Source organism: Amycolatopsis sp. NPDC024027 (genome assembly GCF_040638975.1).
GTDB lineage: Bacteria > Actinomycetota > Actinomycetes > Mycobacteriales > Pseudonocardiaceae > Amycolatopsis.
This window is the reverse complement of the sequence record NZ_JBEZYY010000001.1, coordinates 679,577-728,102: the sequence shown is the minus strand read 5'-3', so window position 1 is coordinate 728,102 and position 48,526 is coordinate 679,577. Positions and strand designations below refer to the sequence as shown.

The window sequence follows — 48,526 nt, the reverse complement described above, 5'->3', positions numbered from 1 at the left end:
CGGTGCGTGCGGTGCGTGCGGTGCGTGCGGTGCGTGCGGTGCGTGCGGTGCGTGCGGTGCGTGCGGTGCGTGCGGTGCGTGCGGTGCGTGCGGTGCGTGCGGTGCAGCCTTCGGCCAGAGTGCCCCCGCGGGAGCTCAGGCAGTGACCGCGGCTCGCACCTCATCAAGAGCCCGCCGCGCGGCCTCTCCGAAGTCCCCGGCCTCCGAACGGCTCCACCGCTCGTAAGCGATCTTCATCGCCAGCGCCCCCAGCTCGGCCGCGACCCGCGCCGCCAGCTCAGGCACCCCGCGCTGCCGGAGCGCATCGGCCATCGCCGCCGTCAGGGCCAGCCCCTTCAGCGCCTCCCGCTCCCGCAACTCCGGATGCGCCGAGATCACCGACCGCCGCAGGGCGCTGAACTCCCGGCGCTCGGCGGTGAACACCTTCTCGCCGACCGCATCCATGGCGCACGCCACCGCCTCGAGCGGTGCGAAAGTCCCGGGCGCGCCGGCCACCGCCTCGGCGAGCAGGCCCGCCATCGTGCTCCCCCCGAACAGCACCTCGCGCTTGTCCTGGAAGTGCCGGAAGAACGTGCTCTTCGTCAGCCCCGCCCGCGCCGCGATGTCGATCACCGTCGTGTTCTCGTACCCGCGCTCCGCGAACAGTTCGAGGGCGGCCTTGCTCAGCCTCTCCGGCGCGTTCGGTTCCCAGCGGGCCATGCGGCCCAGCTTACGGCACTTGGTCCCGTGGGAAGGTGTACGGTGACGGGACCAAGTCCCATAACAGGAGGTTCCCCATGAGCCGAGCCGTCGTCTACGAGAAGTTCGGTGGCCCCGAGGTGCTCGAACTGCGGGAAGTGCCGGAACCGCACGCCGGCCCGGGTGAGGTGCGCGTGCGCGTCACGGCCGCCGGGCTGAACCCGATGGACTGGGGCCTCGCCGCCCGGCCCGAAGTCGCCGCGCGGTTCGGGATCACCCTGCCGTCCGGCTTCGGGTACGACTTCGCCGGCGTTGTCGACGAAGTGGGGCCCGGGGTCGAAAACACCGCCGTCGGCGACCGTGTCCACGGTGGCGCGCTCGGCCGGGCCGTCGCCGACTTCGTGGTCGTCAAGGAGTCCGACGCGCTCTTCCCCACCCCGGACGGCCTCAGCGACGAGGTGGCGAGCACGCTGCCGGTGGCCGGTTCTTCCGCCCTGGCCGCGTTGGCCGCCGTCGGCCTGCGGGACGGGGACACCCTGCTCGTCGGCGGGGCCGCCGGCGGGGTCGGCATCTTCGCCGTCCAGCTCGCGAAGCTCGCCGGCGCCACCGTGCTCGGCACCGCCGCCGAAGGCACCTTCCCCTTCTTGCGCAAACTCGGCGCCGAACCCGTCACCTACGGACCGGGCCTGGCCGACCGGGTCCGCGAACTGGGCAGCATCACCGCGGCGGTGGACCTCTTCGGCACCGAGACCTCCGATGCCGCGCTGGCCCTCGGCGTCCCGCCCGAGCGGATCGCCACGATCGCCGCCGGCCCCAACCCGCCGGGCGGCGTGCGCGCCACCGGGGGCGCCGACGCCGACCCGGGCGCGCTGAAGCAGATCGCCGACGCCATCGTCGCCGGCCGGCTCACCGTGCCCGTCGCCGCGGTCTTCCCGGTCGAGCGGATCCGGGACGCCGTCGCGTTGCAGGCCGCGCGGCACGTCCACGGCAAGGTCGTCGTCACGCTCTAGAGACCGGCGCCACTGACTCAGGAAAATCACAGCGCCCGGCGGGCACCATCCAGCCGATGTCCGTCCGAAGTCCTCTCCGCACCCGCGCTTCCGTGGCCGCCGGGCGGCTGACCGCCTGGCTGTCGCGCAGCTCGGGGCTCGGCCGCGGCGGCATGATCGGCGGCCGCGTCACGCTGGCGCTCGATCCGGCCGCCCTGCGCCGCCTCGGCCGCGAACGCACCGTCGTGCTCGTCACCGGCACCAACGGCAAGACCACGACGTCGCTGATGCTCACCCGCGCGCTGGAAACGCTGGCCGAGGTCGCCGCGAACAGCGACGGCTCGAACATGCCCGACGGCGTCCTCGCCGCGCTGACCGCCCGCCCCGACGCGCCCTACGCGGTCCTCGAGGTCGACGAGACCTACGTGCCGTGGGTGGCCGACCAGGTCCGGCCCGCCGTCCTGGTGCTGCTCAACCTGAGCCGCGACCAGCTGGACCGGGTCGGCGAGGTCCGCGCCACCGAACGCGACCTGCGGGCCGCCATCGCCGGGTTGCCCGGCACGGTGGTCGTCGCGAACTGCGACGACGTGCTGGTGACGTCCGCGGCGAGCGTGGCCGCGAAGCTCGTGTGGGTCAGCACGGGCCGCCGCTGGACCGGCGATTCGACGGCGTGCCCGCGCTGCGAAGGCCGCGTCGAGACCCACGAGCGGCACTGGAGCTGCGAGTGCGGGCTCGCCCGGCCGGAACCCGGCTGGACGCTCGACGGCGAACTCGTCCTCACCCCGGGCGGCCGCCAGGTCGACCTCGACCTGCGGCTGCCCGGCGAGGCCAACCGCGCCAACGCCGCGCTCGCGCTCGCCGCGGCACACCGGCTCGGCGTGCCGCCGCACACCGCCGCGGCGCGGCTGCGGACCATCACCGACATCGGCGGCCGCTACCGCACGATCCGGCGGTCGCGGCACTCCGTGCGGGTGATGCTGGCGAAGAACCCGGCCGGCTGGGTGGAAACGCTGCGGGTGCTGGACGAGGACACCCCGGTCGTCGTCGCGGTCAACGCCCAGGAAGCCGACGGCCGGGACCTGTCCTGGCTGTGGGACGTCCACTTCGAACGGCTCCGCGGGCGCCAGGTGGTCGTCACCGGCGAGCGCGGCGCCGACCTCTCGGTCCGGCTCTGCTACGCCGAAGTCGCGCACTGGGCCGAGCCGGACCCGGTCGCCGCGATCGACGCGCTGCCGCCCGGCGCCGTCGAACTGGTCGCCAACTACACCGCGTTCCGCGACCTGGTGGGCAGGCTGCCCGGTGGCTGATTCGATCGTCCACATCGGACTTTTGCTGCCGGAAGTGCTCGGTACCTACGGCGACACCGGCAACGCCCAGGTGCTCGGGAAGCGGTTGCAGTGGCGCGGGCTCGACGCCGAGGTGGTGCCCGTCGGGCTCGGCGAGCCGGTGCCGTCCACCTTGGACCTGTATCTGCTCGGCGGCGGCGAGGACGGCGCCCAGGTGCTCGCGGCGGCGCACCTGCGCAAGTACCCGGGCCTGCGGCGGGCGGTCGCGGCCGGCGCGGTCGTGTTCGGCGTGTGCGCCGGCCTGCAGGTGCTCGGCACCCGCTTCCGGGGCCTGGACGGCGTCGACCACGACGGGCTCGGCCTGCTCGACGTCACCACCGAACCGGGCCCGCAGCGCGCGGTCGCCGAACTGGTCGCGACGCCGTCCCGGCTCCTGGACGGGGATGCCCTGACCGGGTTCGAAAACCACCTGGGCGTCAGCAAGCTCGGCGCCGGCAGCGAGCCGCTCGGGCGGGTCGTGCGCGGCACCGGCAACGGCGACGGCACCGAAGGCGCGGTGACCGACCGGGTCGTCGGCACCTACCTGCACGGCCCGGCGCTCGCCCGCAACCCCGCGCTGGCCGACCTGCTGCTGGCCTGGACGATCGGGCACCCGCTCGGCCCGCTGAGCCTGGCCGAGGTCGAGCGGCTGCGCGAGGAGCGGCTCGCCGTCCCGCGCCGGCGCCGGTGAGCGGGTGGTCCCGCCGGCCGCCGCTGCCGACCACCGGCCGGCGGTCGGCGGCGGTCGTTACGCTGCGTTGGTGAGACTGGGCATGGTGATCGCCGCGACCGGCGTCCGGATGCGCGCCACCGCGGTGGCGGTGTTCGCGCTCGCGCTGGCCATTGCCGTCGGTGGCGTGGCCGTGGTGCTGCTGCTCGAGGAGTCGCTCGACCGCAGCGTCACCGAGAGTGCCCGCAGCACCGGGCGGCAGGTCGCCATCCAGCTCATCCGTGAGGGCGCGCGCGACCTGAGCGCGAGCGACGTCGCCAGCACCGGCGACACCGAGGCCGTCACGCAGGTGCTGGACGCGCGGCGGACGCCGATCGCGAGCGACCCGGCGATCGTCGGGCACCCGCCGCTGACCGCGGCCCGCCCGGTCGCCGGGCACGAAATCGTCGAAACGCTGCCGCTCGGGCTGAACGGGGACAACGACGACTACCGCGTCGTGTCGCAGGAGGTGATCGGGCCGGGCGGCCCGTACACCGTGATTTCCGCGCGCTCGCTGGAACCGGTCACGGAGGCGTCGACGCGGCTGACGCTGCTGCTCGGCCTGATCGCCGTGCCGCTGCTGGCGATCGCCGGGCTCGCGGTGTACCGCGCGGTCGGCTCGGCGCTGCGGCCGGTCGAGCGGATGCGCCGGACCGTCGCGGAGATCTCGACGCGCGACCTCGCCGCGCGCGTGCCGCTGCCGCCGGGCGGCGACGAGGTGCACCGCCTGGCCGTGACGCTCAACGAAATGCTGGCCCGGCTCGCGTCGGCCCAGGCCGCGCAACGCCGGTTCGTCGCGGACGCCAGCCACGAACTGCGCTCGCCGCTGTCGACGATCAGCACCGCGCTCGACGTCTCCGGGCGGCACCCGGAGAGCACGGGGGACCTGGTGCCGGTGATCGGCCGGGAAACCGCGCGGCTGCGCGAACTCGTCGACGACCTGCTCATGCTGGCCCGCACCGACGACGCGACCGACCGGCCGCAGCGCACCGAGGTCGACCTCGACGACATCGTCCGCGCGGAGGCCGAGCGCGTCCGCGGCGAAACCACGGTGGACGTCGAGGTCCGCGCCGGGCCGGCGAAGGTGTACGGCAGTGAGGCCCAGCTGCGGCGGGCGGTGCGCAACCTGGTCGACAACGCGCGCGGGCACGCGCGCTCGCGCATCCGCGTCAGCAGCGCGGTGCGGGGCGACTTCGCCGTCGTCGAGGTGAGCGACGACGGCCCCGGCGTCGGGCCGGCCGACCGGGAGCGGATCTTCGAGCGGTTCGTCCGGCTCGACGCGTCGCGGCAGCGCGGGCACGGCGGCACCGGGCTGGGCCTGCCGATCGTGGCCGGCATCGCGGCGCGCCACGGCGGCCGGGCGCGGTACGCCGAACCGGACGGGCCGGGCGCGCGGTTCGTGATCGAACTGCCGGTGATCGAACTGCCCAAGGAGGAGTAGTGCGCCTGCTGATCGTGGAGGACGAGCGCGAGTTCGCGGAGACGCTGCGGCGGGGGCTGGTCGCCGAGGGCTTCACCGCCGATGTCGCGCACACCGGCCGGGAAGGCCTCTGGCGGGCGACCGAGCACGAGTACGACGTCGTGGTGCTCGACATCATGCTGCCCGAGCTGTCCGGCTACGAGGTGCTCAAACGCCTGCGGGCGGCCGAGAACTGGACGCCGGTGCTGATGCTGACGGCCAAGGACGGCGAGTACGACGAAGCCGACGCGTTCGACCTCGGCGCCGACGACTACCTGTCGAAGCCGTTCTCCTTCGTCGTGCTCATCGCCCGGCTGCGCGCGTTGCTGCGGCGTGGCGCCCCGGCCCGCCCGGCCGTGCTGGAGGCGGGCGACCTGCGGCTCGACCCCTCCGCCCGTACCGTCCACAGGGGACAGAAGCGGATCGAGCTCACCGCGCGGGAGTTCGGGTTGCTGGAGTTCCTGCTGCGGCGGGCCGGTGCGGCGCTGTCGAAGAACGAGATCCTCAGCCACGTCTGGGACGCGCACTACGACGGCGACGAGAACGTCGTCGAGGTCTACATCGGCTATCTGCGGCGCAAGATCGACGCGCCGTTCGGCACCCACACCATCGAGACGGTCCGGGGCGTGGGCTACCGCCTCGTGGACGTTACTCGATCGTAATCAATCGGCTGTTTTCGGGAAATTGGTTCCCCTGGGTGTCCGCGCGTTGCGCCGTTCGTCTCCGCCGGTTGCCGCGGATCGCCCAATAGTGCGCGCGAACCGGTGAAAAATGCCGTCCCTTGACGGCGCTGCACATGATCCTCCGTGTTGCTACGGTGGGCACCCTACCTGCGACGAGGAAAGCGATGCCGGAATCGCCACTGCCGCTCCCTGCCCAAAACAAGAATTCCCCCGAAGTAGCCGGGAAATCCGTTTCCCGGCTGCGTGCCGCCGACGCCATTCGGACTGCCAAGGATCGGTTCGCCATGGTGACGGGGCTCACTCCGCATGCCGTGACCGGGATCCGCAGCCGGGGTGACGGGGGCTGGTCCGTGCTCGTCGACGTCGTCGAGTTGGCCCGGATCCCGGACTCCACCAGCGTGATGGCCACCTACCGGGTCGACGTCGACGCCGACGGCGAGCTCGCCGCCTGTGAGCGGCTACGCCGGTTCACCCGAGGTGCCACCGATTCCTGAAAGGAAGGTCGACACGATTGGCCGCTTCGTCCGATTCGTTGGCGGACATTCTGGAACGCGTGCTCGACAAGGGCGTCGTCATCGCCGGTGACATCGGTGTCAGTGTCGTCGACGTCGAATTGCTGACCCTGCGGATCCGGCTGTTCATCGCGTCCGCGCAGACCGCCCGGGAAATGGGCATGGACTGGTGGACGAACGATCCGTTCTTTGCCCCGAATGCCGCACGCGCGGAACTGGGGACGACCGATCTGGCGGCGCGCGTCGCCGAACTGGAGGCCCGGCTGCCCGCGCCGGGCGGGAGGGAAGAACCCCGGTGAGCACCGGAAACTGGCTGTGCGCGTACGCGATCACCCGCAACCGCCCGTCCACCTTGGACATCGGCCCGGTGCCGCGGCTGATCGGCTACCGCGACCTCGGCGTGGTCGTGTCCGAAGTGGCGCCGGCGCGCTTCGACCGCATCGACACGCTCGACCCGGTCGACGGCACCCTCGCCGAGCTGGCCCGCGAGCACGACGCCGTGGTGCGCGCGGTGTTCCGCAGCGAGCCGGTGCTGCCGCTGAGGTTCGGCACGGTCCTCGACGGCGAGGACGCCGCCCGCCGGCTCCTGGAGGCGGGCTACGACCAGGCGCGTGACTGCCTCGAAGAGGTGGCCGGCCACCGCGAGTGGGGGGTGCGGATCCGCCACACCGAGCCGGCGGCGACCACCCGGCCCGATGCGACGGGCCTGACGGGAACGCAGTACCTCGTGCGCCGGCGTGAACGGCTGAAGGCGATCCAGCGGGCTCGCGAGGACGTGGCCAGTGCGGCGCGCCGGCTCGACGAGGCGTTGCGCCGCCACGCGGCCGACAGCCTGGAACGGACCCGGTCGCACGGAGTGCTGGCGAACACGGCGTACCTCGTGGAGACCGGCCGGGAAGCGGCGTTCCACGCGGAGGTCGAGTGGTTCGCCCGCGAGCTGAGCGCGGCGGGGGCGACGGTGGAGACCTCCGGGCCGTGGCCGCCGTACTCGTTCACCGACGTCGAGCTCGGAGCGACGGCGCATGGCTGACACGTCCCCCCTGCCCGCGAGTGCCGGCGCGGCCAGGCCCACGACGGCGATCGGCGACCTGCTCACCGGCGCCGGCGCGCCGAGCCGTGGCGACCTGCTCGCCGAGGTCTTCACCCCCACCGGCACCAACACCGCCGAAGCCATCGTCGATCTGCTCGACCGGGTCGTGCACCGCGGGGCCGTCATCACCGGTGACGTCATCATCTCCCTCGCCGGCATCGATCTCGTGCGGCTCGATCTGCGGCTGCTGCTGCTCGGGATCGAGGGGACACCGGGATGACCCAGCGGATCGCCGCCGATGCCGGGCGCGGGCTCGGGCACCTCGTCGTCACGGTGCTCGACGTCCTCAAGGAAGTGCTGGAGCGGCAGGCACTGCGGCGGCTCGACGCCGGCACCCTCACCCCGGCCCAGGTCGAAGCGCTCGGCCAGGCCCTCATCGCGCTGGAACTCCGGTTCGCCGAGATCCGCGCCGCCCTCGACGACATCCCCACTACCGAAGGAGTGAAGTGACCAGACCGGGACAGGCCGGCGGCGGCCTCGCCGACACGCTCGACATCCTGCTCGACAAGGGACTCGTGATCGACGCCTCGGTGCGGGTGTCGGTGATCGGGATCGAGCTGCTGGCGATCGAAGCGCGGATCGTCATCGCCAGCGTCGACACGTACATCCGGTACCTCGAAGCGATGCAGCGGCTGCAGAACGCCACCGCGCCCGGGCAGATTTCGCAGGGCCTCGGCCAGACGACGGGGCTCATCCCGCCCCCGCCGCCGACACCGGCCGTCGCGGTGCCGGTGGAACCGGTCATCCCCGTCGAACAGCCGTGACGCTCCAGCTGTACGGCGTCGTGCGGGCCGGGCACCCGCGGGCGTCGTGCACGGTCTGCTGGGAGGACCTCGCCATGGTCGTCGGCGACCCCGAGCCCGACCCGGCGGCGCACCTGGCGGTGGTGTCCGCGCTCGTCGAGGGCGGCCCGGTGCTGCCGGTCCGGTTCGGCACCGTGGCCGAGGACGAGGACGCCGTCCGCACCGAGGTGCTCGCCCCGGCCGCGGACACCTACCGCGCCGACCTGGACCGGCTCGACGGCCTGGCCGAGGTGCACGTCTGCCTCCGGTTCACCGAGCCCGGGTCGGCGTGGCGGGCGGCCCGCTCGGACGTCCTGCTTTCCCGGGTCGCCGAACGGGCCCGCGACTCCGTGGCGCTGCCGGCGGGCGAGAGCGCCGACGAGCGGTGGGCGTTCCTGGTCGGGCTGGGCGACCTGCTCGTCGTCCGGGACACCGTCGCCGGGCTCGCGCGCGGCGACGGCGTCCAGGCCGACTGGCTGGGACCGTTGCCCGCGTACAGCTTCCTCGACCGGCGGACGTGCTCCCGCTGGAGCTGGTGAGCGGGGGCGGAACAGTCGCTGAACACTCGTCCCGGCCCTGGCCGCGGTGGCTCGCCGCCGGTGATCCTGGTGCTGTGACCAGCAGTGAAGTCGCCGCGCTCCCGCGGGCGTTCGGCGGACCCGGCGCCGGGCCGGGGCAGTTCCGCGCGCCGTCCGGGCTCGCCGTCGACGCTCGCGGCCGGGTGTGGGTGGCCGACACCGGCAACGACCGGGTCCAGGCGTTCACCCGCGACGGCGCGCTCGTGCGCGTCCTGGCCGGGCGGCTCAAGGCGCCGGAAGGGGTGGCGGTCGACGCGGCCGGCAACGTCTACGTCGCCGACACCGGCAACCGCCGCGTGGTGCAGTTTTCGTGGCAGGGCGGGTTCGTGCGCGAGTTCGGCGGCCTGACCCGGCCCCGCGGAGTCGCGCTCGATCGCGCGGGGCGGCTGCTGGTCGACGACACCGGGCGCGTAGCCCGGTTCGACACCCGCACCGGCGTCGCGCTGCCCGGCACGGCCGAGCCGATCAGCTCACCGAGGGACATGGCCGACGACGGCGCCGGCGGTGTCTGGGTCGCCGAGCCGGGCAACCACCGGATCGTCCACTTCGGAGCGTCCGGCTAGCTCTTCGAGATCGAGGCGGTCGCGCGGACGACGGCGGTGCAGCGGTTCTCGACGTAGGCGAGCCCGCCCTCTTCGGCGATGCGACGCGCTTCCGCGGAGACGATGCCTTGCTGCAGCCACAGCGCTTTGGCGCCGATCTCGACGGCCTCACGGGCGATGCCCGGCGCTTCGGGGGACGGCCGGAAGACGTCGACGAGGTCCACCGGTTCCGGGATGTCCTTCAGCGACCGGTACACCTTTTCGCCGAGCAGCTCGGTCGCGGTCGGGTGCACCGGGATGATCCGGAAGCCGTGGGCCTGCAGGACGGCCGGGACGCCGTGCGCGGCCTTCGCCGGGTCGCGGCTCAGGCCGACGACGGCGATCGTGTTCGCGCCGGCGAGGATCTCCTCTGGGGTCATACCGGTGGAACGCGCGGTGGGCGTCAAAGCTTCCAGAGCCGCAGGCCGCGCACGCGGTAGACCGGCCACACGACGTGCCACGGCTTCCGGCGGGCGAAGGTCGCGGCGCAGATCAGGATGTTGCGGGCGGACGTCGTCGCGACTTCGTGGCGGTCGGCCCAGGTGGCGCCCTTGGCGCCGACGGCGATCCGGAACACGGTGAGCAGGCCGCGGCCCTGCAGGTCGTACTTCGCGCCGGTGTCCCCGGAGCCGGGGGCCAGTTCGGCGATCTCGGCGCCGAACGCGCGGGCCGCCTGCGGCGCCACTTCGGCGGGGACCACGCCGACACTGCGGGTGATCGCCTTGCCGTGCATCCGCCGCGCGTAGCGGAACAGCAGCGCGCGTTCCCACCACGGCAGCAGCCGGTGGTGCCGGAGGAGGGCGGCGCACTCGCCGTGCCCGATCGCGAAGATGCTCGTCAGCTCGTCGTAGGCGCCGTTCGTCGCGGGCTCGTTCAGGTGCAGGCGCACCTCGAACCGGGTGCGCGCGGTCAGTTCGTCGAGCCGCTCGCGGTGATCGAGCCGCGCCTTCGCGCGGGAGAGGGACCAGTCGGACATCGGACCTCCAGGCGTCGCGCACAGGCTAGTTGGCGCGCGACGCCCGGACCACGCTTTCAGCCGATCTTCTCGCCGTACATCTCGCCGAGCGGGTCGGAGATCAGCTCGACGCGGGCACCGTCCGGGTCGGACAGGTAGATGGACGTCCGGCTCTCCAGCAGGTACTGGACGCCGGCTTCGTCGAGCTTGTCCTTGATGGCGGCCCACCGCCCGGGCTCGACGGACAGCGCCAGGTGGTGCAGTCCACCGAGGACTTCCGCGTACGGGCCGAGGTCCAGACCGGGCAGGTCGAAGAACGCGACCGCGTTGCCGTTGCCGACGTCGAAGAAGAAGTGGCTGGAGCCGGGGTAGTCGCGGTTCTCGATCAGCTCGGTGAGCGGGAAGCCCAGGATGTCCTGGTAGAACTCGATCGTCCGCTCGACGTCGCTGGAGATCAGCGCGGTGTGGTGGATGCCGCGGCCGTTCGTCGCCGGGCGTTCGGCGGCCGGGCGCAGGTGGCGCTCGCGCAGCGCGTCGCGGGTTTCGGCGAGCTTGGTGACCTCGGCCTGGGTCGGTGCCATGTCCCTCACGTCCCTTCCTGGGGTGTCACTCACGATACGCCGGATTTATCTCGCGCGCAAGAGATTGCTTGGCGAGAGTTCCGCTGGACGGAACGTTTTCGCTTGTGTGCGCGGGGCGCGCACGGCAGAGTCGCGGGAGTGGACGTCAGTAAGGTGGAGGAAGCCGCTTTGGCTTTGGCGCGGGCCTATGCCTCGCGTGAGCCGATCGAGCCGCTGATCAAGACGTATCCGGACGCGGGCGTCGAGGACGCGTACCGGATCCAGCAGGAGCAGGTGCGCCAGTGGGTCGAGGGCGGCGACGCCGTCCGCGGCCACAAGGTCGGCCTCGCGTCGGCGGCGATGCAGCGGCAGATGGGCGTCGACCAGCCCGACTACGGGCACCTCACCGGCAGCATGTTCCACCTGGAGCACCAGCCGATCCCGACGTCGGCGTTCCTGCAGCCGCGGATCGAGCCGGAGATCGCGTTCGTGCTCGGCTCGGCCCTGCGCGGCCCGGGGGTGACGGTCGCCGACGCGGTGCGGGCGGTCGAGTTCGTGCTGCCGTCGCTGGAGATCGTCGACTCCCGCATCCAGGACTGGAAGATCTCCCTGTTCGACACGATCGCGGACAACGCGTCTTCCGGTGGTGTGGTGCTGGGGAGCAGCCCGACGGCCCTGGGGTCGGTGGACCTGCGGCTGGCCGGCTGCGTGCTGTACCGGAACGGTTCGGTGGCGGCGACGGGCGCGGGCGGCGCGGTGCTCGGGTCGCCGTTGAACTCGCTGGTGTGGCTGGCGAACACGGTCGGGCCGCTGGGCGTCACCCTGGAACCCGGGCACGTCGTGCTGCCGGGGTCGATGACCCGGGCGATCCCGGTGTCGCCGGGCGACACGATCGTCACCACGATCGCCGGGATCGGCAGTGTCACCGCGGTCTTCGCTCCCGCTTCGTCTGCTTCACCGGAGGATGCATGAACGTGCGAGAAGCAGCTGCTTCTTTGCTGGGGACGGTCTCGGAACGCGCGCCGCTCTCGGCCGGCTGGCCGGAACTGGACGTGGACACGGCGTACGCGATCCAGGACGAGGCCCTGCGGCAGCGCCGGGCCCGGGGCGAGACGCTGATCGGGGTGAAGCTGGGCCTGACGTCCCGGGCCAAGCAGCAGCGGATGGGCATCGACGCGCCGTTGCTGGCCTGGCTGACCGACGCGATGGTGCTGCCGATCGGCGCACCGGTGCCCCACGACGAGCTGATCCACCCGCGCGCGGAGCCGGAACTGGTCTTCGTGCTGGGCCGCCGGCTGGCGGGCCCGGGCGTGACGGCGGCGACGGCGCTGGCGGCGGTCGACCGCGTGTACGGCGGCATCGAGGTGATCGACAGCCGGTACACGGACTACCGGTTCACGCTCCCGGACGCCGTCGCGGACAACGGCTCGTCGGCGTACTTCAGCGTGGGCCCGGTGGGTGTCGCGCCGGCTTCGCTGGATCTGTCGTTGGAGGCGGCTCTCCTGGAGGTCGACGGCCAGATCGTCGACACGGCAACGGGCGCGGCGGTCCAGGGCCACCCGGCGGAAGCCCTGGCCCTGGCGGCGAACACCCTCGCGGCGCGCGGCCTGGCCTTGGAGCCGGGCTGGCTGGTCCTGACCGGCGGAATGACGGACGCGGTCCCGCTCCGCCCCGGCTCCCGCCTCGCCGCCCACTTCTCCCACCTGGGCTCCCTCACCCTCGCCACCTAACCCCCGATGCCCGCCCAATCACGCGAGTCGTCCCTCCAATCACGCGAGATGCCCGCCCAATCACGTGAGATGCCCGCCCAATCACGCGAGTTGGCCGCTCAATCACGCGAGTGACGCGTGCCGAACCGGCGAACTCGCGTGTTTGAAGGGTCGGCTCGCGTGTCTGGAGGGTCGGCTCGCGTGTCTGAAGGGTCGACTCGCGTGCTTGGAGGGTCGACTCGCGTGCCTGGGACGGTCGGCCGGCGAGTCGGCCGCCGGGATACGCGGGCTGATCGGCTGGGTGCGTGGGCCAACTGCCTGAGTACGTGGGCCGACCCTTCGGGTGCGTGGGCCGACCGCCTGGGTGCGCAGGCCGGCCCTCTGGGGACGCGGGCCGACTGGCCGGGGAGGGGGTCGGTGGCTGGGTGCGGGTGAGCGGGCGGGTGGGCGGTCAGGGCTGGCCGTTTCGGTAGGCGCGGGCCTGGATCTCGTACAGTTCGTGGTAGACCCCGCCCGCGCTGATCAGCTCGTCGTGGGTGCCTTCTTCGATCAGTTTTCCCTTCTCCAGCACCAGGATCCGGTCGGCCGAGCGGATGTTGGCCAGCCGGTGCGTCACCAGCACCGTCGTGCGGCGGCCGCGGTCCGAGCGGCTCGCGTGCTGGAGGCCGGCGAACACGCGGGCTTCGGCGCGGGCGTCGAGCGCCGCTGTCGGTTCGTCGGCCACCAGGACCGAGGCGTCCCGGTAGATGCCGCGGGCGATGCCCATGCGCTGCCACTGGCCGCCGGAAAGGTCGTGGCCCTCGTCGAACTTCTTCGACAGGACCGTGTTCTCCCCGGCCGGCAGGGAAGCGATCACCTCGTCCGCGCCCGAGTAGTCGACGGCTTCGCGCCACGCCTGCCTGTCCGGGTCCGGCCGGCCGAGGCGGCCGACCGTGATGTTGTTCGCCGCCGTCATCGGCCACTCCGCCGGTTCCTGCGCGATCACCGCGATGTTCGCGTGCACCGATGCCGGGTCCGCCCGGGCGAGGTCGACGTCGTCCCAGCGGACCGTGCCCTCGTCCGGCGGGTAGAGCCCGGTGAGCAGCTTGCCGAGGGTGGTCTTGCCCGAGCCGTTCTCACCGACCAGCGCGACCACCTCGCCGCGCCGGATCGTCAGCGAGACGTCCCGCAGCGCCGGGCTGCCCCGGCCCGGGTAGGTGAACGTGACGCCGTCCAGCCGGATCTCGGCCGGGTCGGCCGGCGCGGTCACCGACGTCGGCGGCGGTTGCCGCTTCCGGGACTCCGCGAGCAGCTGGTTGTAGAACCCGATGTAGAAGGAGTCCTCGTACAGCGAATTGACCGCGCGCATCGTGTTGGACAGCGCCGTGGACGCCGTGCGCATCGCCAGCACCGCCGTGCCGGCCAGCGCCAGCTCCATCGCGCCGGTGTAGAGCAGCCAGCCGAGCACCAGGTACGCGACCGCCGTGCCGAAGCCGGCCGCCGCCCGCCCGCTGGTGCGCACCAGGTTGCTCCGGTGCGCCAGCCGCATCTCCTCACGCGTGAGGCTGCGCGAGATGCGCCGGTATTCGCCGAGCAACGGCTCCTGCAACGTCAGCGCGTGCCGTTCGAGGGCCATCGAGCGCCAGGTGGCGACCTCTTCCACGACCGACTTGCGGATGTTGCGCCCGACGGTGTCCAGGAAGTGCCGGTAGTTCAGCTTCGCGACGCGCGCGGCGGCCCAGCCGTCGGCCGCCGCCGCGAGCAGGAGCACCGGGGCCAGCCACGGGTTGAGCAGCCCGGCCGTGAGCATCGCCGCCGCCAGCGAGATCACCGAAGACGTCAGGTCGGCCAGCCGCCGCAGGCTCGTCTCGATGGCCCGCACCCCGAACCGCGCGCCCTGCCGGGCCAGCTCGCGGAAGTCCGCGTCCTCGAACGCGATCAGCCCGACGCGCACGACCGCGGCCGTCACCGCGTCGTCCGCCGCCGCGGTGACCCGGGGCCGGAGCGCGCCTTCGACGGCGGCGACGGCCGCGTCCAGCACCGCGCGCGCCGCGTACGACCCGGTGACGACCGCGATCGCCGGCAACGACTGCAGCACGCGATCCGGCGTCGGGCCCTGTTCGAGCAGTGCGGTGAAGACGTTCGCGGTGGCGAGCAGCCCGAACGCCGTGACGCAGCCGGACACGACGTGCACGACGGCGGCCAGCAGCGTCAGCCGCGGGGAAGTCCGCCACGCCAGCCGCAGCACGACCGAGATCGCGGTGGGCAGTGCGCGCACGGCCTGGCCGAAGCCCGCGGCGGCCACGCGTTCGTCGACGCGGGCCCACTCGGGCATCTTGACGTTCTCGACCCCGATCAGCGGGGGCGGCTCGGCGGTTCTGGACACGCCTCCATCTCTACTCCGGGGGTCCGACAGTTTCGGGTCAGCTACTGGTCCTTCCGGGTGTACCTGGCCCGCAAAAACGGGCTGTACTCCGGGTTTTCACCCATCCGGACGTCGATTTCGTGCGTCAGCGTCCCGCCGCCGGGCGTGAGCCGGTGCCGGGCGACGCCGCGCGCGGTCCGCTTCTCCAGGGTCAGCGTCGCGCCGGTCCAGGTACCGCGGGCGGCCGACTCGGGCGGGAAGCCGTAGCTGTCGAAGCCGTACCAGAGCGTTTCGCCGGTGGCCGGGTCGGCGGTGAAGACGTTGTGGCCGAGGAACTCGGACCCGTCCTCGCGCCGCTGCCGGTAGTGCTGGATCACGGCGAAACCGTTGAGGGCCAAGCGGTATTCGCAGTCGGCACGCGCGGTCGAGGCCGGCGCCCACGGCGAGGCGGCGAGTTCCTCGGTGCCGGTCCAGTCGCCGACGAACGCCTTCAGCGCGTCGTGCGCGGGGCCGAGGCGGGGGATGTCCATGGTCGTCTCCATTTCGACAGGCACCTGTCGATGTGCGAGACTAGCACGCATGCGGTCACCTCGAGCCGAGACGTTCACCCGCGTGATCGACGCGGTCTTCGCGTGCAACGGCGGCTTCCTCGCCGCGGGCGACGCGCTGACCGAGCCGGTCGGGCTGACGGCGGCACAGTGGCAGGTCCTCGGCTTCCTCGAGGACGGCCCGGCGACCGCCGCCGAGGTGGCGCGCCGCCGCGGGCTGCGCCGCCAGAGCGTGCAGGAGACGGTGAACCGCTTGCTGCGCAACGGAATGCTCGACCGCTTGCCGAACCCGGCCGATGCGCGGGCGCCGCTGTTGTCGTTGACGCGGCGGGCTCGCACGGCGATGCGGGAACTGGGCTCGGCGCAGGTCGCGTGGGCCGAGGACGTGGCGGCCGAGGTGCCGCTGGAGGACCTCGAGACGACGCTGCGCACGCTGCAGCGATTGCGCGGAGTGGTGGCCCAGCCGCGATTGCTGTGAGCGGCTCAGCCGGTCAGGTGCTGGGCAGCGCGGGCGGCGGCGGTCGGTGTGGCTGGCTTGCCGGTGTGGCTCAGCGGGCCGCGCCGGGGCTGCGAGGGGCGGCGGTCGGTGTGGCCGGCCGAGTCGGGCCGGTGTGGCTCAGGGGGTCGCGCCGGGGCCGGCCAGTACGTCGACGTCTCCTGCGTGCATCGGCTCGCCGCAGTGGGCGCAGCGCAGGGCGGCCACGCTGATTTCGCCGCACGCGTGGTGGCGGTGGAGCACCGGGGGTCCTGCCTCGCCCGCCAGCCACTTGTCGCCCCAGCGGGTCATCACCAGCAGCATGTCGACCAGCTCGGTGCCCTTCTCGGTCAGGACGTACTCGTAGCGCGGACGGCGGTCGTACGGGCGGCGATCGAGGATGCCGGAGTCGACCAGGTGGTTCAGCCGCTCGGTGAGGACCTTGCGCGAGATGCCGAGGTCCGCCTGGAGCTGTTCGAACCGGCTGAGGCCGACCCACACGTCCCGCAGGATCAGCGGTGACCACGGTTCGCCGATGACGTCGAGCGTGCGCGCGATCGAGCACGCGGCCAGTTCGCTGAAGTTCGTGCGCTGCATGGACCCAGCTTAACACTTGGGGTTCCCTTAAGGAACTCAAGCTGCTACGGTTCTGGAGTCTCCTGAAGGAACTCAGAAGGGAAAGTCGCGATGAGCAAGGTCTTCAGCGCCCACGCCGTGTCGGTGGACGGCTACATCACCGGCCGCGGCGCCGGCCCGGGTCAGGGACTCGGTGACGGCGGGACGCTCTTCGACTGGTACTCCGACGGGGACACCCGGAGCCGGGTCTTCGACTTCTTCACCCTCAGCGAGCCGAGTGCCCGCGTCTTCGACTCGCTCGCCGGCCGGGTGGGCGCGATCGTGGCGGGCCGCAACACCTACGAAGACTCGGAACACTTCGGTGGCGGCAGCCCGCACCCGGACGCCCCGCTCTTCCTGGTCAGCCACCGGCCCGCACCGGAACTGACCGAGCGGCAGACCCTCGCCGGCACCGTCGAAGACGCGATCGCGGCGGCCCGCGAGGCGGCCGGCGGCAAGGACGTCGGCCTCATGGGCGGTGGCGTGCTGGCCTCGGCGCTGCAGGCCGGCCTGGTCGACGAAATCGTGCTCCACCAGGTGCCGGTGCTGCTCGGCGGCGGTCGGTCGTTCTTCCGGGAGCTGCCGTCGCACGTGCGGCTCAGCCTGCTCGAGGCCGTGGCCGCGCCCGGCGTCACCCACCTCCACTACGCCGTCGCCTGAAGCCGTCGCCTGAACCCCTACCCCAGCAAGGAGCCGACCATGCTCGACGCCGACGTCCGCCGCATCATCGCCACCACCGCGATCGGTCACCTCGCCACCGTCCTGCCCGACGGCGCGCCCCATTCGGTCCCGGTCTGGGTCGACCCGGAGGGCGATCGCATCGCCATCCTGACCGGCCCGGACTCGCGCAAAGCCCGCAACCTCCGGCGTGATCCGCGCGTCGCGCTTTCGCTGACCCCGCCGGACAACCCGTTCGAACCCGTCATCATCCGCGGCCGGGTGGCCGAGTGGATCGAGGGTGACGCCGCCTGGGAGATCGTCGACCGGATCGCGAACAAGTACATCGGTGCGCCGTACACGCGAGAGCAGCAGCGGGTGGTCGCGCTCATCGAGGTCGAGCGCCAGAGCGTCGGCATGCGCTGATCGTCAGTCCGGCTTCACCCCCAGCAGGGTGAGGAACGTGCGGAACCCGGCGGACATGTCGACCTCCGCCGGGTCGAGGAGCCATTGCAGCTGGAGGCCGTCGAGGATGGCGATGGCCAGCGGGGCCAGCTGTTCCGGGGTCGTGCCCGGCGGCAGTTCGTCGCGGTGGCGCTCGAGCATCTGGGTCATGCCCGCCCGCACCCGCGCGTAGCGGTCCTGGAAGTACTTCCGCGCCGGGTGGTCCTCCGTGACGCTGTCCGCCGAAAGCACCGTGTACGTCTGCACGATGCCCGGGCGGGTCGCGTTGTAGTCCACCAGGTCGGCCAGCTGGTTCACCGTCATCGCCGACGGGTCGCCCTCCGGGGCGTGCCCGAAGTGCAGCAGGTCCCACTCGTCGCGGGTTTCCAGCACCGCCGTCAGCAGGTCTTCCTTGGTGGGGAAGTAGTGCATCAGGCCCTGTTGCGTCAGCCCGACGCGCTCGGCCACCGCGGCCAGTGACGTGCCTCGGTAGCCGCGCTCGGCGATCACCTCGAACGCCGCTCGGACGATGCCGGCTCGGCGGTCGGCGCCCCTGGCCCGGGTCATGATCCCGAGCCTACGTCAGCGAGCGTCACGGAAGCATAACGTTCACTACTCACCGCCAGGTAGGGTGACGGCAGGACCGACCGCGGAGGACGCGCATGAGCTTCGACGTCGAGGCGCTGCTGGCCGAGCTCGACCTGGACGCCAAGGCGAGCCTGCTCGCCGGTCAGGACGTCTGGTCCCTTCCCGGGCTGCCGCGGATCGGGCTCGCCTCGATGGTTCTTTCCGACGGCCCGGTCGGCGTCCGCGGCACGCGCTGGAGCCCGGACGACCCCTCGGTGACCCTGCCCAGCCCGACGGCGCTCGCGGCGAGCTGGGACCCGCGGCTGGCCGTGCGCGCCGGCCGGCTGCTCGCGCAGGAAGCCCGGCGCAAGGGCGTGCACGTGCTGCTCGCCCCGACGGTCAACCTCCACCGCTCGCCGCTGGGCGGCCGGCACTTCGAGTGCTACTCCGAAGACCCCCTCCTCACCGGGATGATCGGCGCCGGCTACGTGACCGGCGTGCAGGACGGCGGGGTCGCCGTCACGGTCAAGCACTTCGTCGCCAACGACTTCGAGACCGAACGCTTCACCGCCGATGTGCGCGTCAGCGAGCGCGCCCTGCGCGAGCTCTACCTCGCGCCGTTCGAACTCATCGTCCGGCGCGCGAAGCCGTGGGGGATCATGGCCGCCTACAACAGCGTCAACGGCGTCACGATGACCCAGCACGCCGAACTGCTCAACGGCGTGCTGCGCGACGAATGGGGCTTCGACGGCTTCGTCGTCTCCGACTGGCTGGCCGCGCGCGACACCGTCGCTTCCGCCAACGGCGGCCTCGACGTCGCCATGCCCGGCCCCCGCACGGTGTTCGGCGAACGGCTCGCCGAAGCCGTCCGCGGCGGCGAAGTCGACGAAGCCGTCGTCGACGCCATGGTCCGCCGCGTGCTCCTGCTCGCCGACCGGACCGGCGCGCTCGGCGGCGGGCCCGCGGCAAAAGGGTCCGACGTGGACGGCGACGCGGTCGCGCGCGAGATCGCGCACCGGTCGTTCGTGTTGCTCCGCAACGAAACCGGCGTGCTGCCCCTGCGGGAGCCGCAGAGCATCGCGCTCATCGGCGCGCTCGCCGCGGACCCCAAGATCCTCGGTGGCGGCAGTGCCACCGTGTTCCCCGATCACGTCGTCTCCCCTCTCGACGGCCTCAAAGCGGCCGTTCCCGCGGGCACCGAGCTCGTCTACGCCCCCGGTGCCGATCCGCGGACGACGTTACCGACCGCCACCGACAGTTTCCGGCTCCGCGCGACGGCCCGCGCCGCCGACGGCACCGAACTCGCGCAGTTTTCCTTGCGGCAAGCCAGGATCGACTGGATCGGCGAACTGCCGGCCGGGCTCGACATCGGCACGCTCGCCTCGGTCGAGATCGCCGGCACGTTCCTCCCGGAGCAAAGCGGCACGCACACCTTCGGCGTCACCGGCCCCGGCGACCTCCGCCTCACCGTCGCCGGCCAGACCGTCTTCGACGGCGTGAACCTGCCGGAGGGCGGGGACATCTTCACGTCGATCATGCAGGTGCACGAACAACGCCGGGAGGTCGAGCTGACCGCGGGCGAGCCGGTCGACGTCAGCCTGACCTACTGGATCCCGTCGGAGATGGCGGAGTTCGCCAGGGGCACCTTCGCCTGGGTCACCTTCGCGCTCGGCCACCGCGGGCCGGTCCTCGACCCGGACGCGAGCCTCGACGAAGCCGTTGCCCTGGCGGCGAAGTCGGAGGTCGCCGTCGTCGTGGTCGGCACGACCGCCGAGGTCGAGAGCGAAGGGTTCGACCGGACGTCCCTCGCCCTGCCCGGACGCCAGGACGAACTCGTCGCGCGGGTCGCCGAAGCGAACCGGAACACCGTCGTGGTCGTCAACGCCGGCTCCCCGGTGGAGATGCCGTGGCGCGACGACGTCGCCGCGGTGCTGCTCACCTGGTTCCCCGGCCAGGCCGGCGGCGACGCGCTCGCCGATGTCCTCTTCGGCCGCGAGGAGCCCGGTGGCCGCCTGCCGACGACCTGGCCGGCGAAGCTCGAAGCCGCGCCGGTCACCGACGTGACGCCGGAAGACGGCGTGCTCGAGTACGGCGAAGACGTGTACATCGGCTACGGCGCCTGGGCCCGCGCCGGCGGGCAACCCGCGTACTGGTTCGGACACGGCCAGGGCTACACGACCTGGGCGTACCAAGAACTCGACGCCTACCCGGACGAGGAAGGCGGCGTGCGCGTCCGGGTCCGCGTGCGCAACACGGGAACGCGCGCGGGACGCGAGGTCGTGCAGCTCTACCTGGCCCCGACCGAGCGCGGCGACCGGCCGCAGCGCTGGCTGGCCGGGTTCGCGAGCGTCGAAGCCCGGCCCGGCCAGGCCGTCGAGACCGACATCGTCATCACGCCGAGGTCGGCCGAAGTCTGGCGCGACGGCTGGCAGCACATCGCGGGCGAGTACGTCCTGGAGGCTTCGCACTCCTACGCCGAGCCGCGGCTGAGCACGCGTGTGGTGCTCCAGAAAATCCGTTGATCATCGCGGGTGCATCCCCTAGGGTCTCGTGAAGGCACCTTGACCAGCGAAAGGAGGTGGGACCGATGATCACGCAACCGATCACGCGCTCCCACCTCGCAGCGAGGGTGCCGGCTGTCTGACCGGGAGCGCGTACTCCTGGAAGGATTTCCATGACCGAACTGGTCGTGCGCCCGCTCGAAGCGGGCGAAGAAACACTGTTCACCTCCCTGCCCGATCGTGGTCTCGTCGGCCGCACGCTGCTCGGCGACGACTTCATCGAGATGGCGAAGAGGGGCGAGTACCGGCCCGAGTGGACGTGGGTCGCGCTGCGCGACGACGTCGTCGTGGCCCGCGCCGCCTGGTGGGCCAAGGCCGGTGACGCCGCCCCGATCGCCCTGGACTGGTTCGACTTCACCGACTTCGACGCGGCCGTCCACCTGCTGAAAACCGCACCGCTGCACGCGGAGTACGCACTGCACACGCCCCCGGCGTGGCAGGACGACCCGGACGTCGCGCGCGAAGTGACCGGCCGGGTCGAGGCGGCCGAGGCGGCGGGCTACCGCCGGCTCGTCGAGCGCTACCGCTTCCGCTGGACCCCGGAAAACGGCCTGCCGGAGAAGCCCGGCCGGCTCGAGTTCCGGCCCGAGCCGGACGACGACGTCCTCCTCGACGTCTTCAAGCGGGTGCACGTCGGCAGCCTCGACGCGCACGCGCGCAAGGCCATCGAAGAGCAGGGCCTCGAAGCGGCCGCGCGGGAAGACCTCGACCTGATGAAGTGGATGCCGGCGCCGCGGGACTGGTGGCGGCTGGCGTACACGCCCGAAGGCGAGCTGGCCGGCCTCGTCCTGCCGAGCCGCAACGTCTACGACCCGGTGGTCGGCTACGTGGCCGTGGTGCCGGAGCACCGGGGCAAGGGCTACGCGTACGACCTCCTGGTCGAGGCGACGCACGACCTCGTCGGCTACGGGGCGGACCGGATCGTCGCGGGCACCGACGTCGGCAACGTCCCGATGGCGAAGGCGTTCGCGAAGGCGGGTTATCCGGTGGTCCAGCACCGCATCGACTTCGTGTGACCCCGGGGCGGCCGCGTCTTGCCGGGCGCGGCCGCCGCGCGTTACTCTCGCTAGAGCGATCTATCAAATCGGGGGCCGTGATGGACAAAGGACTGACTCCGCTTCGCGTGATTCTCGGCTTCTCGCTGCTCAGCACGGCGATCCACTACGCGCACAACGCCATCCGGTACGCGGACTACCCCCAGCTCCAGGGAATCTCCCCGCTCGTCGGTGGCATCATCGTCGCCGTCACCTGGGTGGTGCTCACGGCCTTCGGCTGGCTCGGCTACCGCGCGTACACGCAAGGCCGGTACCCCCGCGCCCTGGCGTTCCTCTTGGTCTACTCCCTCGCCGGAATGGTCACGCTCGGCCACTTCCTCACCGGCGTCCCGCGGATCCCTGCGTTCTGGTTCGCGACGATCTTCACCGATGCCACAGCCGGGCTGGCCTTGTGGGTCTTCCTGACCTGGGCGTGGGCCACGCTCAACCGGGTGACCACCCGAGATCAACTTTCTACACAACGTTGACGTCCGTCTGGCTCATGTAGACAATCGAGTGGTGACCACCACCACACCGGTTGCCTTCGACCGCCGTCCGGACGAGTACCGCCACTGGCGCCTGCGGGTGGACGGCGAGGTGGCCTGGCTGGAGCTGGACGTCGACGAGCAGGGCGGGCTGGTCCCGGGGTACGAGCTCAAGCTCAACTCCTACGACCTCGGCGTCGACATCGAGCTCTACGACGCCACGCAGCGGCTGCGGTTCGAGCACCCCGAGGTCCGCGTGGTCATCGTGACCAGCGCCAAGGACAAGGTCTTCTGCGCCGGCGCGAACATCCGGATGCTCGCCGCGTCGGAGCACCACTGGAAGGTGAACTTCTGCAAGTTCACCAACGAGACCCGCAACGGCATGGAGGACGCCACCGAGCACTCCGGCCAGGTCTACCTGGCCGCGGTGAACGGCACCTGCGCCGGCGGTGGCTACGAAATCGCGCTGGCCTGCGAAAAGATCTTCCTGATCGACGACAACTCCTCGACCGTCGCGTTGCCGGAGGTGCCGCTGCTGGGCGTGCTGCCCGGCACCGGCGGTCTCACCCGGGTCGTCGACAAGCGGCGCGTCCGCCGGGACCTCGCCGACGTCTTCGCCACGCGCCCGGACGGCGTCAAGGGCAAGACGGCCGTCGACTGGCGGCTGGTCGACGAACTGGTGCCCCGCCAGGACTTCCGCGAGAAGGTCCTCGAAAAGGCGCGGGAACTCGCCCGGCGGTCCGAGAAGCCGGCGGAACACGGCATCGAGCTCACCCCGCTCGAACATCGCCATGTCGACACCGACGTGGCCAAGGACCAGGTCACGATCACCGTCAAGGGGCCTGAAAACGACCCCGGCGACCTGCACGAAGAGGGCGCGGGCGGCTGGTTCCTCGCGATGACCCGCGAGCTGGACGACACGATCCTGCGGCTGCGCACCAACGAGGTCGAAGCCGGCACGTGGATCCTTCGGACCCAGGGCGACCCGGCGAAGGTGCTGGCGCACGAGCAGGCCGTGCTCGGGCAAAAGGACTGGCTGGCCAACGAGATCACGCACTACTTCAAGCGCACGCTCAAACGCCTCGACGTCACCAGCCGCAGCCTGATCGCGCTCATCGAACCCGGCAGCTGCTTCACCGGGGCCCTGCTGGAAATCGCGCTGGCCGCGGACCGCCAGTACATCCTGGACGGCCCGCCGGTCGACAATGAAGACAGTGACGAACGGGCGTCGATCCAGCTGACCGACGCCAACTTCGGCGCCTTCCCGATGGGCAACGGCCTGACCCGCTTGCAGGCCCGCTTCTACGGCGACGACGACCACCTCGCCTGGCTCGCGCGCGAGAAGAACCGCGAGCTGAGCGCGGCCGAAGCCCTCGAGCTCGGCCTGGTCACCGACGCCCCGGACGACCTCGACTGGGAGGACGAGATCCGGATCGCGCTCGAAGGCCGCGCGTCGCTGTCCCCGGACGCGCTCACCGGCATGGAGGCCAACCACCGGTTCGTCGGTCCCGAGACCATCGAGACCAAGATCTTCGGCCGGCTGGCGGCTTGGCAGAACTGGATTTTCACCCGGCCGAACGCATCCGGGCCGGAAGGCGCGCTGCGCCGCTACGGTACGGGACAGAAGGCCGTCTTCGACAGGAAGCGGGTCTAGCGCAGATGCCCGAGAAGATCGACTACGACGCCAAGATCCCCAACAACGTCAACCTCTCCGAGGACCGGCGGTTGCAGCGCGCGCTGGAGGGCTGGCAGCCGAAGTTCCTGCACTGGTGGGGCGAGATGGGGCCGACGCTGGAGACCCAGGGGGTCTACCTGCGCACCGCGGTCAGCGTGGGCCGCGAAGGCTGGGCGCACTTCGACCACGTCAACGTGCCGGAGTACCGCTGGGGCATCTTCCTCGCCGAGCGCGACCCGGACCGGCGGATCGCCTTCGGCGAGCACCAGGGCGAGCCGGTGTGGCAGCAGGTGCCCGGCGAGTACCGCGCCGACCTGCAGCGGCTGATCGTCATCCAGGGTGACACCGAACCGGCGTCGGTCGAGCAGCAGAAACTCCTCGGCCTGACCGCGCCGAGCCTGTACGACCTGCGGAACCTGTTCCAGGTCAACGTCGAAGAAGGCCGTCACCTGTGGGCGATGGTGTACCTGCTGCACGCCTACTTCGGCCGCGAAGGCCGTGACGAGGCCGAAGGGCTGCTGCTGCGCAACTCCGGCAGTCCCGACGCGCCTCGCATCCTCGGAGCGTTCAACGAGGAAACCGCCGACTGGCTGGCGTTCTACATGTTCACCTACTTCACCGACCGCGACGGGAAGTACCAGCTCGGCACGCTCAAGGAGTCCTCCTTCGACCCGCTTTCGCGCACCTGCGAGTTCATGCTCAAGGAAGAAGCGCACCACATGATGGTGGGCACCACCGGCGTCGACCGCGTGGTGACCCGCAGCGCCGAGCTGATCCGCGAGCACGACACGTACGACATCGGCCCGCACGGCGGCATCCCGCTCGACATCATCCAGAAGTACATCAACTTCCACTACACCGTGTCGCTCGACCTGTTCGGCAGCGAGACGTCGACGAACGCGGCGAACTACTACACCGCCGGGCTCAAGGGCCGCTGGCAGGAAACCCGCCGCAAGGACGACCACAAGCTCACCGAGGACGCCCGCACGCTGGAGCGGCCGACCGGCGACGGCACCTGGACGACCGAGGAGCTGCAGGCGATCCTGCTGCTCAACCTCGATCTGCGCAGCGAGTACGTGGCCGACTGCCAGACCGGCGTGAAGCGCTGGAACAAGATCCTCGCCGACGCCGGCATCGATCGCACGTTCCGCTTGCCGCACCCTGGCTTCAACCGCGAAGTGGGCATAAACTCCGGCCACCACGTCACTCCCGACGGCACCATCGTCGACGAGGCGACCTGGGAGGCAGGCAAACGCAAGTGGCTGCCCACGACCGAAGACCTCACCTTCGTCCGTTCGCTGATGCGCCCGGTGTACGAGCGGGGGAAGATCGCGAGCTGGGTCGCGCCGCCGCGGCAGGGCATCAACGGCAAGCCCATCGACTACGAGTACGTGCACCTCACGTAGGAGGCCTGGTGGCGACAGGGTTCAATGCCGCGGAGTACCTGCTCTCGGCCGGGCACCCGGACGCGACCGCGGTCGTGTCGCCCGGGCGATCCCTCACCTACGCCGAGCTCGCCGAGGAGTCCCGGCGCGTCGCCGGCGGGCTCGCCGGACTCGGGGTGCGGCCCGAAGAACGGGTCATGTTCTGCATGGTCGACGACGTCGAGCTGCTCACCGGCATCCTCGGCGCGATGCTGGCCGGCGCGGTCGCCGTCCCGGTGTCGACCATGGTCACCGGGCCGGAGCTGGGCCAGGTGCTGGCCGACTCGCGGGCGCGCGTGCTGTGCGTGTCCGGGGAGTTCGCCGAGCAGGCCGGGATCGCGCTCGGGCTCGCTCCCGAGGTCACCGACGTCGTGCTCGACCGCTGCGACGGCGCCGGGTTCGGCGTCCGGACGCACGACTGGCCGTCACTGGCGGGATCGCTCCCCAGTGGACGGACGTGGGAGGACTCGCCCGCGCTGTGGCTGTACACGTCGGGCACCACGGGGCAGCCGAAGGGCGCGATGCACCGGCACGCGAGCATCCGCGCGGTCTGCGAGACCTACGCCCGCGGTGTGCTGGGGACGACGTCGTCGGATCGGTTCCTGTCCGTGCCGAAGCTGTTCTTCGCCTACGGGCTGGGGAATTCGTGCTTCTTCCCGCTCGGCGCGGGCGGGACGACGCTGCTCGAGCCTTCGCGCCCGACGCCCGCGTTGTTCGCGAAACGCGCTCGCGAGGAGCGGCCGTCGCTGTTCTTCGCGGTCCCGACGTTCTACGCGGCGTTGCTCGCCAGCGACGTCCCGGACGACTCGTTTTCTTCGGTGCGGTACGCGGTTTCGGCCGGTGAGCCGCTGCCCGCGTCCCTGTTCGAACGGTTCCGCGCGCGCTTCGGGCTGGCGATCCTCGACGGCATCGGGTCGACCGAGGCCCTGCACATCTTCCTGTCGAACCAGCCCGGTTCGGTGCGGCCGGGCAGCACCGGCGTCCCGGTGCCGGGGTATTCCGTGCAGCTGCGCGACGAGACCGGGGCGGTGATCGACGCCGCCGGCAAGCCGGGCGAGCTGTTCGTGGCCGGCCCGTCGACGGCGACCGGGTACTGGGCTCGGTACGACGCGACGAAGCTGGTGTTCCAGGGCGAGTGGCTGCGGACCGGCGACAGCTACGTCCGGAACGAAGACGGGACCTACAGCTGTCTCGGCCGGTTCGGGGACATGCTGAAGGCGGGCGGGATCTGGGTCTCACCGTCCGAAGTGGAGGAACGGCTGCGGCAGCACCCGGCGGTGGCCGAGGTCGCCGTCGTCGCCGCGCCGGACGCCGACGGCCTCGACAAGCCGGTGGCGTGCATCGTCCCCGCTCCCGGGTTCGCGGTGGACCCGGCCGAGCTGATCGAGTTCTGCCGCGAGGGGTTGGCGGCGTTCAAGCGCCCGCGCGGGGTGGTCGAGCTGGCGGAGCTGCCGAAGACGGCGACCGGCAAGATCCGCCGCAACGTGATCCGCGAGCTGGTCCGCGACTCGCTGCGGACGGTACCCAGCTCGTGATCGACGGGCACTTCGTGGTCGACGCCCACGTCCACACGCCGCGGCTGCCGACGCTGAAACCGGCGTGGCTGCAGTGGGCGCACGAGTTCGCCGGGGCGTACCCGTGGCGTTCGGTGTACGCCTCCGACGGTTCGGTGGTGCCGTCCGCGATGGACGAGCTGATGGAGTCCGAGGGCGTCGACCGGGTCCTGCTGTTCTGCGAGTACAGCCCGCGGGCGACCGGGATCCAGCCGATCGAGGACAACCTGCCGCTGGTTTCGTTCAACCCGGAGCGGTTCCGGCTCGTGGCGAACGTGAACCCGTACCTGCACCACCCGGCGGCGTCGGAGGTGGCGCGGCAGCTGGACCTGGGTGCGGTGGCGCTGAAGATCCACCCGGTGCACGGCGCGTTTTCACCGGCGGACAAGGAGCTGTACCCGGTCTACCAGCTGTGCCTCGAACGCGGCGTGCCGGTGATCCTCCACTCGGGAACGTCGAGCTTTCCGGGATCCCGCACCAGTTTCGGCAATCCGGAGCTGCTGTCCGATGTGGTCGAAGACTTCCCGTCACTGCAGTTCGTCTTCGCCCACGGCGGCCGCGGCTGGTGGTACGACGTGGCGGCGTTCCTGGCGCTGGCCAGGGAAAACGTGTGGCTCGACCTGGCCGGGCTGCCGCCGAAGAAGCTGCCGGAGTACTACCGCCGGTTCGACCTGACGCGGCTGGCGGGGAAGTTCGTGTTCGGGACGGACTGGCCGGGCGTGCCTTCGGTGGCGGCGAACGTCCGGGCGCTGGCCGGGCTCGGGCTGCCCGAGGAGGTGCTGAGCGGGGTCCTTTCGGGGAACGCGATCAAGCTGATGCCGTCGCTGGCTTAGCGGGCCGAACGCGGGGGTGCCTGCCGGAACCGGCGGCACCCCCGCGCCCCCAGGGGGTCAGCCCATGACCTCGTGCAGGCAGAGCACGTTGCCTTCGGAGTCGCTGAACCAGGCCGCCCGTTCGTTTCCCACCTGGGCGATGTGGTCGACCGTCTTCAGGCCTTCCAGCTCGAAGTCCTGGAACCGGACACCGCGGTCCTCCAGGGTTTTGACCTCGGCGGGCAGGTCGCCGACTTCGAAGCTCAGTGCCGTGTTCTCGCTCTGCGCGCCGGCCGGCATCGGGCGGAGGCCGATGGCGCCGCCGGCTGCCGCGAAGTAGAGGGTTCCGTCTTCGCCCTTCCCCGTCTGCTTCAGGCCGAGGGAGTCCGCGTAGAAGTGGCCGGCGCGTTCACTGTCGGTCACCGGAAGCATCGTCGTGATGGTCGATTCGGTCAGCATGGCTTTCATGGTGCGCGCCACCGGCGCCGGGCGTGACCTCGACTTTTTCAACGGTCGCTGTTGAACGCCCGGAGTGTCCGCATCGCTTCGGCGAGTGCCGGCGCGTCCTCACCCAGCGGCGTCAGCACGATCCGGCGCAGGATGTCCGCCGCCGCCGCGCGGGCCTTGTTCGCCACGTCCAGCCCGTGCTCGGTCAAGGACGCGAACGTCACGCGGCGGTCGTCGGGGCTGGGGATCCGGCAGATCAGGTCGGCCGCGACCAGGCGGTCCGCCACCTTCGTGAACCCGCCGCTGGACAGCGCCGCCTCCGTGGCCAGGCGCGTCATCGGCATCCGGTGCTCGGGTGAGCGCACCAGCCGCAGCAGGATGTCGAACGACGCCGGCGCCAGCCCGAAGCGGTCGGCGATTTCGCCCATCAGCCTGTCCTGGGTGGCCAGGTAACCCTCGATGACCAGGCCCCACCAGGTGACGATCTCGTCGTCGTCGGTGTCCACGAGGAGACACTTTACCGCAACGGCTCGCCGGATTATTTCTTTCGGGAAAGATGTCAGCCCGTTTGTACGAACCGTATACCGGACCTCCCTACGATCGGCCGATGACTAACGAGGCACTACAGCGTGCTACCAAACTGCTGGACGCCGTCATCCTCGCCGACGGGCACAACGACCTGCCGTGGGAGCTGCGGCAGCACGGTGGCCCGAACCCGGTCGAGGCGGCCGCGTCCCTGGACCTGACCGTGCGGCAGCCCGCTCTGCACACCGACTTCCCGAAGCTCGCCGACGGCAAGCTCGGCATGCAGTTCTGGTCGGTGTTCGTGCCCTGTGAGTTCGAAGGCCACAGTGCCGTGACCGCCGTCCTGGAGCAGGTGGAGGTCGTCCACCAGCTGGTCGAGCGCTATCCCGACCGGCTGCGCCTCGTCACCACCGCGGACGAGGCCGAGGCCGCGTTCGCCGACGGCCGGATCGCGTCGCTGCTCGGGGCCGAGGGCGGGCACAGCATCGCCGAGTCGATCGGCGTGCTGCGGATCCTGCGCCGCCTCGGCGTCCGGTACATGACGCTGACGCACAACTTCAACACCACCTGGGCCGACGCGGGCACCGACGAGCCGGCCCACGGCGGTCTCACCGAGTTCGGCCGCGACGTCGTGCGCGAGATGAACAAGATCGGGATGATGGTCGACCTGTCGCACGTCGCGCCGTCGACGATGCGGGCGGCGATCGAGGTCAGCTCGGTGCCGGTGATCTTCAGCCACTCCTCCTGCATCGCGGTCAACGACCACCCCCGCAACATCCCCGACGACGTCCTGGCGAAGCTGCCCGGCAACGGCGGCGTCGCGATGATCACCTTCGTGCCCGCGTTCGTCTCGCCGAAGGTCGCCGCGTGGAACGAGCGGCTCGAGGCCGCGATGGCCGAAGCCGGGCTGGAGCCCCGGAACCTGACGCTGCGCGGGAAGTTCGTCCAGGAGTGGGACGGCCCGCCCAAGCCGCTCGCCACCGTCGAGGACGTCGTCGCGCACGTCGAGCACGCCCGCGAAGTGGCCGGCATCGACCACATCGGCCTCGGCGGCGACTACGACGGCGTCGGCTCGCTGCCGGAGGGACTGGAGGACACCTCCAAGTACCCCGTGTTGTTCGCCGCACTGCTCGAGCGCGGGTGGAGTGAGGACGACTGCGCGAAACTGGCCGGGCGGAACACCCTGCGCGTCCTGCGGGAAGTCGACAGTTTCGCCCGTTAGGGGGTTTGAGGCGGCGCTCCGCGCGCGCCGGACGGACACTGAGTACATGACGCACGCGCGCGGGGGCGCGGCCGACCGCCCCACCGGTCCCACCCACCAAGACCTGCCCGAAGGCGCTCTGGAACCCGCCGAGCTGCGTGCCGGCGACGTCCGGCCGGGCCCGGAGGAGGTGACGCCGGTGCGGCCGGCACCCGCCGAACCGGCGTCCGCTGAACCGGCGGCGTCCGCCAAACCGGCGGGCAAGGCCCGGCCGACGCGGATCAGCGGCACCTGGGTCGCGGTCATCGCCGGCCTGGTCGTGCTGGTCGTGCTGCTGGTCTTCATCCTGCAGAACCTCGACCCGGCGACGGTGCACTTCTTCGGCGCCGAAGGCAGCCTGCCACTGGCCATCGCGATGCTGTTCTCGGCGATCGGCGGCGCGGTGCTGGTCGCGCTGATCGGCGGGGCCCGGATCCTGCAGCTGCGGAAGCAGGCGCGCCGCCGCTAGACGATGATCGACGTCATCCCGAGCAGCAGCGCGCAAACGTTTTCGTCCCCGGTCGTCCGGACGCCGTCCGTGCTGGTCGAATTGCGGGTGCAGAGCCGCCAGAACGTGTCCAGGTCCATCGTCATGGTGGCCAGCGGCGTGCGGGACGGCGGTGCGCCGCGGTCCAGGACCCAGCCGTCGCGCTCGCGGCGCGCGTGCCACTTGCCCTGGCCGGTCACCGTGTAGCCGACCTGCTTGCCGGCGCGGGCATCGACGGCACGCAGGGTGTGCGGCAGCGCTCGCACGAACGTGTCGGCGATCGGCTCGGCGTACTCCGGCTCCAGTGGCGTGTGCTCGAGGGCCTCGCGGATCTGCACGTGGTGCACCCAGAACTCCGCGTAGTCGCGGGCCGCGTCCAGCCAGCGCGGCGCGGGCTCGTCGCCGGCCCAGCTCACCGGCTCGCCGAGGACGTCGAGGTCGAGCTGCGCCCAGTACTCGGTCGTCTGGCCCATGAACTCGTACAGCATGGTGAGCAGGACGTCCGTCGAGAGCCGGCGGCACGCGACCACCCACTCCTCGTTGAGCCGGTCGATGAACCGGGGGAACGCCTCGCCCGGACGGGGGCCTTCGGAGACGTGCCCGTCCCGGCCGCGGGACAGCCGGCCGACCTTGTCGCCCAGCAGGTGGGCGGCGACGTCCTTGACCGTCCAGCCGGCGCACATGGTCGGCCGCGTCCAGTCCTCCTCGGTGAGCGCGCCGAGCAGCGTCATCAGCGCCTGTTCCTCTTTCGAGAAGTACGGGAGGACGTCGATCGGCGGGCCCCAGCGCGTCGGACTCATAGCCGTCATCATGCCGGTAGTCACACCTCCGTTCGGCCTACCCGCAGGTAGCATCACTCGCGTAAGCAGAGGGGAGCAGGCCTGTGAACGCAGAGCGACCGAACGGCCGGGGTGCCGCCGACGACGTGGCCGACCTGGCCCGCCGCGCCGGTCAGCTGGCGGGCTGGGCCGCGCGCACCGGCTTCGCGATCGGCCGCAAGCTGCCGGGCGTCGAGACCGCCGAACGCGGCGTCCGGCAGGTGGAGCGCCAGCTGCTGACCGAACTGCGCCGCCGCCTCGACGAGGTCGACGACCCGTACCACGCGGCGCTCACCGCGGCGTCGGCGATGAACCGCCCGGCGGTCCCCGGGAACGTGCCCGCCACCGTGACGCTGGTGCCGGTGCGCGACAACCACGCCGAGCCGCTGCGCGCCGCGATGGCCGAGCTGCTCAACCACTCCGTCGGCTTCGGCCGCGAGCGCGCCCGCGAGTACTTCTACGCGATCATCCTGCGCCAGCTGACGCCGGACGAGGCGCGCATCCTGGCCGCACTGTCCGACGGCTCGCCGTTCCCCGCCGTCGACGTCGTCGAGCGGACCGGCCTCGGCGGCAACGGCCGGGTCGTGCTGCGCAACGCCTCGACGGTCGGCAAGGCGGCCGGGGTGTCGCTGCCCGACCAGGTGCCCGGCTACGTCACCCGGCTGATCGGGCTCGGCCTGGTCGACCTCGACGAAGAGGTGCCGTCGCTGGAGACGCAGTACGAGATCCTGCTGACCGACGAGACGGTGCGCGAAGCGGAGAAGCACGTCCGGCGCGCGAAGTTCGTCCGGCGAACGATCCACGTCTCGCGCCTGGGCGCACAGTTCTGGCAGGCCTGCGACCCGAGCTCGGGTTAGCGGATGGGGGCCTTCTTCGCCGGCATCGTCGCCGACTTCGCCCAGCACTGGCCCCTTTACGTCTCGATCCCGGTCGTCGCGGCGCTGATCGGCTACGGCACGAAGCTCGTGGCGATCCGGATGATGTTCCAGCCGGTGGAGTTCATCGGCGTCAAGCCGTTCCTGGGCTGGCAGGGCATCGTCCCGAAGCGCGCGGCGCGGATGGCGAGCATCGCCTGCGACACGATGACCGAGCAGCTGATCAAGCCGGCCGAGGTCGTCGCGCGGCTGGACGCCGGACGGATCGCGAAAGAGATCGAGAAGCCGCTGCTCGCGGGCGTCGAGGACATCGTCCGCGAGGTGGCGGCGCACTACCAGCCGGGGCTGTGGGAGTCCCTGCCGGTCCGGGTGCAGCGGCTGGTGATCGAGCGCGTCCAGCACGAGTCGCCGCGGATGGTCGCCGCCGTGCTCGACCTGATCAAGTCCGATGTGGACAGCGTGTTCGACCTCAAGGGCATGGTGGTCACCAGCCTGGTCAAGGACAAGCGCCTGCTGAACCGCATTTTCCAGGAGGCGGGCGCGAAGGAGTTCAAGTTCATCGCCCGCTCCGGCCTGGTGTTCGGCGGCGCGATCGGCGTCGTCCAGATGGTGGCGTGGGTGCTGTTCAAGTTCCCGCCGATCATGCCGGTCTTCGGCCTGTTCACCGGCTGGTTCACCGACTGGCTGGCGCTGCGCATGATCTTCTACCCGATCGAGCCGCGCCGCTACTTCGGCATCCAGTGGCAGGGCCTGTTCCTGAAGCGGCGCGCGGAAGTGGCGGAGGCGTACGGGTCGTTGATCGCGAAGGAGATCATCACCCCGCACAACGTGATCGAGGCCATCCTGCACGGGCCGCTGGCGGACCGGGTGCTGGCGTTGATCCAGCGCCAGCTCGACCGCGAGCTGGGCAGCGTCGCTAAGCCGCTGCTGGTGTTCGCGGTGGGTAGCCGCAAGTACCAGGACATGAAGCTGGCGATTTCGTCCCAGATCATGTCACGCCTGCCGGAGACGATGCGCTACATCGAGGACTACGCCACGGACGCGATGGACATCCGCAACGTGCTGGTGTCGAAGATGAAGCAGCTGTCCCCGAAGGAGTTCGAGAGGCTGCTGCGCCCGGCGTTCGAGCAGGACGAGTGGATCCTCATCGCGACGGGCGCGGTGCTGGGCTTCGCGGTCGGTGAGGCCCAGGTGCTGATCTTGGAACACCTGGCGGCGTGATTCAGGTGAGCCGTGCGGCAACGTCCGGCCATGGCGGCGGAGTTCGGCGGTCGAGTGACACCGCGACGATCAAGCGACCGAAGACGTCGACTTGAAGGGGATCGAAGAGGAAATCCTCGTTCGTGCGGCGCTCCTGCAGAAGGGTTTCGAGCGGCGGCGACGGCTCACGCGGAAGAACGCCGAGGAACAGCCGGGTCGTCGATCTTCCCAGGAAGTCGGCAGACACCCAGTCGCCTCGTACTCGCTGCCCGTCAAGAACTTGCGAGTCGTCGCCGTCCGGCGCTGTTTCATAGAGGCGATCGACCTCCTGGGAAGCGTTCACGCTGAAGTCGGCTAACGGTCCGGCACTCGGCATCTGTCGATTCCGGTATGGATCGCTCGTGTCGTCCGCGGCGGTGATAAACCACCAATTGGGCGCTTGCGAACTGCGAGCGCCTGGCGTTCCTGCTGTCTCAGGTTGTCGCGGGGCCCGGTGCGTGTGCTCGACATCGAACAGGTCGACACTCAAAGCCGCGCCGCCCAAGCAGGTCCAGGCCATGGTCACGGGATGCTGGGCGTGCTGGCCCGACCAGCCAAGGATCTCATCGAGCCGCTGTAGTTGTGCTTTCAGGGGAGTCGATCGCGGCGACGGTTTTGTCGACCGCGCGCGTGCCTCTCCGGCCATCCTGCGTCCTGACTCGGCAGGATCCAAGAACAACAAGTCCGGACGGACTCCGAGGCGTCGGTAGCGGCCGGCGAGGTGGCTCGGCAACGTATCGAAGTGCTTGAGGTGAGCATGACCACCGTTCCAGCGATAGAAATAGCGTACCGCCGCAGTGAGCATGCCCATTCCCACGGATTCGGTGACGAAGCCCCTGATGTGTCGAGCGGCTGCTCTCAGGTCGGTGATGCGGGCGGAGACTTTGCCATCGCGTGTCAAGGTCAGAAAACTGAGCACGAGGTTCAGTTCATGCTGTTTGAGTCGATACGTCAGGTTGCGTTCCAGCGGGGTCGCGAGCGCGTTCACTTCGAGCAGGCCAGGAATCCAGACTGGCATCGACTCTCGCTGCCCGAGTGCGGTCTCCTCGAGAACGTGCTGACCGGCCGCGTTGTCGCCACTCGCGCAATGAAAGACTCGCAGATCCACGGTGGGCATTCTCGTACCTTAACGTGCCAATCATAGCGTCCGTGTATTACGTGCCCTCCGTCAAGAGGCGACGAGGTCGTCTGCTTGTCGCCCTTCGGCGAACTTCGCCGTTCGCCCGCCGGCGGCCAGGCGGGCGTACAAGTCCACCCGAACGGCCGTACCCGCGGACGTATCTCCGCCGCCGGCTTCCGCCTCTACTTTGCGTCAGGAAAGACCGATTCGCCGGGAGACTCCCATGGCCGAGACCGCGGAACCGTGGCAGCAGGAAATCCGGCTCGCGATGACCATGGTCGGCGGGGCCAGCCTGGCCATCTGGATGGGCGGGGTCGCCACCGAGACGTCGCAGCTGCTGCGGGAGTCGCGCGGCGACACCGAGGCCGGGCTGTACCGCAAGCTCCTCGACGTGCTGCGCGCGACCGTTTCGGTCGACGTCCTCACCGGGACCAGCGCCGGCGGGATCAACGCCGCCTGTCTCGGCCTGGCCGAAGCCTTCGGCTCCACGCCGCAGGTCCTGCGGGACACCTGGATCACCACCGGTTCGCTGGAAAACCTCATCCGCGACGCGCGCGAGGACCAGCCGCGGTCGGTGCTCGACGGGGATCGCGTGCTGCTCGGGGATGTCGAGCGTGCGCTGCGGCACATCACCGCGGCGGGGCGGCCGCCCGCCGATGATCCCGACGTCACCGTGCTGCTCACCGGCACGATGATCGACGGCGAGACCACCCGGTTCGACGACGCGCTCGGGAACCTGGTGCGGGACACCGAACACCGGATGCTCTTCCGGTTCTGTGGTCCACTGTGGACGATCGGGGTGGAGGGTCCGCTCGCGCTGGCGGCCCGCTCCACCGCGTCCTTCCCCGGCGCGTTCGAGCTGTCGCGGATGCCGATCGGCACCGGCGGCACCGACCGGCTGCACCCCGACATGACGCCGTACACGGAACTGACCCGCTCGCACTGGCTGACCGACGGCGGTGTGCTGCTCAACAAGCCGCTGCGGCCCGCGCTGCGCGAGATCTTCGAACGCTCGTCGCACGCCGACGTCCGGCGGCTGCTGCTCTACGTCGTGCCGACCGGCGAACGCGAAACCGACGCCGTCGGGTGCGATGCCGCGGACCCGCCGCTGCTGTCGAACGCGATGGCCAAGGTCGTCAACACCGTGATGAGCCAGTCGATCAGCGCCGAGCTGGACGACCTGACCCGGCACAACGACGCCGTGCTCCGCGCGCGTGACACCCGCGTCTCGCTGGCCGCGCTGGGTCTGCGCGGCGGCCCCGAGTGCCTGGTGGACGAACGGATCGCCGCCGCGTACCTCGAGCGGCGGACCGCCGAGGACGCCGCCGAGCTGGTGCGGGTCGCCGCCCGGCGGTACGCGCTGTCCGAGGCCGGCACGGCGGACCGCGACTGGGCCTCGGGGATGTCGCGGCAGCTGCGGGCGATCGCCGTGACCGGGCTGAGCAGCGGCATCCCCGCCGGGCCGCCTCCGGCCGGTCTCGGCGTGACGGACCTGGTCGGCTACCGGACGACCGCCCTCGACGACGCCGTCGCGACCGGCCTGCAGCTGATCAACGCCGGGTTCCGGCTGCGGCCGGACGACGCCCGCGCGAAGGAGCTCAACGACGCGCGCGCCCAGCTGCACGCGGCGCGGCGGACCGCCGGGCGGGGTGTGCGGCTCGCGCAGTGGGTGGCCGCGCACGCCGGCCCCGGCGCGAGCAGCACCCTCGAAGTCTGGATCCGCGAGCTCGCCGGGGAATGGGCGGGCCTTGGCCAGTCGGCCGCCGTCGCCGAGGCGTGGCCGAAAGTGGTCGCGGGCCTGCGGGCAGCGGCGCCGACACTGCGGGCGCTGGCCGACGCCGAGCCCGGGAAGTCCGGCACCGTCACCACGCTGCTGAACTGGCTGGCGCTGGGCCCGGACGCCGCGGGCGGCGACGACGTCGTCCAGGCCCGGCTGGTGACGCTGCACGTGGCGACGCGCGGGCTGCTCGCCCAGGCGCCGTCGGTCGACCAGCGGGTCGACCTCGTGCAGGTCAGCGCCGATTCGCGGACGCTGCTGGACATGACGCGGCGCCGGTCGTGGGACAAGCTGACCGGGATGCAGGCGAGCTACTTCGGCGCGTTCTACAAGGCGTCGTGGCGGGCCAGCGACTGGATGTGGGGCCGCGTCGACGGCGCGGGCTGGCTGGTCCAGTGCCTGCTCGACCCGGTCCGCCTCGAGACGCTGCGTGACATCGTCGGCCGCGAACGGTTCCGCGACGAGCTCGTCGCCGCGCTCGAGCCCGCCTGGCGCAAGCCGGACGAGCGCGACCGGTGCACACCGGCGGAGGTGGGGCAGCTGCGCGACCAGCTGACGGCCGAGCTGGCGTTCCTCGGCCTCGACGCCGACCTCGCACCGGTCGCGTTCGGTGACCACCGCCCGATCAGCATGCCGGTGACGGCCATGGTGCTGGCCCGGACGCGGCAGGCCGAGATCGCCGCGGAGGAGCTCCCGGTCGTCACACTCGCGTCGCGCTACGACGCCGACGACCGCCCGGGCGTCGAGAAAGCGCTGGCCGAGGACCTGCCCGAAGTCGACGTCGGCGCCGCGCAGGCCCAGTTCCAGGCCTGCCGCGTCTCGGCGGAGAAGATCGCCGGGGAGCAGGGCACCGCACGGCTGACCAGGACGCTCGTCGCGCTCGGCGCCGCCACGGTCAACGTCGGGACGATCGCGTTCCGGCTGCCCGGCGGCTGGCCGCAGACCGTCGCGGGCATGCTGCGGACGGTGGCCCGGAGCACGGCGAGGGTCTCGCAGGGCGCGTCCCGGCTCGGCACCGCGGGTTCGCTCGCCGCCGGCGTGCTGGCCCTGCTGGCCGGGCTGGTGATCGGCAACAACGGTGGCGCGGTCCTGCAGTGGGTGGGGCTCCCCGTCCTCGCGGGCGCGGTCGTCTACCTGACGACGGCGCTGCTCACGACGGGCCACAAAGCGCGCCGGCTGTTCGCGGCGCTCGGGGCGCTGGTGGTGGCGGCCCTGCTGCTGGCCGCGTTCCTGCCCCCGCTCGCCCGGCCGTTCTTCGGCTGGCTCGGTGACGTCGTGGCCGGCTGGCGCCGCGGCGAGGGCGCGGTGTGGTGGCTGGTGGTCTCCGGGCTGCTGATCCTGCCCGCCGTGGTGACGCCGGCGAGCGCTCTCCGGCGCCGCCTCGGCCACCGCCGCGCCCGGAGCCGGGAAGCGAAGAGCGTGGTGCTCGAAGTCGCCGGTCGTTCGCCCCGGAAGGCGGCGAAATCCCCCGCGGAGCGCACCCGGGCACCGAGTTCGCACTGAGCGATTTCGGCCCGTCACCTTGCGATCACGGGCGTAAGGGTTCATGGTGCGGGTAGGTCACGAGCCGGGAGCCCGCGCCCCGAGCGCGCTTATGCCCATTTGGCGGCCGCATCAAACATGTTTGTGCGACTGCTCACGGGGTACCTCGCGTCCCCGCAGGTCATCGCGGGGCCGTGAGCTGCGTCGCTGGCAGGCGGAAAATTCTCTGTTACGTTTCCTGAGTATGTCCGTAACGCACTTGATCGAATCCCCGACCAAGGCGGACGGCGCGCAGCTGTGGCGAATCGCGCGCGATTCCGCCAAGCTTGATCTCAACTCGCCGTACGCATACATGCTGTGGTGCCGCGATTTCGCCGAGTCCTCGGTGGTCGCGCGTGAGGACGGCGAGGCGGTCGGTTTCGTCATCGCCTACCGCCGGCCGGACGCGCCGGACTCGGCGCTCGTCTGGCAGGTCGCGGTCGACGCGTCCCAGCGGGGAAAGGGCCTGGCCGGCGCTCTGCTCGACGCGCTGTACACGCGCCTGGTCGGCGAGGGGGTGCGTTACCTCGAGACCACGATCACCCCGGACAACGAGGCGTCCATCCGGCTGTTCAGCTCGTTCGCGAAGCGGTGGAACGCCGCCATGGAAACCAGTGTGCTGTTCGGCGAGGAGGATTTCCCCGACGCCGGGCACCTGCCGGAAGAGCTTTACCGCATCGGTCCGCTGACCGCGCCGCCGAATCCGGGCGATTAGGAGAGAAACAACACCATGAGCATCTTCGAAGAGCTCGAATCCGAAGTACGCAGCTACAGCCGCGGCTGGCCGGTCGTGTTCGACCGCGCACAGGGCAGCTGGCTCCACGACGAAAGCGGAAAGCCCTATCTGGACTTCTTCGCCGGGGCCGGCGCGCTGAACTACGGGCACAACAACCCGCAGCTGAAGCAGGCCCTGATCGACTACATCCAGCGCGACGGCGTCACCCACGCCCTGGACATGTTCACCGTGGCCAAGCGCGACTTCCTGCAGACCTTCCGCGACAAGGTCCTCGACCCGCGCGGGCTCGGCTACAAGGTCGTGTTCCCCGGGCCGGGCGGCGCGAACGCCGTCGAGGCCGCGCTGAAGCTGGCGCGCAAGGTGACCGGCCGGGAGTCGGTCATCAACTTCACCAACGCCTTCCACGGCATGACGCTGGGCGCGTTGTCGGTCACCGGCAACTCGATGAAGCGCGGCGCCGCCGGCGTCCCGCTGGTGCACGCCACCCCGATGCCGTACGACCGGTACTTCGACGGGGCGATGCCGGACTTCCTCTACTTCGAGAAGCTCCTGCAGGACTCCGGCAGCGGGCTCAACGAGCCGGCCGCGGTGATCGTCGAAGGCGTGCAGGGCGAGGGCGGCATCAACGCCGCGCGCCTGGAGTGGCTGAAGGGTCTCGACGACCTCTGCAAGCGCCACAACATCCTGCTGATCCTCGACGACGTACAGATGGGCTGCGGCCGCACCGGCCCGTTCTTCAGCTTCGAGGACGCCGGGATCACGCCCGACATCGTCTGCCTGTCGAAGTCCATCAGCGGTTACGGCCTCCCGATGGCGCTGACGCTCATCAAGCCGGAGCTCGACGTCTGGGAGCCGGGCGAGCACAACGGAACCTTCCGCGGGATCAGCCCGGCGTTCGTCACCGCCAAGGAAGCGATCGACGCCTACTGGAGCGACGACGCGCTCGAGAAGTCGACCAAGGCGAAGGGCGAGCGCATCGGCTCCGCGTTCTCCGGCCTCGTCGAGGCGTACCCGGAAGCGAACCTGCTCGCCAAGGGCCGCGGCCTGGCGCGCGGTCTCGAGTTCGCGAACGGCGACCTGGCCGGGCGCGTCTGCGCCGAGGCGTTCGCCCGCGGCCTGCTGATGGAAACCTCCGGCCCCGACGGCGAAGTCATGAAACTGCTGCCGCCGCTGACGCTGACCGACGACGAGCTGACGCAGGGCCTGTCGATCATCGACGAGTCCGTCAAGGCCGTCCTGAAAAAGTAAGGGAGTTCCCGTGCTCGTCCGCACACTCGACGAGATCACCGACACCGACGCCGACATCAAGACCGAGAACTGGCGCAGCAAGCGGATCATCCTCGCCAAGGAGGGCGTCGGCTTCTCGGTGCACGAGACCACGCTCTACGCGGGGACGGTCAACGACTTCTGGTACGCCAACCACATCGAGGCGGTGTTCATCACCTCCGGTGAGGGCGAGATCGAGGACCTGGCCACCGGCAAGGTGTACGAGCTCAAGCCCGGCACGCTCTACCTGCTCAACGACCACGACAAGCACCAGGTCCGGCCGAAGACCGAGATCAGGTGCGTCTGCGTGTTCAACCCCCCGGTGACCGGCCGCGAGGTGCACGACGAAAACGGCGTGTACCCGCTGATCACCGAGGACGCATAAGAACCGGAGAGGAACACAGGAGGCGAAGCCCGTGACGCTGACGGACACCCGGGTCGACGACGCTTACCCGACCCGGATCACCGGTACGCCGGAGCACCTGCCCCGCGTGCACCCCACGGTGTGGGGTACCGAAGCCGACGGCCCGATCGACGCCGCCACGCTCGCGAACCACGAGGCACGCGGCTACACCGTGGTCGAGGACCTGCTCTCCGTCGGGGAGGTCCAGACGTACTGGCAGGAGCTGGTGCGGCTGTCCTCCGGCGAGGAACTCGCCCGGGACGAGCGCGTGATCGCCGAGGCGAAGACCGGTGAGGTCCGGTCGATCTTCGACGTCCACGAGATCTCGGGCTTGATCGCGGAGCTGGTGCGCGACCCGCGCGTGCTGGACCGGGCGCGGCAGCTGCTCGGCTCCGAGGTGTACATCCACCAGAGCCGGGTCAACTACATGCCCGGCTTCAAGGGCACCGGGTTCTACTGGCACTCGGACTTCGAAACCTGGCACGCGGAGGACGGCATGCCGTCGCCGCGGGCGGTCAGCTGCTCCATCGCGCTGACCGACAACTACCCGTTCAACGGCGGCCTGATGATCATGCCGGGTTCGCACCGGACGTTCGTCCAGTGCGCCGGTGAGACGCCGGACGACAACTACAAGAGCTCGCTCAAGGACCAGCGGGTGGGCGTGCCGGGCGAGGACGACATCACGAAGATGGCGGCCGAGTACGGCATCGACCAGTTCACCGGCCAGGCGGGCTCGGCCCTGTGGTTCGACTCGAACATCATGCACGGCTCCGGGAACAACATCACCCCGTACCCGCGCTCGAACATCTTCCTGGTGTTCAACAGCGTGGAAAACGCCCTGCGGGAGCCGTTCGCGGCCGGCACGCCCCGGCCCGCGTTCATCGCCGGCCGCGATTCGACGCCGATCACGCGCTGAGACGCACCGGGGCGCCGGCCGGGAGCGCAGTGAATGACTCATTCCTGGCGTCGGAGGTCAGGAATGAGTCATTCATGACGCCGCAGCACGGCACCAGACGCTGACCCGCCGGTGACCGGCCCGGTGCGCCCTGTTACCGTGTCGCCACCGCGCGGGTGTGTGGCCCGTGCAACACGTCTTCGCGGACGACCGGCGGCGGGTACTTCGCTCGGGGTGAGCTCACCCGCCCGGTTGCCCTCGGTGGCGGACGGGCGGACGGCCCCAGGCGGCCCGGCCGGGAGTTTTGACGGCGACCCCGCACCACCGGATCGGGACCGGTGGTGCGGGGTCCTGTCATGTCGGCGTCAATCGCAGGGGTACCGCACCCCCGCTGCGGATTCCGCCGTGTCCGCGATATGTCCTGGTCCCGGCCCGGTGGGGCGGTATTCGCCGGCGGGCCATCACGGTAGGTTGATTTTTCCGGCGGGGGCGACGCCGGGGACACCGTGGACCCGGGGAGGTGGGCGCGAGCATGGCCCAGACCCGGCTCCAGCTGCTCGGGCCCGTTCAGCTCTTCCACGGCGACGAACCCGTCCCGATCGGCGGCCCCGGGGTCCGCGGCCTGCTCGCGCTGCTGGCGCTGCGGCCCGGCAAGGTCGTCGGGCTCGACGAGATCATCGACGCCCTGTGGGGCCACGACCCGCCGGCGACCGCCCGGACCATCGTCCACGGCAACGTCTCCCACCTGCGGCGCGTCCTGCGCGACCTCGACGGCCCGCGCATCCTCACCACCCCGCCGGGCTACCGGCTGGACGTCGAGCCCGACCTGATCGACGTCCACCGGGCGCGCACGCTGCTGGACCGCGCGTCACTGGCCACTCCGGAGGCCGCCGCCGCGCTGCTGGCCGAGGCGCTCGCGCTCTGGCAGGGCCCCGCGCTGGGCGGGGTGCCCGACTCCCTGCGCGCCCCCGAACTCGAGGACCTCCGCCTCGCCGTGCACGGCGCCCGCGTCGACGCCGACCTCGAACTCGGCCGGCACGCGGAACTGATCGTCGAGCTCAGCCCGATCGTCCGGGCCGATCCCCTGGCCGAGCGGACCGCGGGGCAGCTGATGCGGGCGCTGTACCACGCGGGCCGCCGCGGGGACGCGCTCGAGCTGTACCGGACGGTCTCCCGCGCGACCCTGCGCACCCTCGGCGTCGAGCCCGGTGCGGAGCTGCGCTGGCTGCACGAGCGCGTCCTCAACGACGATCTCCCGGCGCGGGACGTCGTCGCCCCGGCCGCCGGCGCGGAGCCGGCGAAAGCGATTTCGCAGCTGCCCGCGGCGGTGCCGAACCTCGCCGGGCGCGCCGAGGAACTGGCCTGGCTCGACGCCCTGGTCACCCGGGCCGAAGCCGGGCAGACGACGATCGCCGTGGTCAGCGGCACCGCCGGGGTCGGCAAGAGCTCGCTCGTCGTGTGGTGGGCGCACCGGGTCGCGCCGCGGTTCCCGGACGGCGTCCTGTTCGCGTCGCTGCGCGGCTTCGACCCGCACCACCCGCCGCTCGAGCCGGCCGAGCTGCTCACCCAGTTCCTGCTCGGCCTCGGCGTCGAAACCGCGAAGGTCCCGGAGCTGCTGCACGAGCGGGTCGCGCTCTACCGCTCGCTGATCGCCGGACGGCGGATGCTGGTGCTGCTCGACGACGCCCGCACCGCCGAGCAGGTGCGCCCGCTGCTGCCGCCGAGCGCGCGGACGATGACGGTGGTGACCAGCCGCTCGCGCCTCGACGGGCTCACCGTGTCGAACGCGGCCAAGCAGCGCGTGCTCGGCACGCTCGCACCCGACGACGCCGTCGCGCTCATCGAGGAACTCGCCGGCCCGGCGAGCCTCAACCACGCCCTCGCACGGCTCTGCGGCTACCTCCCGCTGGCGTTGCGGATCGCCGGCGCGCGGCTCTCGGCGAGCGCGCAGCGGACCGCGGAGGAGCTCGTCGACGAGCTCGGCAACGAACGCACCCGGCTCGCGGGACTGCAGGTCGACGGCGCAGACGACAGCGTCCGCGCGGCGTTCGACGTCTCCTTCCGCGGCCTGCCCGGCGAAGTCGCGCAGACGTTCCTGCAGCTGGGGGCGGTGCCCGGGGTGATGGTCGGGCCGCACGTGATGGCCGCGGTCGCGCAGATCACCGTGGCCGAGGCCCGGCGGCGGTTGCGCACGCTGGCCGCGCACAACCTCATCGCCGAGACCGAGCGGGACGTCTTCGTGCCGCACGATCTCGTCTGCCTGTACCTGCGGGAGCTCGCCGAGCAGGAACTCGGCGACAAGGAACGCGACGAAGCGCTCGGCTGGACGGTCCGCTACTACCAGGCGGCGGCCGACCGGGCGCGGCGCCGGCTGGGCCGGGTCGCCGACCCGCTCGACTTCTCCGGCGTCCTCGCCGACGACGTGCTGCCGCCCCTTTCCGGCTTCGCCGAGGCGCACGACTGGTTCGCGGCCGAGTGGCCGAACCTGCTGGCCGTCCTCGACGCCGCGTACGCCGCGGGCCGGCACGACGACGTGTGGCGGCTGGCCCGGCTGGCCCACACCTACCGCGTCGCGTGCCCGCTGCTGGACGAGTGGATGCGGATGGCCGACCTCGGCGTCGCCGCCGCCGAAGCCTCGGGCGACGTCGCGGGGCAGTGCTGGCTGCGGCTCGCGCGGTGCGAGATCGCGCTGACGTTCGAGCTGCCGGGGTCCGGCCTCGCGGACGCCGAGCGGGCGGCGGAGCTGTCCGCCGCCTCGGCCGACGAGCGGCTGCGGACCTCGGTGGACCTGCACCTCGGGCGGGCGCTGAGCCGGCTCGGCGAGCACGAACGGGCCATCGAGCGGCTGGCCGAGGCCATCGTGAACGCTCCCGACGTCACCCTGCGCGGGCAGGCGCTCAGCAGCTGCGCGCAGGCGGAGAAGCGGGCGGGCCGGCTGGCCGACGCGATCGCCCACCAGCGCGCCGGCCTGCGGATCGACCGCGAACTGGGCGACGACGTCCAGGTCGTCGTCTCCCTGGACAAGCTGGCGGAGCTCAGCTTGCGGATCAGGGACCTCGAGGCCGCCGAGCGGTACGTCTGGGAAGCGATCGACCTGGCGATCAGCCGCGAGTTCGTCGCGCGGGAAGGGACGCTGCGGCTGACGCTGGGCCGGGTGCTGCGGGCCCGGGGCGACATCGACGGCGCGCGGGAACAACTGGCGTTGTCGGTGCGCATTTACGAGCGCGTGCACCCGAAGCTCGTCGGTGAGGTGCGCACCGAACTCGCCGATCTCCAGTGAGATGGCTTTCCCGAACTGCGGCCGTTCGGAATTTCATTGCGAATGGGTCACGGCCGGTGCCTGTGCGCTGAATCCTTAGTGGATTCTTAGTGGGCGCGGGCGGTGTCCGCGTAGGTTCGGCGGTGCCGGCAGAGCCCTAGGGGAGGGGCAGGCTGAGACGCCGGTGCCAGGCCTCGCGCGGGAAACTCCTCGCGGGGCCCGGAGCCGCCAGGAGCGGCTCGTGGCGGCCCGGCCGGCCGAAGTGGGGGTAGGCCGGCCGGTCGCCAGGCGGGGTTCCCGCGCCTGGCTCAGCCGACGTTCGCCGTGCAGAGCGCGATCGTCGTCCCGCTGTTTTCCGCGACCTTCTTGCCGTCGACGAGAATGGCGCAGCGGATTTCGTTGCTGACCGTCGCATTGCGGGTGTCCGCGGTGAGCGTCAACAGGTAGGAGCCATTGTTGTAGGAGGCCTGCCCCTGCCAGGCGTCGGTGCTGGCGGGCGCGTTTTCGGTGCGCTGGTCGTTGAGGCTGCCGTAGCGCACGGTCGCGCCGCCGGCGGAGGTGACCTGGAAGGTCACGGCGTGCTTGTCGGCGGCCACCGCGGGCAGGTGGAGCCCGGACTCGCCGCCCCCGAAGAAGGTCGAGTACAGCAGCATCCCGGCCGTGGTGAGCAGCGCGGCGGCGGTGACGGTGGTGGCGGTGATCGCCACCCCGCGGTCGCCCACGGTGCCCTTCTTGGCCTGGACCAGCCCGGTGATCGCCAGGATCAGCCCGATTCCGCCCAGCGGCCACGCGACGAACTCGACATCCGGGACGAACGTGACGACGAGGGCCGCCACACCGAGCAGCAGGCCGACGATCGCCAGGATGTTCCGGGCGGGCTTCGCATTGGCTTGACGACGCTCCGTGGCCGTCACCGGCGGCGCGGGTCGGCCGTGGCGCGCGGTGGCCGGCGGGTACTGCGGGTCGGTCATCATGCGAACCCCTTCGGGTGGGAGTGCGACGACGTTAACCCATAAGTGTGGCCCAGAACGAAATTGTTACATTCTGGAAAAAGTCATTGTCCCACCATTTGGGGTCAGGTATCGATATTTCCTGACATCGCGGGCATGGTGTGGCCCGATGATCAATGGGAAGAATATCGGAGTTCCCACTGTTCGACGCGGCCTTTTGCGACCTCGCAGCGGGTATCGTAAATATCCTACGGTCATCCGGGCACCGCCGTGAGGCCTACGACGACCGTCGGTACCGGCGTTCAAGACGAAAGTCGTATACCGGACTTCTCAGTCGAAAAGGCTTACTTCCGGGGTGATTTCGAGCAGTTCGAAGACGGGCCGTCCGCGCCGTCCGTCGATCGTCGTCGTGCGCACGACGCGTAGCCGGGCTGTCACCGGACGGTCGAGGTTCTCCTTGATCTGGTCGAGCAGGTCCGGCGCCACCGCGCCCTGGATCGTGCCGCCCGACTCGCGGTCGAGGTAGAAGATGCGCCGCCGGGTGCGGACGCCGTCGAGCCGCCCGCGCACCGTCTCGTAGCCGACCTCCTCGCGGGACTCGCGGAGGCTGCCCTGCAGGATCCGCGCCTGTTCGGTGGTCATGCTGCGGGTGACCTGCTCGCCGGCGGTCGGGGTCAGCGCCATCCCGATGCCGGCGTTCTTCGCGACGGCGTTGACGATGTCGCTCACCGCGTTGCGGACGGTGTCGCGCTGGAGCAGCACGGCGTCGAGCGCACCGTCGTCCGAGCCGTTCGCCGGCAGGAAGTCGCACAGCTCCTTGACCGCACGCTCGGACAGCGTCTCGATGCCGTCGACGATCAGCGCGTCGTCGGAGACGTCGAGCTCCGGGAAGCCGAAGAAGATCGCGTTGCCTGCCTGGCCGCGCTGGATCAGCGGTGCCTTGTCCCGGTCGGTCTGCTGGACCTGGGTGACCTCGCCGGACGGGTTCCGGATGATGTGCCCGATCTTCGCCGTCGCGTCCTGCAGGGCGCGGCTGATGTCGGAGAAGGTGTACGCGTCGATGGTCTGCTCGCCGATCACCGACACGTGCAGCAGCGGTGAGCGGGACGTCCGCTCGAACTTGGCGTTGGCCGCCATCGCCGAGGCGCGGGCCAGGTCGTCGAGCCACGTGCCGCCGGGGATCTCGTCGGCGATGCGCCGGAACTCGTTCCTCACCAGATCATCTCCGGGTAGCCCCTGCCGCCTCGGGCCCAGACCTCGGCCCACACGTCTTCGTCGCCGGGGCGGCACAGGAAGCCGTCCAGCATGCCGCCGACCGGCTGCACCTGGTCGAGGTACATCGCCGGCTGCCCGACGATCACGCCGCGCAGCGTGAGCAGGCCGTAGAGCGCGGACCGGCCGGCGTCGTCGAGCCGCTTGAGCGCGCCCCACTCGTCCGGGATGAGGACGACGTCGAGGCTTTGCGGCGGGTGGGCGGTCCGGGTGATGAGCTCGCCGCCGATCCAGGCGCGACCGGACGGGATGATCCGCCGGGCGACGCCGAGGTAGCTGTTGAGCGCGCTGAAGAGGATCTCGCGGTCGTTCTGGTGCGGGGCGTCGAACACCAGGCGTTCGTAGACGTCGGCGAGGTCACCCGCGTGCCGGCCCGGCGGCAGGACCTGCTGCGACGTCCAATGGGGGAGCGCCACTCCACCCCCTTCTCAGCCTTCGCTCACAGTGCGTAGCCGAACTTACCAGGATGGGTGTCAGCCGCCGCGCCCAGGCTGGTGCCACTGCCGGGTCGCGTCCGGCGGCTCTTCGGCCTGCGGCCAGGCGGGTTCTTCTTCGGTGGGCCAGTCCTCGGCCTGCGCCCCGCGCTGCGGCGGCAGCGGCAGGTGTCCTTCGCGGTGGCCGACGGGATCGGCTTCTTCGTCGTCGTGGACCTCGGTGCGCGGCTCGGGCGCGTGCTGCGCCCACGCGGCGGGGATGAACTGCGTCTGCTCGGTCGAAAGGGGCGGCGGCGGCTCGTACGGCGGCGCTTCGTCGTCGAACTCGGCTTCCCGCGCTGGCTCGGGCCGCGGGCGCGGGGCGGCGCGCAGCACGAGCCACGACGTCACCGCACCGAGGGCGAAGGCGACGATCAGCCACAGCCAGATCTGCCCGAACAGCCAGAACATCAGCTCATCACCCCTCAAACGACCGTGATCTCGACACGCCGGTCTTCTTCGCCGCCGGTGGCCGGCCGGGTGTCGCCCAGCCCCCGGTAGGTCACGCGGTTGGCCGCCAGCCCGTTGGCGGTGAGGATCCGCGCGACGGCCCGGGCGCGGTCCCGCGAGAGCTTGAGAGCGGCGCTCTCGCCACCGGGCCCCCGGGCGACGTGCCCGGTGACCCGGTACCGGAAGCCGGCGGGCGCCTTGGCGAGAGCGATCGCGACGCTGCGCGCGGCCTGTTCGCCGTCGGGGGTGAGCTTGGCCGTGTCGGGCTCGAAGGCGATGGGCGCCTCGGTGAGCAGCCGGTCGATCTCGGCCTGCACGCCGGCCTTGTCGGTGGGCGGCGCAGCGGTGGTGCTGGTGGTCGGCGGCGGACTCGACGTGGTGGCGGTGGTCGTCGTCGGCGGCGGGCTCGGGGTGGCGCTGCTGGGCGCCACGGGGGTGACATCGCCATTGACCTTGGCGGCCCGGACGCCGTCGACGTTTTGCACGATTTCGAGGGCTCGCAGCGCTTGGCCGGGCGGGAAGCCGCTGAGCGTGGCGTCCCGCCCGTCGAAGCGGACATCCCCGGTGGGCAGTCCGGCTTCGAAGAGGGCGGTCTGGGCCCGCGCGGCCAGGTCCCGTTCCATGCTCCCGGACCCGGCCCAGGTGGCGACCCCCGCGAGCAGCGCTGTGACCAGCACCGCAACCGGGACCACGAGGATCCAGCGCCGACGCATAAGGGGACTGTAAGCCGGGTGCCGCGGGTTGGCGACCTGAATCCGGGTGGTGATCCACAAGTTGTCCCCAGGTAAGTCGACATGTGGACAACTGCGGAGATCGTGTTCGTTCGGGCACGTTCTGTCGGAGGAGGGCGATAGGGTGGAGGCGGGTGGTTCCCCCAGGGAGGGTGGGCTACGTTCCGGGGCGGTTTGTGTTGCGGTTCGTGGCTGCTGGCTTGTGGCTGCGGGTTTGGGTTGATGATCGCTCGGGAGC

52 protein-coding genes are annotated in these 48,526 nt (G+C 71.2%); 35 read left to right on the top strand and 17 right to left on the bottom strand.

Features of this window, described 5'->3' with window-relative positions; translation table 11 throughout:
* Positions 1–135 precede the first annotated feature (135 nt).
* Positions 136–699, bottom strand: a complete 564-nt coding sequence (locus AB0F52_RS03570) for a helix-turn-helix domain-containing protein (protein ID WP_360164121.1) — start codon at positions 697–699, stop codon at positions 136–138.
* 77 nt (positions 700–776) lie between these two features.
* Between AB0F52_RS03570 and AB0F52_RS03565 the strand changes: the two genes are divergently transcribed.
* The 13 genes from AB0F52_RS03565 (at position 777) to AB0F52_RS03505 (ending at position 9,368) form a co-directional block, all read left to right on the top strand.
* The gene (locus AB0F52_RS03565; RefSeq protein ID WP_360164119.1) at positions 777–1,688 is read left to right on the top strand and encodes an NADP-dependent oxidoreductase; all 912 of its coding nucleotides are present in this window, start codon (positions 777–779) and stop codon (positions 1,686–1,688) included.
* 56 nt (positions 1,689–1,744) lie between these two features.
* On the top strand, positions 1,745–2,974 hold the full coding sequence (locus AB0F52_RS03560) for a MurT ligase domain-containing protein (RefSeq protein ID WP_360164117.1): 1,230 nt from the start codon (positions 1,745–1,747) through the stop codon (positions 2,972–2,974).
* Entirely contained in the window at positions 2,967–3,683 is a 717-nt protein-coding gene (locus AB0F52_RS03555; protein WP_360164115.1) for a glutamine amidotransferase, read from the top strand. The genes AB0F52_RS03560 and AB0F52_RS03555 overlap by 8 nt, the downstream gene beginning before the upstream one ends.
* A 70-nt stretch (positions 3,684–3,753) precedes the next feature.
* Positions 3,754–5,142 (top strand): ATP-binding protein, encoded by a 1,389-nt coding sequence (locus tag AB0F52_RS03550; protein WP_360164113.1) that lies wholly within the window; start codon positions 3,754–3,756, stop codon positions 5,140–5,142.
* Positions 5,142–5,822: a response regulator transcription factor gene (locus AB0F52_RS03545; RefSeq protein WP_103335647.1), complete on the top strand. Its 681-nt coding sequence runs from the start codon at positions 5,142–5,144 to the stop codon at positions 5,820–5,822. The genes AB0F52_RS03550 and AB0F52_RS03545 overlap by 1 nt, the downstream gene beginning before the upstream one ends.
* 134 nt (positions 5,823–5,956) lie before the next feature.
* Entirely contained in the window at positions 5,957–6,337 is a 381-nt protein-coding gene (locus AB0F52_RS03540; protein WP_360164599.1) for a gas vesicle protein, read from the top strand.
* 17 nt (positions 6,338–6,354) lie between these two features.
* Positions 6,355–6,654, top strand: a complete 300-nt coding sequence (locus tag AB0F52_RS03535) for a gas vesicle protein (protein WP_013230356.1) — start codon at positions 6,355–6,357, stop codon at positions 6,652–6,654.
* Positions 6,651–7,385 (top strand): GvpL/GvpF family gas vesicle protein, encoded by a 735-nt coding sequence (locus AB0F52_RS03530; protein ID WP_360164110.1) that lies wholly within the window; start codon positions 6,651–6,653, stop codon positions 7,383–7,385. The genes AB0F52_RS03535 and AB0F52_RS03530 overlap by 4 nt, the downstream gene beginning before the upstream one ends.
* Positions 7,378–7,665, top strand: coding sequence for a gas vesicle protein (locus AB0F52_RS03525; RefSeq protein ID WP_360164108.1), 288 nt, complete (start codon positions 7,378–7,380; stop codon positions 7,663–7,665). Before AB0F52_RS03530 ends, AB0F52_RS03525 begins: the two co-directional genes overlap by 8 nt.
* A complete protein-coding gene (locus AB0F52_RS03520) occupies positions 7,662–7,895 on the top strand; it encodes a gas vesicle protein K (RefSeq protein ID WP_360164106.1) in 234 nt (77 codons plus the stop codon). The genes AB0F52_RS03525 and AB0F52_RS03520 overlap by 4 nt, the downstream gene beginning before the upstream one ends.
* Positions 7,892–8,209, top strand: a complete 318-nt coding sequence (gene gvpJ / locus AB0F52_RS03515) for a gas vesicle protein GvpJ (RefSeq protein ID WP_013230352.1) — start codon at positions 7,892–7,894, stop codon at positions 8,207–8,209. The genes AB0F52_RS03520 and gvpJ overlap by 4 nt, the downstream gene beginning before the upstream one ends.
* Positions 8,206–8,766, top strand: coding sequence for a GvpL/GvpF family gas vesicle protein (locus AB0F52_RS03510; protein WP_360164103.1), 561 nt, complete (start codon positions 8,206–8,208; stop codon positions 8,764–8,766). Before gvpJ ends, AB0F52_RS03510 begins: the two co-directional genes overlap by 4 nt.
* Before the next feature lie 74 nt (positions 8,767–8,840).
* Complete coding sequence (locus AB0F52_RS03505; RefSeq protein ID WP_360164101.1) at positions 8,841–9,368, top strand: NHL repeat-containing protein; 528 nt, start codon at positions 8,841–8,843, stop codon at positions 9,366–9,368.
* On the opposite strand, the gene AB0F52_RS03500 is transcribed toward AB0F52_RS03505, so the two are convergent.
* Genes AB0F52_RS03500 through AB0F52_RS03490 form a run of 3 tightly spaced genes read right to left on the bottom strand, consistent with a single transcriptional unit; the run spans position 9,365 to position 10,922 of the window.
* The gene (locus tag AB0F52_RS03500; protein WP_360164099.1) at positions 9,365–9,766 is read right to left on the bottom strand and encodes a CoA-binding protein; all 402 of its coding nucleotides are present in this window, start codon (positions 9,764–9,766) and stop codon (positions 9,365–9,367) included. The genes AB0F52_RS03505 and AB0F52_RS03500 overlap by 4 nt on opposite strands.
* 23 nt (positions 9,767–9,789) lie before the next feature.
* Complete coding sequence (locus AB0F52_RS03495) at positions 9,790–10,362, bottom strand: hypothetical protein (protein ID WP_103335663.1); 573 nt, start codon at positions 10,360–10,362, stop codon at positions 9,790–9,792.
* 56 nt (positions 10,363–10,418) lie between these two features.
* Positions 10,419–10,922, bottom strand: a complete 504-nt coding sequence (locus AB0F52_RS03490) for a VOC family protein (RefSeq protein ID WP_360164097.1) — start codon at positions 10,920–10,922, stop codon at positions 10,419–10,421.
* A gap of 138 nt (positions 10,923–11,060) precedes the next feature.
* On the opposite strand from AB0F52_RS03490, the gene AB0F52_RS03485 reads away from it, so the two are divergent.
* Both AB0F52_RS03485 and AB0F52_RS03480 read left to right on the top strand, forming a co-directional pair.
* Positions 11,061–11,873: a 2-keto-4-pentenoate hydratase gene (locus AB0F52_RS03485; protein WP_360164095.1), complete on the top strand. Its 813-nt coding sequence runs from the start codon at positions 11,061–11,063 to the stop codon at positions 11,871–11,873.
* Positions 11,870–12,631, top strand: coding sequence for a fumarylacetoacetate hydrolase family protein (locus AB0F52_RS03480; RefSeq protein WP_360164093.1), 762 nt, complete (start codon positions 11,870–11,872; stop codon positions 12,629–12,631). The genes AB0F52_RS03485 and AB0F52_RS03480 overlap by 4 nt, the downstream gene beginning before the upstream one ends.
* 430 nt (positions 12,632–13,061) lie before the next feature.
* On the opposite strand, the gene AB0F52_RS03475 is transcribed toward AB0F52_RS03480, so the two are convergent.
* Positions 13,062–14,975: an ABC transporter ATP-binding protein gene (locus tag AB0F52_RS03475; protein WP_360164091.1), complete on the bottom strand. Its 1,914-nt coding sequence runs from the start codon at positions 14,973–14,975 to the stop codon at positions 13,062–13,064.
* A 41-nt stretch (positions 14,976–15,016) separates the two neighbouring features.
* Positions 15,017–15,484, bottom strand: coding sequence for a DUF1579 family protein (locus tag AB0F52_RS03470; protein WP_360164089.1), 468 nt, complete (start codon positions 15,482–15,484; stop codon positions 15,017–15,019).
* Positions 15,485–15,533: 49 nt separating this feature from the next.
* On the opposite strand from AB0F52_RS03470, the gene AB0F52_RS03465 reads away from it, so the two are divergent.
* Positions 15,534–15,980, top strand: coding sequence for a MarR family winged helix-turn-helix transcriptional regulator (locus AB0F52_RS03465; protein WP_360164087.1), 447 nt, complete (start codon positions 15,534–15,536; stop codon positions 15,978–15,980).
* A gap of 138 nt (positions 15,981–16,118) precedes the next feature.
* Here the strand turns inward: AB0F52_RS03465 and AB0F52_RS03460 are convergent, their stop codons facing one another.
* Complete coding sequence (locus tag AB0F52_RS03460; RefSeq protein ID WP_360164085.1) at positions 16,119–16,574, bottom strand: helix-turn-helix domain-containing protein; 456 nt, start codon at positions 16,572–16,574, stop codon at positions 16,119–16,121.
* Positions 16,575–16,664: 90 nt separating this feature from the next.
* Between AB0F52_RS03460 and AB0F52_RS03455 the strand changes: the two genes are divergently transcribed.
* Positions 16,665–17,252 carry a dihydrofolate reductase family protein gene (locus tag AB0F52_RS03455; protein WP_360164083.1) on the top strand — a complete coding sequence of 196 codons (588 nt, stop codon included), beginning with the start codon at positions 16,665–16,667 and terminating at the stop codon, positions 17,250–17,252.
* Positions 17,253–17,291: 39 nt separating this feature from the next.
* Positions 17,292–17,675, top strand: coding sequence for a PPOX class F420-dependent oxidoreductase (locus tag AB0F52_RS03450; protein WP_103335676.1), 384 nt, complete (start codon positions 17,292–17,294; stop codon positions 17,673–17,675).
* A gap of 3 nt (positions 17,676–17,678) precedes the next feature.
* On the opposite strand, the gene AB0F52_RS03445 is transcribed toward AB0F52_RS03450, so the two are convergent.
* Positions 17,679–18,260, bottom strand: a complete 582-nt coding sequence (locus AB0F52_RS03445; RefSeq protein WP_360164081.1) for a TetR/AcrR family transcriptional regulator — start codon at positions 18,258–18,260, stop codon at positions 17,679–17,681.
* Positions 18,261–18,355: 95 nt separating this feature from the next.
* Here AB0F52_RS03445 and AB0F52_RS03440 point away from each other — a divergent pair, with 95 nt between their 5' ends.
* The 7 genes from AB0F52_RS03440 to AB0F52_RS03410 all read left to right on the top strand — a co-directional run bounded on the left by AB0F52_RS03440 (position 18,356) and on the right by AB0F52_RS03410 (position 27,825).
* Positions 18,356–20,782, top strand: a complete 2,427-nt coding sequence (locus AB0F52_RS03440) for a glycoside hydrolase family 3 C-terminal domain-containing protein (RefSeq protein WP_360164079.1) — start codon at positions 18,356–18,358, stop codon at positions 20,780–20,782.
* 152 nt (positions 20,783–20,934) lie between these two features.
* Positions 20,935–21,837 (top strand): GNAT family N-acetyltransferase, encoded by a 903-nt coding sequence (locus AB0F52_RS03435; RefSeq protein ID WP_360164077.1) that lies wholly within the window; start codon positions 20,935–20,937, stop codon positions 21,835–21,837.
* A gap of 80 nt (positions 21,838–21,917) precedes the next feature.
* The gene (locus tag AB0F52_RS03430) at positions 21,918–22,343 is read left to right on the top strand and encodes a hypothetical protein (protein WP_360164075.1); all 426 of its coding nucleotides are present in this window, start codon (positions 21,918–21,920) and stop codon (positions 22,341–22,343) included.
* A 31-nt stretch (positions 22,344–22,374) separates the two neighbouring features.
* Positions 22,375–23,994: a 2,3-epoxybenzoyl-CoA dihydrolase gene (gene boxC, locus AB0F52_RS03425; RefSeq protein WP_360164073.1), complete on the top strand. Its 1,620-nt coding sequence runs from the start codon at positions 22,375–22,377 to the stop codon at positions 23,992–23,994.
* A 5-nt stretch (positions 23,995–23,999) separates the two neighbouring features.
* The gene (boxB, locus tag AB0F52_RS03420; RefSeq protein ID WP_360164071.1) at positions 24,000–25,421 is read left to right on the top strand and encodes a benzoyl-CoA 2,3-epoxidase subunit BoxB; all 1,422 of its coding nucleotides are present in this window, start codon (positions 24,000–24,002) and stop codon (positions 25,419–25,421) included.
* A gap of 8 nt (positions 25,422–25,429) precedes the next feature.
* Positions 25,430–26,974, top strand: a complete 1,545-nt coding sequence (locus AB0F52_RS03415; protein WP_360164069.1) for a benzoate-CoA ligase family protein — start codon at positions 25,430–25,432, stop codon at positions 26,972–26,974.
* Entirely contained in the window at positions 26,971–27,825 is an 855-nt protein-coding gene (locus AB0F52_RS03410) for an amidohydrolase family protein (RefSeq protein ID WP_360164067.1), read from the top strand. The genes AB0F52_RS03415 and AB0F52_RS03410 overlap by 4 nt, the downstream gene beginning before the upstream one ends.
* A gap of 57 nt (positions 27,826–27,882) precedes the next feature.
* On the opposite strand, the gene AB0F52_RS03405 is transcribed toward AB0F52_RS03410, so the two are convergent.
* Both AB0F52_RS03405 and AB0F52_RS03400 read right to left on the bottom strand, forming a co-directional pair.
* A complete protein-coding gene (locus AB0F52_RS03405; protein ID WP_360164065.1) occupies positions 27,883–28,263 on the bottom strand; it encodes a VOC family protein in 381 nt (126 codons plus the stop codon).
* A gap of 47 nt (positions 28,264–28,310) precedes the next feature.
* A complete protein-coding gene (locus AB0F52_RS03400) occupies positions 28,311–28,757 on the bottom strand; it encodes a MarR family transcriptional regulator (protein WP_103335689.1) in 447 nt (148 codons plus the stop codon).
* Positions 28,758–28,858: 101 nt separating this feature from the next.
* Here AB0F52_RS03400 and AB0F52_RS03395 point away from each other — a divergent pair, with 101 nt between their 5' ends.
* On the top strand, positions 28,859–29,998 hold the full coding sequence (locus tag AB0F52_RS03395; RefSeq protein ID WP_360164063.1) for a dipeptidase: 1,140 nt from the start codon (positions 28,859–28,861) through the stop codon (positions 29,996–29,998).
* A gap of 46 nt (positions 29,999–30,044) precedes the next feature.
* Positions 30,045–30,485 (top strand): lipopolysaccharide assembly protein LapA domain-containing protein, encoded by a 441-nt coding sequence (locus tag AB0F52_RS03390; protein WP_360164061.1) that lies wholly within the window; start codon positions 30,045–30,047, stop codon positions 30,483–30,485.
* Here AB0F52_RS03390 and AB0F52_RS03385 read toward each other — a convergent pair.
* On the bottom strand, positions 30,482–31,303 hold the full coding sequence (locus tag AB0F52_RS03385) for a maleylpyruvate isomerase family mycothiol-dependent enzyme (protein WP_360164059.1): 822 nt from the start codon (positions 31,301–31,303) through the stop codon (positions 30,482–30,484). The two genes, AB0F52_RS03390 and AB0F52_RS03385, sit on opposite strands and share 4 nt — an antisense overlap.
* Before the next feature lie 83 nt (positions 31,304–31,386).
* On the opposite strand from AB0F52_RS03385, the gene AB0F52_RS03380 reads away from it, so the two are divergent.
* Together AB0F52_RS03380 and AB0F52_RS03375 are read left to right on the top strand one after the other, a co-directional pair.
* Positions 31,387–32,178, top strand: coding sequence for an Abi-alpha family protein (locus AB0F52_RS03380; protein WP_360164057.1), 792 nt, complete (start codon positions 31,387–31,389; stop codon positions 32,176–32,178).
* Between the two features lie 3 nt (positions 32,179–32,181).
* Positions 32,182–33,417, top strand: a complete 1,236-nt coding sequence (locus AB0F52_RS03375; RefSeq protein WP_360164055.1) for a DUF445 domain-containing protein — start codon at positions 32,182–32,184, stop codon at positions 33,415–33,417.
* Position 33,418: 1 nt separating this feature from the next.
* Here AB0F52_RS03375 and AB0F52_RS03370 read toward each other — a convergent pair whose 3' ends face one another.
* On the bottom strand, positions 33,419–34,552 hold the full coding sequence (locus AB0F52_RS03370; protein WP_360164053.1) for a hypothetical protein: 1,134 nt from the start codon (positions 34,550–34,552) through the stop codon (positions 33,419–33,421).
* A 226-nt stretch (positions 34,553–34,778) separates the two neighbouring features.
* Here AB0F52_RS03370 and AB0F52_RS03365 point away from each other — a divergent pair, with 226 nt between their 5' ends.
* The 6 genes from AB0F52_RS03365 to AB0F52_RS03340 all read left to right on the top strand — a co-directional run bounded on the left by AB0F52_RS03365 (position 34,779) and on the right by AB0F52_RS03340 (position 44,433).
* Complete coding sequence (locus tag AB0F52_RS03365; RefSeq protein WP_360164051.1) at positions 34,779–37,835, top strand: patatin-like protein; 3,057 nt, start codon at positions 34,779–34,781, stop codon at positions 37,833–37,835.
* A gap of 43 nt (positions 37,836–37,878) precedes the next feature.
* Positions 37,879–38,568, top strand: coding sequence for a diaminobutyrate acetyltransferase (gene ectA / locus AB0F52_RS03360; RefSeq protein ID WP_360164049.1), 690 nt, complete (start codon positions 37,879–37,881; stop codon positions 38,566–38,568).
* A gap of 15 nt (positions 38,569–38,583) precedes the next feature.
* A complete protein-coding gene (gene ectB / locus AB0F52_RS03355; RefSeq protein WP_360164047.1) occupies positions 38,584–39,837 on the top strand; it encodes a diaminobutyrate--2-oxoglutarate transaminase in 1,254 nt (417 codons plus the stop codon).
* 10 nt (positions 39,838–39,847) lie between these two features.
* A complete protein-coding gene (locus AB0F52_RS03350; protein WP_360164045.1) occupies positions 39,848–40,240 on the top strand; it encodes an ectoine synthase in 393 nt (130 codons plus the stop codon).
* Positions 40,241–40,271: 31 nt separating this feature from the next.
* Entirely contained in the window at positions 40,272–41,174 is a 903-nt protein-coding gene (gene thpD, locus AB0F52_RS03345; RefSeq protein ID WP_360164043.1) for an ectoine hydroxylase, read from the top strand.
* Positions 41,175–41,685: 511 nt separating this feature from the next.
* Positions 41,686–44,433 (top strand): BTAD domain-containing putative transcriptional regulator, encoded by a 2,748-nt coding sequence (locus AB0F52_RS03340; protein WP_360164041.1) that lies wholly within the window; start codon positions 41,686–41,688, stop codon positions 44,431–44,433.
* A 287-nt stretch (positions 44,434–44,720) separates the two neighbouring features.
* On the opposite strand, the gene AB0F52_RS03335 is transcribed toward AB0F52_RS03340, so the two are convergent.
* The 5 genes from AB0F52_RS03335 to AB0F52_RS03315 all read right to left on the bottom strand — a co-directional run bounded on the left by AB0F52_RS03335 (position 44,721) and on the right by AB0F52_RS03315 (position 48,270).
* Positions 44,721–45,386 carry a DUF4190 domain-containing protein gene (locus AB0F52_RS03335; protein WP_360164039.1) on the bottom strand — a complete coding sequence of 222 codons (666 nt, stop codon included), beginning with the start codon at positions 45,384–45,386 and terminating at the stop codon, positions 44,721–44,723.
* Between the two features lie 306 nt (positions 45,387–45,692).
* The gene (locus AB0F52_RS03330; RefSeq protein ID WP_043782686.1) at positions 45,693–46,577 is read right to left on the bottom strand and encodes a hypothetical protein; all 885 of its coding nucleotides are present in this window, start codon (positions 46,575–46,577) and stop codon (positions 45,693–45,695) included.
* A complete protein-coding gene (locus tag AB0F52_RS03325; RefSeq protein ID WP_103335705.1) occupies positions 46,574–47,050 on the bottom strand; it encodes a hypothetical protein in 477 nt (158 codons plus the stop codon). The genes AB0F52_RS03330 and AB0F52_RS03325 overlap by 4 nt, the downstream gene beginning before the upstream one ends.
* A gap of 57 nt (positions 47,051–47,107) precedes the next feature.
* Positions 47,108–47,518, bottom strand: coding sequence for a hypothetical protein (locus AB0F52_RS03320; protein WP_360164037.1), 411 nt, complete (start codon positions 47,516–47,518; stop codon positions 47,108–47,110).
* A 14-nt stretch (positions 47,519–47,532) separates the two neighbouring features.
* Positions 47,533–48,270, bottom strand: coding sequence for an OmpA family protein (locus AB0F52_RS03315; protein ID WP_360164035.1), 738 nt, complete (start codon positions 48,268–48,270; stop codon positions 47,533–47,535).
* Positions 48,271–48,526: the final 256 nt, after the last annotated feature.

Bases quoted from the DNA above. Each gene is read 5' to 3' on its own strand.
- AB0F52_RS03570 (WP_360164121.1), bottom strand. From the start codon at position 699: ATGGCCCGCTGGGAACCGAACGCGCCGGAGAGGCTGAGCAAGGCCGCC.
- AB0F52_RS03565 (WP_360164119.1), top strand. From the start codon at position 777: ATGAGCCGAGCCGTCGTCTACGAGAAGTTCGGTGGCCCCGAGGTGCTC.
- AB0F52_RS03560 (WP_360164117.1), top strand. From the start codon at position 1,745: ATGTCCGTCCGAAGTCCTCTCCGCACCCGCGCTTCCGTGGCCGCCGGG.
- AB0F52_RS03540 (WP_360164599.1), top strand. From the start codon at position 5,957: ATGATCCTCCGTGTTGCTACGGTGGGCACCCTACCTGCGACGAGGAAA.
- AB0F52_RS03525 (WP_360164108.1), top strand. From the start codon at position 7,378: ATGGCTGACACGTCCCCCCTGCCCGCGAGTGCCGGCGCGGCCAGGCCC.
- AB0F52_RS03520 (WP_360164106.1), top strand. From the start codon at position 7,662: ATGACCCAGCGGATCGCCGCCGATGCCGGGCGCGGGCTCGGGCACCTC.
- AB0F52_RS03500 (WP_360164099.1), bottom strand. From the start codon at position 9,766: ATGACCCCAGAGGAGATCCTCGCCGGCGCGAACACGATCGCCGTCGTC.
- AB0F52_RS03495 (WP_103335663.1), bottom strand. From the start codon at position 10,362: ATGTCCGACTGGTCCCTCTCCCGCGCGAAGGCGCGGCTCGATCACCGC.
- AB0F52_RS03490 (WP_360164097.1), bottom strand. From the start codon at position 10,922: ATGGCACCGACCCAGGCCGAGGTCACCAAGCTCGCCGAAACCCGCGAC.
- AB0F52_RS03480 (WP_360164093.1), top strand. From the start codon at position 11,870: ATGAACGTGCGAGAAGCAGCTGCTTCTTTGCTGGGGACGGTCTCGGAA.
- AB0F52_RS03470 (WP_360164089.1), bottom strand. From the start codon at position 15,484: ATGGACATCCCCCGCCTCGGCCCCGCGCACGACGCGCTGAAGGCGTTC.
- AB0F52_RS03465 (WP_360164087.1), top strand. From the start codon at position 15,534: ATGCGGTCACCTCGAGCCGAGACGTTCACCCGCGTGATCGACGCGGTC.
- AB0F52_RS03460 (WP_360164085.1), bottom strand. From the start codon at position 16,574: ATGCAGCGCACGAACTTCAGCGAACTGGCCGCGTGCTCGATCGCGCGC.
- AB0F52_RS03455 (WP_360164083.1), top strand. From the start codon at position 16,665: ATGAGCAAGGTCTTCAGCGCCCACGCCGTGTCGGTGGACGGCTACATC.
- AB0F52_RS03450 (WP_103335676.1), top strand. From the start codon at position 17,292: ATGCTCGACGCCGACGTCCGCCGCATCATCGCCACCACCGCGATCGGT.
- AB0F52_RS03445 (WP_360164081.1), bottom strand. From the start codon at position 18,260: ATGACCCGGGCCAGGGGCGCCGACCGCCGAGCCGGCATCGTCCGAGCG.
- AB0F52_RS03440 (WP_360164079.1), top strand. From the start codon at position 18,356: ATGAGCTTCGACGTCGAGGCGCTGCTGGCCGAGCTCGACCTGGACGCC.
- AB0F52_RS03435 (WP_360164077.1), top strand. From the start codon at position 20,935: ATGACCGAACTGGTCGTGCGCCCGCTCGAAGCGGGCGAAGAAACACTG.
- AB0F52_RS03430 (WP_360164075.1), top strand. From the start codon at position 21,918: ATGGACAAAGGACTGACTCCGCTTCGCGTGATTCTCGGCTTCTCGCTG.
- boxB (WP_360164071.1), top strand. From the start codon at position 24,000: ATGCCCGAGAAGATCGACTACGACGCCAAGATCCCCAACAACGTCAAC.
- AB0F52_RS03405 (WP_360164065.1), bottom strand. From the start codon at position 28,263: ATGCTGACCGAATCGACCATCACGACGATGCTTCCGGTGACCGACAGT.
- AB0F52_RS03395 (WP_360164063.1), top strand. From the start codon at position 28,859: ATGACTAACGAGGCACTACAGCGTGCTACCAAACTGCTGGACGCCGTC.
- AB0F52_RS03390 (WP_360164061.1), top strand. From the start codon at position 30,045: ATGACGCACGCGCGCGGGGGCGCGGCCGACCGCCCCACCGGTCCCACC.
- AB0F52_RS03385 (WP_360164059.1), bottom strand. From the start codon at position 31,303: ATGAGTCCGACGCGCTGGGGCCCGCCGATCGACGTCCTCCCGTACTTC.
- AB0F52_RS03375 (WP_360164055.1), top strand. From the start codon at position 32,182: ATGGGGGCCTTCTTCGCCGGCATCGTCGCCGACTTCGCCCAGCACTGG.
- AB0F52_RS03370 (WP_360164053.1), bottom strand. From the start codon at position 34,552: ATGCCCACCGTGGATCTGCGAGTCTTTCATTGCGCGAGTGGCGACAAC.
- AB0F52_RS03365 (WP_360164051.1), top strand. From the start codon at position 34,779: ATGGCCGAGACCGCGGAACCGTGGCAGCAGGAAATCCGGCTCGCGATG.
- ectA (WP_360164049.1), top strand. From the start codon at position 37,879: ATGGTGCGGGTAGGTCACGAGCCGGGAGCCCGCGCCCCGAGCGCGCTT.
- ectB (WP_360164047.1), top strand. From the start codon at position 38,584: ATGAGCATCTTCGAAGAGCTCGAATCCGAAGTACGCAGCTACAGCCGC.
- AB0F52_RS03340 (WP_360164041.1), top strand. From the start codon at position 41,686: ATGGCCCAGACCCGGCTCCAGCTGCTCGGGCCCGTTCAGCTCTTCCAC.
- AB0F52_RS03335 (WP_360164039.1), bottom strand. From the start codon at position 45,386: ATGATGACCGACCCGCAGTACCCGCCGGCCACCGCGCGCCACGGCCGA.
- AB0F52_RS03320 (WP_360164037.1), bottom strand. From the start codon at position 47,518: ATGTTCTGGCTGTTCGGGCAGATCTGGCTGTGGCTGATCGTCGCCTTC.
- AB0F52_RS03315 (WP_360164035.1), bottom strand. From the start codon at position 48,270: ATGCGTCGGCGCTGGATCCTCGTGGTCCCGGTTGCGGTGCTGGTCACA.